Raw genomic sequence first — 57671 nt, forward strand, 5'->3', positions numbered from 1 at the left:
GGACGTTCACGGCTCAATTACCATGGGGTACGACAAATCAAATCAGGCGTTCATCCTCAACTTGGGGCTTACCGTTTTAATCTGACATTTCGTCGCTCACAGCTTATGAAGTGACTCGTTTCTGCAAGCCAAAAAATATCATTGAATATTGAATAATATCCGCATATAACTGTTGGCTTGTTTTTAACTTAACGGTAGGTTGCCAATGTACAGCTTTATTAATGATTATAATGAAATAGCGCACCCAGCAGTGATGGAAGAACTCAATAGCTTAGCGGGTAAGCGTTTTGAAGGATATGGTACCGATACGTTATGTGCCAGTGTGGCTGAGCAAGTGAAACAGCGCATTGGACGCCCAGATGCAGATATCCATTTCTTTAATGGTGGTACGATCACCAATTTAACGACCATCTCTCATATATTAAGACCTCATCAGGCTGCTATTGCGGTAGATTCAGGGCATATCGCGGTGCATGAGACGGGGGCAATTGAAGCCACAGGGCATAAAGTTTTCACTGTTCCTTCAGCATCGGGTAAATTAACGCCAGCGCTGATTGAGCAAGTTTTGGCGCATCATACCGATGAACACTGTGTGCAGCCAAAATTGGTGTATATCAGTAACTCGACAGAGATTGGTACGGTATACCGTAAAGATGAGCTGGTTGCGCTGCGTAAAGTGTGTGATGAGCATGGTTTATGGCTGTTTATGGATGGTGCACGTTTAGCCTCTGGCTTAATGTCCCATGCGAGCGACGTAACGATTGAAGATATCGCTCAGTTGACGGATGTTTTTTATATCGGTGGCACTAAGATTGGTGCATTGACCGGTGAAATCCTGGTAATTTTAAACCCAAGCTTGAAATCTGATTTCCGCTTTAGCATCAAGCAAAAAGGGGGATTGCAGGCGAAAGGTTGGTTATTAGCGGCACAATTTAACGCACTGTTTAAAGATGACCTTTATTTCAAATTGGGTAAGCATCTCAATGATATGGCGATGCATTTAGCGGCATTCTTTACGCGACAAGGTTTTGAGTTCTTAGCGCCAGTTGAATCAAACCAAGTGTTTGTGGTGCTACCGGATGATTTAGCGAAGAAATTGTTGGAACATTACGTTTTAAGCAGTATGCCAGCGCCTGAAGCGGGTAAAACTTGTGTGCGTCTGTGTACTTCATGGTCCACAAGCGAACAAGATGTTGAAAAATTTATAAGCGTATTTAAGTCACTGCGTTAATTGCGTCATGAGTAAGCCCACTATATGGGCTTACTGTTATCAGCGATTATTTAGCAGGGAGTTTTAGTCCATTCAGTAGCATATCAATGCTAGCAATACTCTGTTTTAGCCGAATTTCACTCTTATCTTGCGCTATCCAGTAGGCCGCTTCGGATAAGCCTCCATTCAGTAACGCGGCGAGGGCGCGAGGCTCTACGTTGGCAATAACATTATCTTCTACCAGCTTGGCGATGATTTTTTCAATAGCGTCCGCACATTGTAAGTTAGATTTTGCAATGGCTTCTCCTAATACCGCTTTAGCATCTCGCAAAATAATTTGCTGATATTCAGGCTCTAGCGCCATTTCTAAATAGGCATGACAGCGTTGTTGAAAGCTTGACCACAGGTCATCGCTGTTGTCCGTAATTGTCTGTAAACGTTGGTTCATTTCAGCATCTATTTGTTCGACAACAGCCAAGAATAATCCTTGTTTGTCCCCAAAATGGTGATATAGCGCGCCGCGAGTCAATTCAACACTGGCAGTTAAATCATCCATTGATGTGTCTGCATAGCCTAAACGGCAGAAGAAATCCCGTGCCGTCGCCAGTAATAGGGCGCGAGTTTGTTCCATTTGGGCTTGTGTTCGTCTTGCCATAAAACCTCTTACATACATTGCGTATGATTATTTACATTCATCTCGTATCAATATATCATTTTTATACATACACACCGTATATATATTGAATTTTTATCATGGAGATACTGCATGCTGAGTCGATACCAACAACTTTTTCACGCTTCAGGAAGCATCCAATTCGCCTTAGCAGGGCTTTTGGCTCGCTTAGCGTTACCCATGATGGGGATTGGGATTATTACCATGCTGTCAATGTTGCAAGGAAGTTATGCACTGGCAGGTGGCGTTTCAGCCACTTTTGTGCTGACTTATGCCTTATTATCGCCGCAGATTTCTCGCCAAGTGGATAGCCATGGTCAGTTTCGCGTATTGCCGTTAGTGACTTTTATTAGTGTTCTGGGCATGGGGCTAATCGTGGCGTCTACGTGGTTAGGGCTCTCTTATATTTGGTTATTTTTAGGAGCATTTCTGTCGGGCTTTATGCCGAGTATGTCGGCGATGATCCGCGCGAGATGGTCGCAGATCTACAAAGGGGATCCGCTACTGCAAACGGCGTACTCGTTGGAAACTGTATTCGATGATTTGACATTTATTGCGGGACCTCCCTTATCCGTCGGGCTGACAGTGGTTCTGTTCCCACAAGCGGGAATTATGATTGCGGGTATTTTATTGCTGGTGGGAGTCTTGCTCTTAGTTTCTCAACGTAAAACAGAACCTGCCTTAGTCGATAAGCACCAGATGATGAGCGCGAAGGCGTCTATTTTGCGCCTGCCAAGTTTACAACTGTTGATTATTCTCATGATTTCGCTGGGCGTGATTGTGGGGACAGTGGATATTTTGAGTGTGACGCTGGCACAGATACAAGGGCAGCCGGCGATGGCGAGTTTAGTGTTATCACTGTATGCCATTGGTTCTTGTGTGATGGGGGTGGTATTTGGAGGGATGCGTTTATCAATGCCTTTGCCGCGTATGTTGCTAATCAGCGGGGTTCTGACATTGCTGTCGATTATTCCGTTGCTGTGGGTCGGGGGAATTTGGTCGCTGTCGATGGTGATGTTTATATCTGGGCTATTTTTTGCACCAACGATGATTATCGGTATGTCGCTGGTGGAAAATATTGTTCCCGATCACCGTTTAACGGAAGGAATGACATGGCTACTTGCGGGACTCAATATTGGCGTGGCATTTGGGGCGATGCTCTCAGGTAAAATGGTGGATGAGCTTGGAATTTATGCAGGATATTGGGTTGCTATTGCTGGCGGTATTTTGGTGGTGGTGTGCTCACTCATGAGTTACGGGCTATTGATGCGACAAGAAACGGCAGTTTGTTCCTCTTAAAAGACCGCGTCATGCTATTATGCTCACCATTAATTTTTAAAAGATGAAATAGATAGGTTATATGTCAATGATGGTGATTTGGGTGGATGCGGATGCATGCCCTAAAGTGATTAAAGAAGTGTTATATCGCGCGGCTGATAGAGAAAAAGTGCAAATTACATTTGTGGCGAACCAGCGTTTATCGGTTCCGCCTTCGATGTTTTTAAAAACTCTGCAAGTTCCCGCTGGGTTTGATGTTGCAGATAATGAGATTGTTTTACGCGCACAAGCCGGCGATTTAGTGATTACTGCTGATATTCCGTTGGCAGCGGAAGTCATGGAAAAGGGCGCGGTGGCGTTGAACCCTCGAGGTGAACGTTACAGTGAAGCCACCATTCGTGAAAGACTGACAATTAGAGACTTTATGGACACGATGCGAGCTAGCGGCGTGCAAACTGGGGGGCCTGCTAGCTTAAACCAACGTGATCGCCAACAATTTGCAAATGAGTTAGATAAGTGGCTGCTGCAACGTCGAAAATCGTTGGGATAGTGTTTTTAGTTCATTCGCATACGGTGGATTTTCAATAACCTGACGTAGGTTGCACCTCGATGGGTTATCCCTGTCTATAATAAAAAAATCCTCCGCTAATGTGAGACACCATGATGGATCCACTACACAGCATTCTGATTACCTTGTTTTTGTTTGTTTTGACCTTTTTTAACCCTGGTGCCAACTTATTTACGGTGGTTCAGACAACGTTAAGTTCAGGAAAAAAAGCCGGATTAATTTGTGGTTATGGGGTTGTACTGGGGGATGCGATTTATTCAGGGTTAGGGCTATTTGGGCTGGTGGCATTAATGACACAGTTTGAGTCGTTATTTTCCCTGATTAAGATTTTGGGTGGATTATATTTATTTTATTACGCGATCAGTGTCTTTCGAAATAAAACGCAACTGTCTCTTGCCACCGAAAAAAATACAGAAAATTTTCCAACAGGCGTTTATTTTCGTCGAGGGTTAATTGCTGACTTATCTAACCCACAAACTGTTCTATTTTTCATGAGTATTTTCTCTACTACGATTTCACCCTCAACACCGCTGTGGACTAAGCTTGTGATTTGGCTAGGAATTGTGGTGGCTTCTCTAATTTGGCGTATTATATTATGCCAGACATTTTCATTATCTTCTGTAAGACGAACATATTCCCGTATCCATAAAGTGATAGGCAAAGTGGTCGGATTGATTTTAGGCGGGTTAGCTTCTAAATTAATTTACCAAGGTATTACTGAGATTGCCTTTAAAAAATAAGCCTCACTGAAAGGACCATAAATGGGAATAACTGCATTGTATTTGGCGGCTGTGCTGACATGGATTGTTGCACTATTGCATTTTGCGTGTCTGGTTTGGGGTGCAGCTGGATTTAAGTGGCTCGGAGCAGGGGAACGGATCGTTAAACAGGCTCAAGAAGGGCATTGGTATCCACCATTTACGGCGATTTTTGTCGGCACGGTATTAACCATTTGGGGATTGTACGCATTCAGTGCAGCTCAAGGTTCTTTTTCTTTACCCTTTACTCAATCCATTCTAATTGCCATTGCTGCTGTATTTTTAATTAGAGCGGCGATATTTCCACTGATCAAAAGCCGCTTTAAAGGCAATAGCGACCTATTTTGGTATGTCAGTTCCGGGTGCAGCTTGATATTGGGGGCACTATTTTTAGTGGGTGCACTGTTACGCTAAACAGGAGGTACGTTAAACAGGCTTGGAAATGGTCAATAAGGTGACAGCGTCACCTTATTTTAATATTGAAGGATACGTGTAACATTATTGAGCGGTGGATTTTACCCACTCAGTGACTTCCTCAAATGTTCCTTTGAAAACAATTCGATCCTGTTTCTTGCTTAACTGATAGCGGTACATCGGATCATAATATTCATGAAGAAGTGGTGTAAGCCATGAGAAATGAACGTCTGTTTTTTCCGTTTTACGTTGAGCAATCAGCGCATCATCAAGGAGTTTAGTTAGTTCAATCGCTCGCTGGGAACCTAAACGTTTACGAATAGCATGTAGACCATGATGTAGATATTCGCTGTAGGCATTCCAACCTTGTTCTTCACCAAATGCGGCAAGAAAATCGTGGGTCATTCGGTCAAAATATTCCTCTTTTAACCTTTCCATACGGCGCTCAATGGGGTCTTCAACCACCGCAATTGTTGCTGTTTCCATTGCTTGGCGTAGTGAATCTGGAAGGCTGTTCACGCCAATGGCTCGACCTTCATCTTCAAGCACCCACCGGTTGTGATTAGGAGCTTTTTTTAACATAGAAACCGCTAAATGGTTTTCAAACGTCGCCTGTGAAAATTGGGCTTCTAAAGTACGCCCAAAGGAAGAGCCTCGATGGTGGGCAATACCTTCTAGATCAATACTATCTTCAAGGCTTTGAACTAATAGTGTTTTGCCATTTCCAGTGCAACCGCCAATCAATATTACTGGGCGTTGAGCGAGTTCGTTAATTGCATCGATGGCAGTTTGGCGTAAATTTTTATAACCCCCATTAATAAGCGGATATTCAATGCCCGCTTCTTTTAACCATTGTTGAGCAATATGGGAGCGCATTCCGCCGCGAGCGCAGCAAAGATAGCCTTCTGGGTTTTGTTGACACGCAGTTTTCCACGCATTAATTCGATTTTCACGTAATTCACCCGAGACTAATTGATGCCCTAACTCGACCGCTTTGTCGGAGCCTTTTTGTTTATAACAGATCCCGACGGTGGTACGTTCATCGTCATTCATTAAGGGTAAATTGAGTGCCGATGGCATAGCGCCTTGTTGAAATTCAACGGGGGCACGAACATCAATGATTGGGGTGTCAGAAGCGAGGATCTGGCGAATTTCAGGTGTGGAGAGCGCTAATTCCATAATAAATAAAATGATTCATATCAATTCGGATTTCGATAAGGGCTACTATACTCCTAAATAGGGATGATGGCACCTTATCTGGGACGAAAAGAGAACGGAGTGCTATATTGGAAGTCGTCTTTCAACTTTCGAAGGAGTAATGACATGAAAACCCTAACACTGCAAGAGATGACTGAAACGCAAAGAATGCGGGTGAGGCAACGGCTGGCTCAAGAACGTAAAAGTTTAGGGCGCGAGTTGACCAATTCAGAAGAAAGCAAAGTCAAAAAATTGATCATTACCGAAATCTCGGCTGAAGTTGAAAAAGAAGCCAAAGCCTTAAGAACCCAAAAGAAAAAAGAGCGCGTAACAGGGAGCAATGCGACCTACAACTGGTCATCTAACAACCATACTCGCGGTTATCGCTAACAAAATTTTCTCATTAAATTCAAGATCAACACCAAAAAGCACCTATTAATAGGTGCTTTTTTTATGCCATGAAAAAACGCAGTGTTTTGACTATTACAAGCGTATACTGATTATTAGCATTCATATAATTGCAATTTAAATAATATCAGTGAGCTGTAATAGGAGTCTGATCATGACAGAAGAACATGAACCGTTTGGCACTTTACTTGGCTACGCCCCCGGTGGTGTTGCAATTTACTCTTCCAATTACAGTTCCATTCCCGATTTAGGTGAACGGGATGATATCTCTTTTCGCAGTTATATCAATAATGAATACATGGGATATAAATGGCAATGCGTTGAATTTGCTCGTCGTTTTCTTTATCTCAATTATGGCGTGGTGTTTACCGATGTCAGCATGGCGTATGAAATTTTCGCATTACGTTTTTTGCGCCATGTAGTGGATGACGGCATTTTGCCATTGCGCGCGTATCAAAATGGCAGCCAAATGAAACCCACCGCAGGAAGCTTACTGATTTGGGCGGAGGGGGGGGAATTTGAGCATACTGGGCATGTTGCGATTATTACCCAAGTTTTTGATAACAAAGTTCGAGTTGTTGAGCAAAATGTTCTACACCATAAACTCCCTGCGGGTCAGCAGTGGACTCGAGAGCTACCGCTAAACACTGATAATGGAAGTTATACGTTGTCTGATACATTCACCGATACCACGATCCTCGGTTGGATGATACAAACGGATAATAACCAGTATGCCTATAAAGAACCTGAAATTAATCCGCAATTGATGGAACTGCACGCGGCTCAGTTAGATAGCCAAGTTAACTTCAATCAACGCTGGTTAGATGAATCTAACCCGATTGAATTAGCCTATGTGAAGGCTAACCATGGGCATAAATTGAGTGCCAACCCCCACGAATATTTCACGATTTCCAGTACTGCCGAAAATCAGCTAATGCAGGCAACAAATGAAGTTCATTTGATGTATTTGCATGCGACTGAAAAAGTCCTCAAAGATGACAACTTACTGAAACTTTTCAATATCCCCGAAATTCTCTGGCCGCGTTTACGTTTATCATGGCAAAACCGCCGTCATGATATGGTGACGGGTCGCCTTGATTTTTGTATGGACCATCGTGGATTGAAAGTTTATGAATACAATGCGGATTCAGCTTCTTGCCATACTGAAACAGGGTTAATTATTGATAAATGGTCAAAAGTAGGCGGCATCAACGCGGGCTGGAATCCTGGTGAAAGACTGCAAGAGTTACTTACGGATACATGGAAACACACCACTGCAAAACCGTTTATTCACATTATGCAAGATAGAGATAGTGAGGAGGATTATCACGCTCTGTTTATGGCTCAATCCATTAAAGCGGCGGGATTTGAATGTAAAATTATCCATGGTTTGGATGAGTTAGTCTGGAATGAAACGGGTCAAGTGGTGGATGGTGAAGGGCAGGTGCTTCAATGTGTATGGAAAACATGGGCATGGGAAACTGCTCTGGAGCAGTTACGCCAAGAGAGTGAAAGTGACCTTTCTGGTTTACCTATCCGAACCGGTCATCCACATCATAATGATGTCCGGCTGATTGATGTGCTGTTGCGTCCAGAAATTCGTGTTTTTGAACCGTTATGGACAGTGATCCCTGGGAATAAATCAATTCTGCCGATTCTATGGTCACTGTTCCCGCATCATCCATATTTATTGGATACTGATTTTGAGATTAACGATGAGCTACGCCAAACGGGGTATGCAGTGAAGCCTATCGCGGGGCGCTGTGGTAATAATATTGGGCTAGTTGATCATCAAGACGATATTCTGGATGAAACTTGTGGACAATTTGCCCATCAAGAGAATGTTTATCAGCAATTATGGTGTTTACCGAAAGTGGCAGAACGTTATATTCAGGTCTGTACATTTACGGTAGGTGGGCATTATGGTGGTGCATGTTTACGTTCTGACCCTTCTTTAGTCATTAAGAAGGATAGCGATATAGAACCGCTTTGGGCGCTTGACGACGATGACTACCTGAAGCAAAATCAGTAAAAATAAGAGTAAAATCAAAGAAATGGCGCTATCTTTAATACTGAAAGATAGCGCCACTTTCGAGATCTAGATTAGAACTGGTACACTAAGCCCAGACCTAAGACATTATCCGTATTGATGTTGTGATCACGAGTAAACTCATTTTTATTCAATAAGTTAATTTTGTAATCAACGACAGCGGACATGTTGTTGTTGAACTCATAAGCTGCGCCAACAGCTACATATTTAACTAAATCTTTGCTGCCATATTCGCCGAGATCTTTCCCTTTAGATTGGTTGTAGCCAATTGAAGGGGTTAAGCCGAAATCTAAGGTATAAGTCGCAACAACTTCTAAGTTTTCTGTTTTATTGGCAACAGCTTCAGCATCATCTTCGCCATAGCGAGTTGCATTCAGTGCTTGGCCATACATCGCTGCGATGTAAAGGTCTTCCCACTCAAATTTACCCCCGACGTTCCACACTTGCGCGCGTTCACCTTTTGCTCCAATAGCGCCGTCACGCTGGCTTGGTGTACGACTTGAGTTTGCATAGCTGCCCCCTAAGGTGACGCCGTAACCTAATTCATAAGCGGTGGATAAACCATAACCATCACCGTTATTTTTTAGTGCATCTTCACCAGAGGATTTATTTTGATCGCCATTCTTGCCTTGGTATTGCAGGGCGAAGCTTAAGCCATCAACATAGCCGAACATATTATTATTGCGATAAGTTAATAAGTTACGGTTACGTCCCATCATGAAATTATCTTCTTGATCCATGGTGTCCGCGCCCCAAAGTGGGAGAACATCAGTCCATGCATTGATATCGTAGTTCACACCATAATTACGACCGTAATCCAAAGAACCAAAATCAGCGAATTTTAAACCGGCATAAGCTAAACGGTTTTGGTTTTCATGATCACTTTCAGATTTATTGGTTGGAGTTTCCCATTCAAAACGACCATAACCTGTGAGTTGATCGTTGATTTGCGTATCACCACGGAATCCTAAACGAACGCGTGAATCATCACCATCTTCACCACTTTTTGAATCGGCAATATAGTGGCGAACATCAATTTGTCCATAGACATCAAATTTGTTGCCATCTTTGTTATAAACTTCTGCCGCGTTAGCTGCGCCTGCGAATGCCAGAGTTGTGATAAGTATTGCTAATTTATTGTATTTCATATAAAAATCCTTTAAATCACGTGTAAAACAGTTGATTTTGTTCATGGATGGGAAATAAACCGCGTATATTATCAACGTAAGGTATCAATTCAGGCAATATATAATTAAATGAGAATCATTCAATGAGTGGATTGCACTGAACTAAATATAATTACTCGCAAATTATTTCGTAAAATCGCTATTTGGGAAGTGCGAATGGAAGGCGGAGGTTTCAGGATAATCGTATAGTGAACTGGAACGGCAACATTTAGAATGTGATGCATACCAAATGATCATAGAAGGATAATAATTGATGCCATGGACGTTTTCTCATCCTGCGGTTGTGTTTCCTATTAAGCATTCTTTCTTGGGAAAATGGCTAAGTTTGTCTGCGATGATCCTTGGGAGTTTGAGCCCAGACTTATTATATTCGTTTGGATTGTATCGATTAGCATCAGAAGCCCATCGTATTGTGGGATGGCTATCTATTGGATTACCTCTTTGCTTTATTATTTATGTCATTATTCTGAAGCTGGCTTCGCCATTATCAACCGTTATACCTTTTGCGATTAAAAAAACGCAGGGTTGGTCTATCCGAAATATTTGTATTCTCGCTATATCTTTCTTTATTGGCGCATTAACGCACATTGTTTGGGATTCTTTTACGCATGATACAGGCACGATGGTGCGGTCATGGTCATTTTTACAGTTCAACCTCACCATGACGGATAAACAAGAAATTGCTATTTATAAAATTTTGCAGCATTCCGGATCATTATTAGGTTTGCTCTATTTAAGTTATCAATATTGGCGATATCATCGAAAACAGCCAAAAATACAGCAGCACATTGATAACCAAAAACTCAAAAAAATAATGGGGATAGGTGTTGTTTCCGCGCTATTCGCGCTACCTATTGCCTATTATCTCACACCGAAATTACCCAATTTTCACTTTAACCGCTTCGTTTATTTAGAACTTACCATGATGGTGCCATTTTTCTTTGGTGGTTTAGTTACTTATGGGATTTGGACATTTTACCGTCAATGCCGCTTACGTTAAAATATTCAAGATTTTTGCAATTTCAACATTTCAGCACATTGCCGCCTCTTGTAACTTTTGTGCAATTGGACAGCATAACTGGAGATGTTGGGGGTTAAAACCACGCTGAAATAACCAGACCCATTCGCCATGACTATCGAGAATTAAACCTGCATCTCGATAACCGACTTGGTAAAAAAAGGGCAGATATTTGGCTAGCATGGCATTGATAGGGACCTGAATATAAATACGCCGCTCATAGGGTAGATGCGCGAGTTCATTGATGACCCCACCTGTTATTTGATGCAGTGTTACGTTTATGCGCTCCCCGCTATCACACACCTCAATGGGAAAAATGTGAAGGTTTGGCATAGCAAATGGCGGTTTATTACCGAATGGCGCGCTCAGTAATGCCAGTGTATTTGGCTGAGTTCTCATCGAACTGAGTGTTGGTACGGGTTTTGGCTGCAAAGTTTGTACGCCCACAACAACACTTTCAAATGACCCTGATTCAAAGGGGGAGCCGACATAATCCCGCAATAATGCGGTGGTATGAAACCCTAAATTTTTTGCCAATAGCTGTGAACCTAAATGGCTGCATACCATTTTAATGGTCAGTGTTGTTAATTGCTGCCGGCGAGCCTCTTCATAAAGGTACATACCAAGCTGGAATGCCACGCCACGATGCCGGGCAGCAGGATGGGTAACAATCATCGCCAATTCTGCATTAGTGGTAACGCTAGCGTCTCGTTTTAAGGCTGCATGACCGATGATTTTGTTATTTTTTATAGCCACAGCACTGCACCAAATGCGTTGTTTATTGCGCCGAGTGATCATCGCGGGGATATAAAGCTCGGGATAAACGTAGCGGTCTGCGTATACATCACGAAAAAGCGCGCTGATATCATTAGCATCTGTTGCGTAAAAATTTCGGATATTCATTATTTATTTTTCTTCTAAACGTATGTTCGGTTATCGATAATTCGCTGTAATTTACCTGTTCGAATATTGCAAATAAGCTCATCCTGTTGACACCATTCAATAACCCAATGTAGTTGGTCACTTTCGAGTTGCTTCACGGCATGGCTATATTTTTTTTGGATTGTATGACCAAGAGTTTTGGCGTGATTATCATCGCCCAAAAAAGCAATACGTAGTGTTAATTGGTCATAATAACCATGATGTTCTACTAGCATTTGCCACTGTTGCTCGCCAAGTAGTTCGCTAATTAAAGCGTCAATCTCATCAGGGTAAATCGTGGAGTGGCCAACACGAATACGATGCCCAAAGCTACTTCGTCCATGTAAAAAGAACCGACGAGCTGGCTGTCCCTTTGGTTCAGACCAAGCAGCAGTATCGCCAGTTGGATAGCGGATCAACGGCATAAGCTGACGGGTTAAGTTTGTGATAACTAGCATGCCGGTGCGGCCTTCATCCTCAATTTGTTCGCCAGTGACCTCATCAATAATTTCAACGATAGTTTCAGGTTCAAAAACTCGATGCTCTCCAATTTGACATTGAGCGTCACTCTGACCTATTAGTCCCGAATCAACCCCCGCACAGCCGATAGAGGCAATACGGGCACAAGGAAATGCGCGTTGAAGTAACAATGATTGTTCGGCAAATAGGCTTTCTCCTCCAAATAGAAGCAGGGAAATCTCCAATAAGGGTTGGTGTTGTTGGGTAGCTTTTGCTGCTAGTTGTAATAACGTTGCAGGAACTCCCGCGAGAACATTGATTTTATGTTGGCGAATTTGAGTAAATAAGCCTTGAGGATCGATTGTGCCGCTAAATGGATATTCACATAGGGGAATATCTGCATGGAATAGGGCTTGATGGATAAATAAGAAACTTGAATAAAGATCCCCAGCGAAAAATAGATTTCCAACCCGATCGCCAGATTGTAATTGGTTTGACAGGCTACGGCTAAAGCGGGTCACAAAGGCATACCATTCGTTATGGGTATAAAGCGATAATTTACAGGCTCCAGTGGTGCCGCCTGTTTTAAATACCAAACCATGAGTAAATGGAGCCGTTAAGACAGGCCAACTGGCTAGGTCATGGTTCCCAGCCCAATATCCAGCAGAATTGATGAGGGGTAAATCACAAAGCTGCCAGCCATGTTTGGGGATCTTCCGGTAATGCTTCGCATAGTAAGGTGAGTGCTGACGAGCAAATTCAATTAGCTGTTCAAGCGATAAGATAGTGGCGTCATTGATGTATGTTTTCATTTGTCGACCCCCAATCCTGTATTTATGAAAACTATATTCATGAGTGCTATGTTTCTGAACGCTTAACATTTATCGTTTATCAATGACTAATAGCGTTTTACCACTTTGAGGATTGCACTCAAATGTGTTTGATGGGCAACGGATGACTTCAAATTCAAGTAACGCTGCATCAAGTATCATGAGTAACACCGGGTCACTCTTAAGCCGATTTTGTACTTCTATTGTGTCACCATCAGCGAAAACACGCATCCGGTCTAATTGGCTAAGGGGGCTATGATTTAAGATGAACTGTATTGGAACGTCTGCCAGTCGAGCTAGCTGCTGTATTGGGATAAATGCACTGCCTATGCGGATCAGGTTGTCATGACGGTCTAGAAGTTCAAAGCGAGGCGTGAGTGCGCCACAAGGGCAGGCGCCTTTCACCCAACGCCCAAGATCACCAATGTCGTAGCGAGTGACCCGATGTCCATCTCGGTTGCGAGAAGTAAAAAGTAAACGACCGACTTCTCCTGATTTAACGGGAATATCACTGGTCATTTCGACTATCTCTAACCACTGAATATCAGCCATTAAATGAAATACACCGTCTTTGCTTGCCTTACAGGCATGGCCTAATGTACCAGCATCGGTGGAACCATAGAGCGCAGAGCGAATAGTTTGGATACCGAAGCTATGCCAAAAATCACGTTGGGCAGGGCTTATTGGCTCACCACCGGTCAATATTTTTCGAATGCCGCCATAGCGGCGTAATGGTACTGCTTGTTGCGTAAATAGCTGAGAAAGCGTGCTTGGCATGCCGATAAGTGTATTAACTTGCTGACTCACGATCATTTCGGCAATTTCGCCATAGTCATCATTTTGGGGACCTCCCATTGGAAGATGGGTCACGTTAGCTTTATCGAGGATGGTGAAAAAACTGAGTAAACCACCGTATAAATTTCCTGAGTAGAGTAAATTCAGTACGTTATCATTGGCGGGGTCAAGACCTGCGGCGAAGATACCATCTGCGGCAGCTTGCATTTGAAGGTGATAGTCACGATAAGTAAAGCCGGATAACTTAGGAGTGCCAGTGCTGCCACCACTGCGGAAAAATAATTTAGCGCTAGGCTGTATCGTGTTTTCAGTGAATGATAATTTGTCCATAATGGGTTGTTCTGTACGTAAATTAGGTTCATCGAGTGGGAGGTCAAGGGTGGCTAAACCGGATAAACTATTATCATCGAGGGTTACACTAACTCGCCGAGTGAGTCGATTTAATGCAAACACTCCATCATGGGGCTCCCCGTTATAACCTGAATGAATGCACCCAGGTGTGGTGATGCGATTAACCCCAGCAGCCAGCAATTGCTGACTCAGATTCGCTGTATCATTTGTCGTTGAAATCAGAGCACAGGTTTGCAAGTAAGTACGCCATGGGCGTAAGGTTTCAATCAGTTTATGGCGAGGCAAGGGGCGTAATAAGAGCGTTCTATATAGTGGTGATGGCTCAAATTCAATGGTATTTTTTAACCAAATACGCCAATTATCCCCACTCCAGCAGAGGTTTTGTGCATCTGCAAATACGTTGTCTAATTCGTTAAAGGCGTTTGCAGTGGTAATATCCGCCGCGGATGTGATGTCTGGTTGTTGAAATGGCCAGTAATGACAACGTCGATGCATTGCCTGTGCTAGATTATTTCCCACGTCGATGAGTGTTGGTAAGGATTCAGTATCGACGAAGATACTCTGTGGGCTCGAACATGATAGCTGATTAAATCGACAAACTTCATCCGCAAGTTGATCCAAATTTTTGTCAGTAATGCCATTTGGGATTAACCAAGAAAAACTGATTTTATGACCCCAAGGGAGCCAACGGCAATTCGGCGAAAGTTGTTCTTTTATACTTGTTAGTGTTTTATCCGCCCCCCATGCAGAAACGCCATCAACCTGCTTTATTAATTGGGGAAGGTTTTCTATTGCCACAGGTAAGATGGCGACATAGTTCTTCAATACATGGGTTTCGTCACACGCCAGAAATGCGTGTAATAATTCGAAAGTTATCCCTTGTTGACGGGAGCTTGTACGCAACCAGTTAATATTACCCACTAACAAACTTTCGATTATGGCTAAAAAAGGAAGAGATGTGGCATTTGCGGGTGTGATATGCAATACGACTCCCAACGGTCGCCAACTTTCAAAATGAGGTTGAGATAAATGGGGACGGCGTAAAGAGAATGGTGAACGCCCTAATTCATGTTCGAGTTTAAAACGTAATGCGGTGGGATGACAAAATTGTTTGATTTCGTTTCTTAGTACCTCATCAATTTTAGGTAAAAAATTAGGGTCTTTTAATCGGGTGATAAAACGTTCCGCACAGGTCAATAGGGCTTCGAGAGGTAAAGGTTGCCCCAATGTGCTTGGCAGCATTTCAGTGAGTAAACTCAAGGACTGATTGGGATTGAAATCGGGGTAATGTTTTCCATAAATGAGGAACATATTATTTTCCTTGGTGTAGTTCTGAGGCGGCTAATGCGCAACTCCGTGTTTTATGTTGAGTTGCACGACCAAGCAGTTGAAACCAGTCAGTTCCTAGACCACATCCACATTCAGCACCTCGATGTAGGATCGCTAAATCGCTCATCAAAATGCTATGGGCTGGGCAGGAGGTTATATAGGGGGAAACCAATTGTAAGAAACCGCTTTTGCCATACCCTTTTATTTCAAAAGAGTAGGTATCTCGCACCCACGCTTTAGCATAGACAGGAAGGTGAAAATGGTGATGAATACATTCGATATAGGGAACACCATGCTCAATGGCACCATAACCATCTCGGCAACGTTCGTTGATGATCCCTAATTGTTTGGTCAGTCTTTGGTAGAGCGTAGTTTTAGGAATTTTTTGTTCTGCATATGTTTTCCAACCGCCGCCAAAAAGTGTTAATGAGTCGGGAGGTAATGTTAGCGGAGGCAATTGCATATCTTGCATCATTTCAAGTACAAACCAGATAAAAGCAGGGAAACCAAGTATACGTACAGGGGCATCATCAAGGGAAAAACGCTGTAATGCTTGGATCACGCCTAGCGGGTCAAATTGATGACCTTTTCCCGTATGTCGTAAGGCATAAACAACCTGTTTAATTGGCGCATATTTGCATAAATATTGATCAGTATACGTTGTGCCTAGGGTAATTGAATCGACGGGCTCATAACTGAGTAATAGGTAGTTACACGGTGTTTTCGGTGTAACCCAGTCATAATATTGGAATATATGATCAACCATGTTCAGCAAGGCGTTAATACTACGTTCATCAAAACGCATCCGGCTTTTTTGCCCCATAGTACCCGACGATGTTAGCTCTAACGCATCATTGCCTGTGTGGCTAACCAAAAGATTATGTTTGAAATAGTTGGCAAAGATTGGCGGTAAGTCTCCCCATGAATTGATTTGCGGGTTTTCCGGGGAAATATGATGTTTAATCAGCCATTGGGCATATTTGGGGGTGTTTTTTATATGGAAAAAAACGAGTTCCTGCATAGCGTGATGGAATAATAATTCGCTTGCCGCCGTACAATTATAAGGTTGATTTAGTTTGCATAATTCATCGACAGTAGGGACAGATATCATAAGATATTCCTTTAGCCCAAGGAGTAATTAAATAAGAAAAAGGTGTTAAAAAAGTCTAGATTGCAACAGCAATCTAATATTACGAGTGATAATAAACAGATGGAAAAAAAACAAAATTATTAAGATTGTTACACCGTAATAGTAAAATAGAAGTCTTGTGCGGGAGGTTAGAGTACAGCTTCAAGGTTAACGTTTTTGATGGGTACTAAAGGAAATGGCAGTAATAAAACGCCGTATACTGCCAGTAATTCATGTGGTTAGTTGGCGGTTTGGTTATTGAGGCTATCTCGCAGTAATATCATCGCGATAATAATGCCAATTCCTACCGCTAATCCCATAATATTAACTGAATTCCAACCCATAAAGTAAAAAGCGAAGCCTGCACTTAAGCTTCCTAAGGCACCAAAACTGAAAATGAGAAAATCTGTAGCGCCTTGAATTTTGGCTCTTTCATGTTCATGGTAAGTTCTTGGAAGTAGCTGTGTGGTGCTAATTAAAATAAAGTTCCACGCTAATCCGACTAATGTCATGGTGATTAAAAAGTGTGTGTAGCTCGAGCCAGTGAAACCAATAATGTTGGCTATAGCTAAACATATTGCCCCCATCCAAACGAATATTTTCACCCCAAAACGGCTAATCAGATGCCCAGTAAAGAATGAAGGGGCGAACATGCCTAATATGTGACATTGAAAGACAAAAGTGATGGCTGCAAAATCAAATCCTTGAGCTTTCATCGCTAATGGGAATGTCCCCACCATATAAACGACAAGGGCATAACCGATAGCACTGACAATGGCAATTAGCATTAATAATGGCTGAGAATAGAGCCGTAAATAAGAGCGACTTACCCATGAATTAGCGGTTTTGGCTTGAATTTGATGCGGTTTTAATGGCAAAAAGAGTAACAGAATAAATGCAAGAATATAGATAATCGTCAGAGCACCAAAGGTTCCAATAAATGGATAGTTTTCAATTAAGGTTCGAGTTGAAACAGCAAGTGTTGGACCAATCAATACGGCAATAATACCGCCACTCATGGTTAATCCAATGGCTTTTGAACGTAATGCAACCGGCGTTTCTTCTAATACAGCAAATCGGTACTGTTGTGCCGTACCAATAGCAATACCCGTAAAGAAAGTGCCAATAGAGAAAAGTAATAAATTCTGGCTATAAATACCGATTATGGCAAATAGTGCGCCAGCTAATCCGCCAACGTTTCCAAGAATGAACCCAGCACGACGGCCAAACTGCATCATAAAATGCGCCATCGGAACAGAAGTCAGAATTAATCCAATATATTGAGCAAGAAGAGGGATTGTCGAATAGGCAGGATCGGCAGAAAGCTGAGATCCGACTAAAACGGCAACCGACAATACAAGTGCATTACCGGTTGTAAATAGGGCTAATGCGGCGGCAAGCCAAAAAACTGAACGAGGCATAATCATTCCTTATTGCTCATAAAAATCAACAATAGTAGAGGGAGAAAACGAATATGCCGGATGATAAAACTTCAAGTTGACTTTAAGTCAAGCGATGTTTTTGGTCAGTTTTGCGATATTTTGTTTTAAGCTTACAGATAAAATTTTCTGAAATTTAGGGCATTGCAAGTGATTTTCCGACGGACATTGTTCAATATGTTGTAACCCTTGCTTAAGTTTCTGCAACTCTTGGATTTTTTGGTCAATCTCATCTATTTTTTCCCGCAAAATAGGGCGTTCAATTCCTTTTTCTGGCATACGATTTAGCATGTTTGCTATTTCATCCAGTGAAAACTGAGCTTGTTTAGCAAGAATAATGAGTGAGAACTTCAGGGGCATATAGCCGAGTTAAACCTTTTCGGCCAATAGGTTGAATCAACCCTTTGATTTCATAGAAACGAATAGTTGCAGAGGTAAGACCCGTAAGTTCGGATACTTGGCTGATAGAGAGTGTTTTCATAATAATTTTGCGCTCTATATAAATAACGTTTATCCGCTAACTTATCACCTAACTATTCTGAATTGAATTATGGTTGATGACTTATTTACATTAAGAATGGTTAACTCAGTTCATTTGAAGAAAAATGGTGTTTTTTAGTCATAGGAAATAGTAAAGATGAAGGAAATATATGATTAATGCTGGACTAAAGATTATTATTACTGGTGGCCCCGGTGCAGGTAAAAGTGCAATTATTGAAAATTTAATAGCAAAAAAATACTCTTGTTTACCGGAATCGGGTAGAGCCATTATTCAAGATCAAGTCTGTATTGGTGGTAACGCATTGCCATGGCTTGATAGACAAGCATTTGCTGAAATGATGCTTTGCTGGGAATTGCGATCATGGCATTTGGCTGATTATCATAATGAAATCTGTTTTTTTGACCGGGGGCTGCCTGATATTGAGGGCTATTTGAATTTATGTTCAATTCCAATTCCCAAGCATATAGAACGAGCAATAAATACGTTTCAGTATAATAAAAACGTATTTATCACACCGCCATGGCAAGAAATATATGTGCAAGATACGGAAAGAAAACAAACATTTGATGAAGCAGTGATGACCTACCATGCGATGGTGACGACATATAAAAAATATAACTATGAATTAATCGAGATCCCTTGTTTACCCGTTAAAGACCGAGTTAATTTTATTCTTTCTTATGTGAATCAATGAGATGAATAAAAAAATTCTTGTTAGCGCTTGTTTAATGGGACATAACATTCGTTACAATGGAACAGAATAGGTACATTTAGTGGAAAAACCATTCAAGGAATGGGGGTTGCAACTACGTTATTATCTCAATCAGGGGTTTCTGTATTTTCTCACTCCAAGATTGATGAGTTAGTGCAGTTGTTAGATAGCTCAGAAAGATGACAATACTAGAAATAGCTGCTAAATTATCTATTCATGCATCTATTCATTTATCTATTCATTAAGTGGTTAATACCATGACTAATCGATCTGAGATGATACATCAATTGCTCCGTAATGGGCCAAAAACAGCAAGGCAACTAGCTGATATTATTAATGTTAGCCAGCCAACTTTGTCTCGAGCGCTAAAAGCTTTAGGTGACGATATTATCCGGATTGGCGCTGCATCCTCTATTCAATATGCATTGCGTGATACGTTTCGAGGGTTTAATTCTGCTCCTATTTATCGCATCACAGAAGAGGGTACATTACGATCTCTAGGTCAGCTAATTCCGGTTTATCCAGATGGATTCGTTATGGAGCAAGTTGACGGAGTATGCCTTCATAGTGATGGTTTACCATGGTGGCTATTTGATATGCGCCCACAAGGATACCTTGGTCGAGCTTATGCATCCGCCTATTCAACGCAACTTGGAATATCACCAAATCCAGATCGCTGGTCAGACTCCGATATTATAAGAGCCTTGCTCGCTCACGGGCATGATGCAGTAGGAAACTTATTAATTGGGGAGCAGGCAAGAAACCAATTTCTGAACATGCAGGCACCGACTCCTGTTGATCGAGCTACTGTGTATCCAACATTAGCGCGAGCGGTTAGCTCGGGAGAGGCTCCAGGATCATCCGCAGGCGGTGAGCAACCTAAGTTTTGTACCTACACTGAACGAGGTCATGTCATTGTAAAATTTACGGCGCAAGATGATAACCCAATCAGTGAACGTTGGCGTGATTTGTTACAAGCGGAGCACCTTGCTTTAAAGGCACTAGGAGTAGAAACAGAGGTATTTGATTTTGAAGGACAACGCTTCCTTGAAATTCCTCGATTCGATCGTGTTGGTTTACTCGGTCGTCGAGGGCTTTTTTCTTTACAAGCTCTGGATGCAGAATTTGTAGGGCGGGCAAGGGAGCCTTGGCCTGTATTGGTCAATGAATTAGTGAAGCAAAAACATGTACATCCCGATGCTATTACCAGTACAGCACGGCTTTGGGCATTTGGTATGCTCATCGGCAATACCGATATGCATCATGGTAATTTATCGTTTATTAGTAGTCATGGCCGCCCATACCATCTTGCACCAGCTTACGATATCTTACCGATGGGATTTGCGCCTAAGTCGGGTGGTGAAATCGTTAATACTCTTAGGCCAGTTACATTACTTGAAGGGATCCGTGGAGAAACTTGGCGGGAAGCGTTGGAATTAGCTGAGACGTTTTTTACTTTAGCCAATGATTGCCAATGTTTTTCTGAAAACTTTGCTTTATGCTTACAAACGTTACGCGGTCACATCGATGAGGCCACTTCCCGGATATCGCGCCTTGCTGATGAGTTTTGATGCTAAAACTTAGTCTAAGCATGGGGCATAAACATTTTCGGAGCGATTATGCGTTTTGATATGGTTGATTTACGTTTATTTGTAAATACCCACAAGGCCGGGAGTATTACAGCAGGGGCCAATTTATCTAATTTAAGTTTGCAATCAGCCAGTGAACGTATTCGGGGCATGGAAAGTGAACTTGGTGTTTTATTATTGACGCGCTCTTCGTCGGGAATAAAGCTGACAAATGCAGGATTGGCATTATTGAATCACGCGAATCAAGTGCTCTTGCAAATCGACCATATGCGTAGTGAATTGCGTCAATACAGCCAAGGTTTACGGGGGTATATTGACCTGTTATGCAACTCTTCGGCACAAGCTGGTTTTCTTCCCCAAAAATTAGCGGACTATCTACAGAAATATCCTAAGATTAGCGTTGGGATCCGTGAAATGCCGAGTGAGAAAATCATCAATAGCCTTAATAATCAAATGGCAAATTTAGGCATTGTTGCAAATCCATCGTCATTATATGACTTAGAATTTAAATTTTTATGTGATGACCATTTAGTTATTTTCGCACCACCATCCAATGGTTTTAATGATCACGGCATTTCTTCATTAAACCAAATTGGAAACCGTGATTTTATTGGGGTTTCTCAAGGTAATGCATTACAGGATTATATTGATCATCATGCACTAAGCGAAGGAGTTTCATTTAATTACCGAATGCGTTTAGCAACAATGGACGCAGTGATGCAATTGGTGAGTGAAGGGCTTGGCTATGCCATTTTACCGAGACAAGTCATATCACGCTTTATCGGAATATATCCAGGAAATATCACTCCTTTATCTGATGAATGGGCAAAGCGCAAATTATACATTTGCGCCCGAAGGTTTGATGAATTACCGAGTTATATGGATGAGTTTGTTAAGTTCTTACTTGAATAACATGTAAATGCCTAAAGCGATCAATCCTAAGAAGAAACAACGCCTGAATATTTTTTCACTGATCAAATTTCTACAATATTGCCCCACATACATGCCAATAATCGCCGGAATAAGTACAATTGACGATGTGTAATAATCTATAGTTTCACTATTATTCTCTCTGATTAATAATATGGCCAACGCAATTGTTGACGCGGTAAACGCGAGTCCTAAAGTTTGTATTAATTCATTTTTATTAAGATTTAGCGATTGTAAGTAAGGAACGGCAGGGATCACAAAAACCCCCGTGGCTGCGGTAATAACGCCAGTAATATAGCCAATCAGTGGGGATAACCATCGTTCATTTTTACCCGATGTTGACGATTTAGGGAGGAACATGGCCACTAAGCCATAGATGATTAATATCAGACCTAATGCAGGAAATACCCACTCTGATGCTGAGCTCAATTTTGGTAATGGGCTATAAACAGTGCCAATAAAAATAGCGATAATAAATAAGTAAAATCGTCGAATTAAGTTTAAAAACTTACCACCGATCATAAGCTGCCATATATTAGTGACGAAAGATGGAATAATTAGAATGCTTGCTGCAACAGCAGGTTCCATGACCGCTGTTAACAAACCCATAGATAATGTTGGCAAGCCTAGCCCAATGACTCCTTTAACAAATCCTGCTAAAAAGAAGATCAATAGAATTAACGCCATATTGAATTTACCTTTGAATTGATAAGTATTGCTTAAAGGGTAATCAATTAAATAAAAACAACCTATATGGATTATCTTCAGGAGGGCTTCGGAAAATACAGAGCAGGGTTTTCAGCAAGTTACAGCGATTATAGCCATCAATACACCATTTAAATCAAGCTATAAGTTTTTCTATAGGCTACTAAAAATTATCATCATTTGTGAACCATAGAGAAGAAAATATAATCATGATTAAAAATAAGACCCTACATAAATTAAATTTCAACTTATGCTGAAATAAACTCATTATATAAATATTGACCATCAAAGGTTTACTATGACTTTACGATTTAAAACATTTGCCGCATTCATTTTAAGCATGCCTCTTGTATCCTCTGCATTTGCTTTGACTTTACAGGATCAAGTTAAGCAATACGAAAAAGAGGGTTGGAAGGTTGGTTTGTCAATTATATTCCCAGATGATAAAACGATTTCTATAAATGGAAATCAACGTTTTCCTTTAGATAGTACAGTTAAATCAATTGCTTGTGCCAATGTTCTGGCAAAGGTTGATGCAAAGAAACTTTCATTAAATCATTCGATGATAGTGACTGAAAAAAATATTGTGACATATTCACCAGTTGCTAAAGATTATATGAATAAGCCATTTACGCTTGAACAAGCTTGCAAAGCGGCCAATGAATACAGTGATAATACTGCCGCTAATTTTGCTATTTTTTCGGGTGGGGGACCAGAAGCTCTGACGGCATTTATGAGAGCAATAGGAGATACGGTTACTCGTTCTGACCGATATGAGCCAGAATTGACAGTCAATCCTGAGGGTGATTTGCGAGACACAACGACTCCTGATGCAATGAGCAAGAGTATTAAGAAAATTTTGACTGGCGAAGTTCTTAGTCATTCATCAAAAGAACAATTGAAAGAATGGATGGTCAATAATAAAGTCGCTGATAATATGCTTAGAGCTTCACTTCCTAAAGGATGGAAAATCGCAGATAGATCAGGTGCAAGTGACTATGGTGTCAGAGGGATAACGTCGATGGTCTGGTCAAATAATCATGATCCTGTTTTCATCAGCATCTATGTAAGAAAAGCGGATACTTCTTTGGATGAACGCTCAGAAGTGATTCGTATTTTAGGTTCTCATATATTTGACGAATACCTTAGTCACTAAAAAGTAGTAAAAGGTTGGGGTTCTATGGAAGAACCCCGATCTGTCTATATATTCTATTTAACATAATATGCATTATGCGAACTTAGGTATAAAATAAAGAAATCCAGCATTCTGGCTGGTTAATCGTGTTGGTTTGTTTATCGCTGAAACTGTCTTTTATCTACGACCAATTAAGCTCTTCAGTAGTTGCTTCATGTCTTCCCGCTAAAGTTCTGTGAGATTTAATTTAACTTTGACGATTGTTTGGTTCTTGAATTCTGATTCCCCCAAAAGTTATCGACCTACGTTTGACGCCAAACAAAAATATAAGGGCATATTACTTCTATAATGACTGGCTTATTTACTTATATAGATGTGGTCACATGGCTAACAAACTGAATCTTAACTGGCCTGAATTTCTAGAAAAATACTGGCAGAAAAAACCCGTTGTATTGAAAAATGCATTTCCTGGTTTTGTCGACCCTATCACTCCAGATGAACTGGCCGGTTTGGCGATGGAACCGGAAGTTGACAGTCGCCTAGTCAGCTTCATTGATGACAAATGGGAAGCGAGCCACGGTCCGTTTGAAGACTATAGCGAATTAGGCGAAAAAGGATGGTCACTGCTAGTACAAGCCGTCAACCATTGGCATATGCCTGCCGCTGAACTGGTAAAACCGTTCCGCGTGCTGCCTGAATGGCGTCTTGATGACTTGATGATCTCCTATTCAGTGCCTGGTGGTGGTGTTGGGCCACATATTGATAACTATGATGTTTTTATCATCCAAGGAATGGGACGCCGCCGCTGGCGAGTGGGTGACGCCCTTCCCATGCGTCAGTTTTGCGCACATCCGGCATTATTACATGTTGACCCATTTGAGCCGATTATTGATGTAGAAATGGCAGCGGGCGATATTCTGTATATTCCGCCGGGATTCCCTCACGATGGCTTCACCTTCGAAGATACCATGAACTATTCTGTCGGCTTCCGTGGTCCTACTGGGCGCGATTTGCTGAGCAGTTTTGCTGACTATGCACTGGAACAGGATTTGGGTGGAATAAACTATGGCGATCCTGACCTGAAAGTCAGTAAAAATGCGGGAACCATGGAGCCTCATGAGGTTGAACGCTTACGCGCTATGATGATTGAAATGATCAATAAGCCCGGTGATTTTGAACAGTGGTTAGGTCGTTTTGCAACCACTCCACGCCATGAGTTGGATATTGCCCCTGCTGAACCGCCATATCAGCCGGAAGAAGTACTGAGTGCTTTGAATGCAGGTGAAAAATTGATACGACTAAGCGGGCTACGAGTCATGCGCATCGGCGATCATTTCTTTGTTAATTCAGATGGTTGGAATACCACAGAAATAAAAGGTGCGGACGCATTGTGCCAGCTTACGGAAATTGGAATAAATGAACTCGATGAAGCACTGGATAACCCAATTTTTGTCGCTGAGTTGACCGAATTTATCAATCAGGGATATTGGTATTTCGAAGAATAAGTTACTTTAGCCTAATAAGATAAAACACCTGGTGATGGGTGTTTTATCTCATTTTCCATTACTCGTCATAAACTCAATAAACTTTTTTGTTTTCAACGGAATATAACGGGCATATGGATAAATTAAGATAAACGGACGAGTTGTTCCCGCATACTCTTGCAGAACTTCTACTAGCTCACCGCGTTGTAATTCTTGCTCGACAGTAAATCGATATACCTGCATAAGACCAGCCCCATTTTTCACTAATGTCAGTGTGGCCAAAAAATCCTGCTGGCATAACAAACGCCCTGTCGTCTCTACTTTTACAACATTCCCTTGTGAACGAAATGTCCACGGTATTTTTCTACCACTACTGGGTAAGGAATATTGAATACATTCATGATGCATAAGGTCAGAAAGAGCATGAGGTGTGGAATGCTGCTGCAAATATGAAGGTGCAGCCACAATGATGAGTTCAGCATCCTCAAGGCGACGGGCAATTAATCCTGAATCATGTAACTCACTTCCTCTGATAGCAACATCATAGTTATCCTCTGAAAAATCAATATTTTCATTGCTGACTTCCAGATTTATTTTCAATTGCGGATACCGAGAACAGAACTGATTTAATCGAGGGAGTAATCGGTAATGCGCATAGAGTGTTGGAACACTAATACGGAGTATCCCAACTGGTATCTGATGTTCCCCAGAGATTTTGCTTTCGGCCTCAATGAGTTGATTTAACGCATTTCTACAATCCAAGTAATATTGCTGCCCCGTGTCGGTTGTTCGCATACTGCGTGTCGTTCTAACAAATAATCGGGCTTGCAATCTTTTTTCAAGTCGACCAACAGAACGACTGACTGCAGCTGGAGTAACGCCAGCTGCATTAGCCGCCGCTGTAAAACTACCGGTTTCTACGGTAAGGCAGAATAATTCGATACTGCCCATTTGCATATCATCAAAATAGCGTTGCATAGCCACCTGAAAGATTAGTTACATAATGTATAAACTATAATAACACTGCGATTATTTTTCAATTTTAAGTAATGAATTATTGTTATAGGCAACATCAATACAACAACGCCAACTTCTGTAATCAGTCGATGGCACGACAGAGAACAATAAAATGCCCTATATCAATATCAAAGTGACAGATGAAGGTGTCACCGACGATCAAAAAAAACGCTTAATTGAAGGTGCGACCACCCTGCTCAATCAGGTACTTGGAAAACCGAGGTCGTCTGTTTTTGTCGTAATTGATGAAGTCAAAACCGACAACTGGGGAGTTGGCGGGGAGATCGTAACCGATCTTAGAGAAAACGAAAATTCACGATAAGTTGGAGATAAAAGCATGAAAGCTGCAGTCATTCATCAATTTGGTGGCCCTGAAGAAATAAAATATGAAGATCTGAATATGCCTCTAGCGGGTCTAGGTGAAGTCCTCGTTAAAACACTGGCAATTGGCACTAACCGACTTGACCACTATGTTCGTTTAGGTGAAATTTCACCCGATATCACCTTTCCCCATGTTTTAGGTTCCGATGCGGTAGGTCAGGTTATAAATTGGGGCGAAGACGTCACTGGATTTAATGTCGGTGACCGCGTGATCTCAATGCCAGGTTATCCATTGGATCCGTCAGAAGCACATATTCGCCCAGTGACAGTTGCCAGTAGTTACGCTATTCCCGGGGTTCACACTCAGGGAACCTATGCTGAATATATTGTCGTACCTGCGCAGTGGCTATTGATTGATAATACGGACTTACCCGTTGAGCAAATCGCTGCACTTCCGGTGCCACTACTTATTGCTATTCGTTCTGTGGAAATTGTTGGTGAAGTTAAAGCCGGAGATACCGTTCTGGTGCAGGCGGGTGCGTCAAGTACAGGGTTGATGAGCATTCAGGTGGCGAAAGCGCTTGGGGCGCGCGTGGTCACAACGGTACAGAATTCAAACTCGGTTGAAACAGTCAAAGAATTTGGCGCCGATTTTATTATTAACACCTCTGAACAGGATTTTGTTTCTGCCATCCAAAAATGGACTGAAGGAAAAGGTGTTGACGTTGCAATTGATAACTTAGGTGGCGACATTCTTCAAAAAACAATCAACGTAGTGCGCCCAGAAGGCATTATTGTCTCAATGGGTTTTATGGCAGGTACGCAAGCGACAATCGATGTTCGTAATTTTTTCTTCACTCAAAAACAGCTACGAGGAACATTGGTTGGCGATATAGAAGATTTTTCAAGATGGCTTCCTGCTATTAAAAAAGGGCTAATCAGACCATTGATTGACAGTACGTTGCCGTTATCTCAGGCAGCTTATGCTCATGAGCGAATTGCAAACAACCAGGCACGTGGCGCAATTATACTTATTCCTTAATATTATTCGCTCTCAGCCACCGACCGCTATAAAAAAGTCGGTGGTTCAATTCTTATCTATCCTCAGAAATCAAAACCTCTTTTTTTAAAAGATAATCAAAACATCAGCCAACCATTCTGATTGCTCTTTATAAATAGAATCTTACTTTAAGCTTATTCTGTTATCTCAACGGATTAAATTCCAATATGATTAAAAACTATCAACAAAACTAATTTATCCAGCTAATGGAGTATCAATATGTTTGTCACTCGCAAATTCACCAAAGGAATTTTATTTGTATCGGCGTTAGCGTCATGGCAAGCATTTGCTGAATCAGCGCCGCTTTTGCACCCTCTTAAACTCAATCAAGCCACGATTTTTTTACGCGGTGCCGAGTTAACGAATAGCGCCACTGTTAATTTACCGCAAGGCGAAAGTAAACTGGTTTTTACCAATGTTGCTAACCACCTTGATCAAAAAAGCCTTTCTATTAGCTTAGATAATGAAGATGTTTTGATTCGCTCAATTGATGTGCAAACCATTGCAGTGGAACCTGTCTACACAGGTGAAGTGGCAAATTTAAAAACGCAAATAGACGCGATAACTAAGCAAATTTCAGAACTTAATATCAAAATAAAAGTGGGTGATGACCAACTTGCTTTACTGAAAGACCAGCGCTTTTTTGGTGAAACGACGACATTATCCCTTGAGCAGTCCGCATCCAAATTGGAATTTATTCGCAAGCAAATGTCTGCGATATTGAGTGAAAACTTAGCGTATCAGCAGCAGATTGATGAATTGACAGAGAAACAAGCATTATTGCAGACAAAATTTGAAGGCATTCTTCCCGATAATATTGGTGAACAGACGCAAATTGTGTTGACGGTTGATGCTCCCAAAAATTTGAGTACTAACATGCAAATCTCGTATGTCACTCCCGATGCCGGTTGGTCTCCAAGTTATGATATTCGCGCTAAAGATATTGATAAACCAGTCAGTATTACCTACAAAGCTGATGTTATTCAAAATACTGGCATGGACTGGGACAAAGTTAAACTTACCCTTTCCTCTGCCAATCCAACGCGTAATATCACCCCGCCATTTTTAACGCCATGGTTATTGTCTGTTTATGACCAATATAATCAAGGCTATATGAGCGGAAAAATGTCCGCAACCATGGATATGGAGGTAGCAGCACCTGCGCCAGTAGCGGAACTCTCAGCAGTAAAAAAACGCAGCCCTGGAATGGCAAACTATGTGTCGACCAACACCAATGGCGTGAATCTCAGTTATAACATCGACTTGCCTTTTAGCTTAGCCTCTACCCCTAAAGCAAAATCCATTACCATTAAGCAAGCGGATGTTGATGCTAAATATCGTTATACATCAACGCCAAAAATGGCTGAAGAAGTCTATTTGCAAGCACAAATTGATGACTGGGATACACTGAACTTACTGAATGGTCCTGCAAATATTTACTTTATGAACAGCTATGTGGGTGATTTTTATGTGAATTCAGGGCAATTAACTGAGACTCTCGATATTCCATTCGGGGTGGATGATAACATTCAAATTTCTCGTGTGAATAATGCAGGTATGCGTAAAAAACCGACCTTTATGGGCTCCTCGGTTGAGCAAAAAGAAAGCTTCTTAATTAAAGTACGTAATACGCGGAAAAATGACATTAAACTGTCTGTTTATGACCAACTCCCGACGAGCCGAGATGCCGATATTAAAGTGCTCAACCCTGAATTTAAAGGCGGAAAATTAGATGAAACAGAGAATAAAATTGAATGGGATTTAACGCTTAAACCTCAAGAGACCGTCGAGTTACCGCTAAGTTATACGCTGAAATACCCTAAAAATAAGCAGATTAATGGATTATAACTCACTAAATAAGTTAATTATTTTACTGGTGTAAAAGAACTAAATAAGGGGCTTGGAAGCCCCTTAATAATAAGGTTAGAATGATTCAAAACAAACAACGATAACAACCTGAGGTACCTAATGATTATTCTAGTAACCGGCGCAACATCAGGATTTGGTGAAGCTATTGCTCGCAAATTTATTCAGCATAACTTCACTGTGATTGGAACAGGACGTAGAACTGAAAGATTAAATGCATTACACCAAGAATTGGGTGACAAATTTTATCCATTAACTCTGGATGTACAAGACCGAAAAGCGATTCAACACGCTGTAGCTAATTTGCCCTCCCACTTAAAAAATATCGACCTTTTAGTGAATAATGCGGGGCTTGCTTTAGGTTTAGAGCCTGCATTTAATGCTAATCCGGATGACTGGGAAACTATGATCAACACAAATACCAAAGGCTTAGTCAATATGACTTATGAAGTGCTGCAAGGTATGGTGGAAAAAAATCACGGACACATTATCAATATTGGCTCTACCGCGGCATCTTGGCCATATAAAGGTGGCAACGTTTACGGTGCAACCAAGGCATTTGTAAAACAATTTTCCTTAGGATTACGTGCAGATTTAGTGGGCAAAAAAATCCGTGTGACCGATATTGAGCCAGGGTTAGTCGGTGGAACTGAGTTTTCAAATGTCCGCTTTAAAGGTGATGATGAAAAAGTCACGAACACCTATAAAGGCGCGGATGCCCTCACTGCTGAAGATATTGCGGAAACTGTTTACTGGGTGGCAACACTTCCGGCTCATATGAACGTTAATACACTGGAATTAATGCCGGTGTGCCAAACATTTGCTGGCTTAACCGTACATAAACAATAATAAATTTTCGTACTATTCTATAAAGACGGCATTATTGTTTATTAGCTATACTCTGGTTATAGAGCGAGTATTGAAACGAAAGGAAATTACATGAGCACGTCACAAAAATTTATCAAAAATGGTCTGGCTGCAATCTGCTTCTGCCTCCCTTTGATGTGGGTTAATGCGGCGCAAGCAGCTAATACATCATGCGCTGCGGGTAGCACTTGTGTTTCTGTCGGCAATGGTAGTAATGATCCGTTGAATAAGGAACAGGCGCGACAAGATAAAGAACAGTGGGATGAGACTAAAATGCTGCGTTCTAAAGTTAACCGTCGCACTGAAAAAGAGTTTGATAAAATTGACGCCGCATTTGATGCTAAAGATAAATGTGAGAAAAGTTTGAATCTTAATGCGTATTGGGAGCCAAATACTCAACGTTGTCTTGATGTTAACTCAGGTCGTCCAATTATCAATCCATAGTTGAAAATAGACTATATCGATAAAACAAAGGGCGCTATTTGCGCCCTTTTGCTTAGATAATAAATTAAAATCTCTATAAAGATTAAAATGCAGGAACCGAAACAAATTCTTGCAGTTTTTCACCATCTAAATAATGTCCCAACTCTTTTTCTTCAGGACGCAATAAATAAGGAATTTCACCCAATAATGGCGCATTAATATGTTGTTGCATTCGCTGGATAATTTGAGCGTAATGTGCCAAGCCTGGGTTGATTCTATTGGCTAACCAACCGACTAACGGTAAACCATCCGCTCGAATAGCTTCAGCTGTCAATAATGCATGATTGACACACCCATGCTGAATTCCGACGACTAAGATCACGCCAACAGATTGTTTTTTCAACCAATCAGCATAAAAAGTATTATCATCGAGAAGATAACGCCATCCACCATTACCTTCGATAACAACTATGTCACTTTGCTCGTGAAGGTGATCTAATCCTTTATTGATTTTATTAAAATCAATACTGTTTTCATGGCTGTAATTATCACCAAGTCGGACAGGGTTAACTTCATCATACGAGACTAGATCTTGCGAAACACGATGAATAAGAAGTGCATCCTTATTGCGCTTCCCTTCAGGTGTATCGATACATTGATCTGCAATAGGTTTGTACCCTACTGCTTTAATACCTTGATTATTAAGTGCTTGTAATATTGCTAGTGTCGATACCGTCTTCCCGACATCTGTATCTGTCCCGGTAATAAATAGATTGTTCATGGTTGTTCTATCCTGAAGTGACAGACTAAAGTCAGCAAAATGCTATAAAAATGATATGAATTCAGTTTATGGGAATGGGGAAATGATAAGTTTGCGTTAGCTCAATTTTGTGTAAGATAATGAGAAGTTTATCAAATTGTATTAGCCTTGCAGTAATTGCAACAACAGTGAGCCATCATAAAGTGCATTTTGAATTAATGCCGTTTCACTTTCGTTAATTGAAATTGTTGATTTCTCAAACATTAATTTATTACTGTAAAGTGGATTCCCATATAATGAGATAAAATATTGTAGGCGAGTAAACCAATAATTTTGCTCATCAGTTAAAGGCGAATTAATTAAAATTAATTCGGTTCCAAATAAATTAATCATCATAGCTAATGGATAAGCGAGTCGTTTGGCTGTTATATCGAGTAATAAAATACATAATGGATCATTTTCTATTGCACCTCGACTAATTGTATCAATATCGACGCTCTCTTTATGCAAAATAGATTCAGGATAATCTGCAAGTAATTCGCTTGCTTGCTGAATAATTGAAGGAATGGATACCTTAGTTTCTAAGCAGCTCTTTCCTCCACAATAGCAAGATTGTGGTCTTTCTGAATCAGTTGGAGTATGTGCAAATAATATAGGCTGACGTGTTATTGAATCCAGCGAATAGCCGTGATTCAGCACTGCGATATTAACCACTTCTTGAATCTGTAAATAAATAATATTTTTTTGTGCTCGAGATTCTGAATGTTTGAGGTGGTCGCCGATAGCTAGAGCATTAACAGGCGGGTGAAGATAGACGGGTAGCCCTGTTTTTTCTGTGAGCATTTCGCCGATAGCCAGTTGGTGGACATGGTAGTCAGGCAACCTATAAATAACTCCAGAATAAGAGTCTAAGAGACCATCTAATAAGATACTGATCGCCGTAACTCTTTCTAAGTAAGACGCGGTTTCTTCGAAAAATAGACTAATCAGTTCCGATAACCGATCACTAAATTGTTGATTACCTTTTACATCAAAAGGATAGCATTGCTCCGTGAGGGTTTTAGCATTAATTTCTTTTAACGAAATAATAGCGTGTTGCTGTTCAATTCGAATGGCTAAAAATTGCCAACCTTCACTTTCAATGACTAACCCAACGGCTGGGCGCCCTCTTAACCCTAATACTGGAAATTCACGTTCTTGTATCAAGTGAGCATCCATCAATTCACGGGTAATTTTGGTGATACTCGCCGGAGCCAATTGAGACTGTTTTGATAACGCAATACGGGAAATAGGACCATGCTGTGCAATAATTCGGTACACAAGCCCTGTATTTAATTGCTTTATTTGGTCGGTATTCCCCGTTTGGTTTATCATCTTAACACTCAGAAATCGTTATAAATTATGATAGATTATGCCTGATATAAATGAAAACTCGGCTACATTTACATATAAAACGTGATGCAAATCTCGTTAATCATTTCAAATCTTACGCTTTATATGCTCACAATACTTATATACCCACAATATTGTGCAGCAGTAATTCAGTCAGTTTTTTAGCCGCAGCAGGTGGCGTTCGTCGAGTATTGTAGACCAACCAGACTTCTGAAGTAGCTTGAATATTCGCGAGTTTTAGATACCTCACACCGTCAATCTTCATTCGTGTAAAGGATTCAGTGATGATGGATATTCCCATTCCAGCAGATACCAAACCTAGAATGGTCATAGCTTCTCCTGCTTCTTGGGAAATTGTAGGAACCACTCCTTCGGAAGCTAATAATTGGTTAATCTCATCATACAGTGCCGTCCCTACTTCCCGCTCAAAGAAAACTAACGGATAAGCGGCTAGTTGCTTAATGTCGACACCACTTTCTTCAAAAGCCAGTAAAGGATGCCCTTCATAAACCGCAACCATAAAAGGCTCTCTAAACAATAATTGATAGTCCAATTGTTCAGGCAATATTGTATTGCGCATGATGCCAATGTCTATGCGCCCGGTCACTAAAGGCGGGATTTGCTGCTTCGTATTCATTTGATGCATATGAATAGAAACATCAGGATATGCTTCTCGGTATTGGCGTAGGCTCATGGTGACTTTGTGCATGAATGGCGTTGTTGACGTAAAACCAATAGATAATTCGCCCAGTTCCCCTTTTTCCATCCGAGCCGCTTTGGTCGCAGCGGCATCGACCTGCCCTAAAATTTGGTAGGCTTCCTTGAGAAACATGGCGCCAGCTGGGGTTAAGGCGACATTGCGGTTATTTCGCTCTAATAATTTGGCATTCACCATTTCTTCAAGCGCCTGTATTTGCTGGCTTAGTGGCGGTTGAGACATGTGCAAGCGCTCAGCTGCACGTCCAAAATGTAGCTCTTCGGCAACCGCAATAAAATAACGTAGGTGGCGTAATTCTATGTTCATTAGATTGATATTTTAAATGTATCATTGTGTATTATTAATATATTAGACAAAAAAATAGAAAGTTTCTATTCTTTGATCGAAATCAAGTCCGTTTAGTCGTCAAGGAATTTACATGGAACAGCAGTCAAATAGCCTCTCAACGAGCCAATCTCTCCAAGGAAAACAAACCAAAACCTTGACCAATACAGAGCCGAAAAAACATTATATTCAACGGGACGATGCTCTGTACCTGCGTGTCACTCTGTCATTTTTTACTGTAGGTTTTGCAACATTTGCGTTGCTGTACTTTGTACAACCTATTTTGCCAATGCTGTCAGCGGATTTTAATATTTCCCCAGCGACGGCCAGTTTATCACTCTCTTTAAGTACAGGATTAATGGCATTGGGATTGCTGATCACTGGTCCTATTTCCGATGCAATTGGTCGTAAAAATGTGATGGTCATTTCCCTGACTTGTGCGGCACTTTTTACATTAATGAGCTCGATAATGGAGAGTTGGCAAGGGATTTTGATCGCTCGTGCATTAGTGGGATTATCACTTAGCGGTGTCGCCGCTGTCGCCATGACCTATTTGAGCGAAGAAATTCACCCAAGCTATGTTGCACTTTCGATGGGCTTATATATCAGTGGTAACTCTATCGGGGGAATGAGTGGGCGTTTAATGACCGGTGTCATTGCCGACTATTATTCATGGCGCGTTGCGGTGGTTATTTTAGGCTCATTGGCGTTGTTGGCCGCGATTGGATTCTGGCGCTTATTACCACCATCCCAACACTTTCGCGCGAGTTCTCTGAAACCTAGAAACCTTTGGGTTAACTTACACTTACATCTACGCGATACGGGATTACCTTGGTTATTTATTGAGGGCTTTATCTTGATGGGTGGTTTCGTCACCATGTATAACTACATTGGATACCGCTTACTTGAATCGCCTTATAATTTTAGTCAGTCTGTCGTAGGATTCTTATCTATTATTTATTTAACAGGAACTTATAGCGCGACTAAAACAGGAAGTTTGACCCAGAAACATGGTTTTGGGCGAATTTTAATTGCTGCCATTGCGATGATGTTAATTGGCGTAATTTTGACGTTACACAGTAATATCTGGGTCATTTTATTAGGCATGACAGTATTGACCACTGGATTCTTTGCCGGGCATTCCGTTGCAAGTAGCTGGGTTGGACGTCGCGCTAAACGGGCAAGAGGACAAGCATCTTCCCTCTATTTGTTTAGCTATTATGCGGGTTCCAGTATTGCCGGTACATTGGGTGGCTTTTTCTGGTCGGCATATGGTTGGAATGGCGTGGCATTATTTATTGCGGCTCTTCTACTGGCCGGTGTAGGTATCGCTTATAAGTTAAAAACAAAATGTTAGTGGCTTATAAATTACCGAATAATCCAATAAGTTAACTGCTACCAAAGGTTAGAATTCACATCCTCATCATAGTTAATAGAAAATATATAAATTAATCAATGATGAGGATCTTCAATGAAAAAATTATTATTATTTCCTTTATTACTCTGCTATAGCTACTTTGCCCTGCCTCATGGCTATATCGAGTATCCTGCAAGCCGAGCTTACCTGTGTAAATTACAAACCAATAAAAACTGTGGCGCTATTCAGTACGAACCTCAATCTGTTGAAGGATTGAAAGGATTCCCTCAAAAAGGACCGGTTGATGGTAAAATTGCCAGTGCGGGTGTTGCGGCTTTTTCATCTATCGATGTTCAGAATCCTTTTCGCTGGACGCGCATGTTAATAGAAACACCTGATTTTGATTTTTTCTGGCGATTAACGGCGATCCACAAAACGACGAAATGGGAATATTTTATTACACGAAAAGATTGGAACCCAAGTGAACCATTAACCCGATCCCAGTTTGAATTAACGCCATTCTGTAAATACGAAAAAGTAGAGACGCCGCCGAGTTTAGTGCAGCACAATTGCAAGCTCCCTCAAAATTACCAAGGCTACCATATTGTTTTGGGGGTTTGGACCATTAATGATACGGGCAATGCATTTTATCAAGTGATTGATATAGAGATAGATTATAAGCAATAACAGCAAGAAAAAACCATGATGGGATAGTACAATACCCTACTGCGCTATCCCTTAATTTCCTGATTAAGCCTGTTGATAAACTGAGATGTTAATGTTAGTTTTGTTTTATAATCACAAAGAATGTTGTAACTAAATATAAGGTTGAATACATCAAATGTCCAAACAACAGTTAATTAGCTCATTCAACCTATTAGAGTCGAATATTAATCTGCTATGCCAATTGCTTCAGGCGCAAAAAGGTGTCAATGCGGCTGTATTTAGTTTACCGGAAACCCTTAAAGGGGACGAAAACAATGAAATCAATTCTATCTTTGTGGATAAACATACGGGAAACGATGCAATAGCCCAAACAATAGAGCTATTTAAGCTTTTGTTTATTCATAAAAAATCAGAATTAGTTAGCAACAAAACAGCGATACGTTTACCAGGAGCGATTTGTTTAGCACCCTCTTACGCTGAATATAAACAATTTCAGCAGTTAATTTCCGATATCAACCAGTTAAAAATAGACATTAAGCAAATAGTGACCAATGTCGATGAGGCTCATCGGTTTGAATTTATAAGAGAAAGTTTGCATGGGCTACTTACACTGAATACCTATCGAACATTCACCGCTGTTGTCGATCCTGATACTATTCGTTTTGGGTGGGCAAATAAGAAAGTGATCAACAAAGTGACTCAAGAAGAGATGCTCAACCGTTTACAAGCCAGTCTAGAAAGCGGAAGAACACCGGCTCATTTACAGCGCGAACATTGGCAGCTGCAGTTAGAAACTGAGATCCAGTTAATTCGCTCCCTTCCCCATGATTGCATTCTAAAAACACAGCGTCCGGTTAAAGTTCAACCTATCGCCCGAGTTTGGGACAAAGAAACTCAAAAGCAAACACAATATCCTTGTGCGACGCCGATATTGGTTTTTGCTGTCGATAAAACATTGAGTGACATAAAGTTGGGTGAGCTGGCGGATTATCATCAAGACAGTATCGCATTGCGTAATCGCCCAAAAGCAAAGCCTGTTGAATTACTGATACCACGCTTAAATCTGTATATAGAGCGATAAAAAAAGCCCCTGCTCTATTTCTAGTACAGGGGCTGAAAACCTTATCTTAGATAAAGATAAAGATAATTACGACTTCATGCTACCAACCATATCTTCTGGACGAACCCACTCATCAAATTGCGCTTCAGTTAAGTAGTTCAATTTCAGAGCTGATTCTTTCAAAGTCAGACCTTCTTTGTGCGCTTTTTTCGCAATTTCAGCTGCTTTGTCGTAGCCGATATGGGTATTTAGCGCAGTCACTAGCATCAGAGATTCGTGCAGTAATTTCTCGATACGCTCACGGTTTGGTTCGATACCTTCCGCACAGTGTTCGTTGAAGCTACGCATACCATCAGCTAATAAGCGGATAGATTGTAAGAAATTATCGATAACCATTGGACGGAACACGTTCAATTCAAAGTTACCAGAAGCTCCACCAATGTTCACTGCAACATCGTTACCCATCACTTGAGCGCATAACATAGTTAATGCTTCGCACTGAGTTGGGTTCACTTTGCCTGGCATGATTGAGCTGCCTGGTTCGTTTTCAGGAATCGAAATTTCGCCGATACCACAACGAGGACCCGATGCTAACCATCTAACATCGTTAGCAATCTTCATTAAAGAAGCAGCTAAGCCTTTTAATGCACCGTGTGCGTGAACTAATGCATCACATGTTGCTAATGCTTCAAATTTGTTCGGTGAAGTCACAAACGGTTGACCCGTTAATTCTGCAATTTTCTTCGCAACACGAACCGCATATTCAGGGTGAGTATTTAAGCCTGTACCGACCGCAGTACCACCTAACGCAAGCTCGCAAACATGTGGCACTGCGTTTTCAATATGTTTTTCATTATGGGCTAACATAGCGGCCCAACCTGAAATTTCCTGACCCAATGTTAATGGTGTTGCATCTTGTAAATGCGTACGACCGATCTTAACAATGTCTTTGAATTCTTTTGCTTTCGCATCGAGGGTTTTATGCAGAACTTTCAGTTCTGGCAGCAAATGTTCACGCATCGCGACAACGGCCGCCACGTGCATTGCTGTTGGGAAGACGTCGTTAGAGCTTTGGCTCTTGTTAACATCGTCATTTGGGTGGATCAGACGGTCGTTACCGCGCTGTCCCCCGAGGATTTCGCTACCGCGGTTAGCAAGTACCTCATTCATGTTCATGTTACTTTGAGTACCAGAACCAGTTTGCCAGATAGCGAGGGGAAATTCTGTTGGATGCTTGCCAGCAAGGACTTCGTCTGCCGCAGCGATAATCGCATCACCGCGATCTTTTGGCAGTAAACCTAAATCCATGTTCACGCTTGCAGCCGCTTTTTTAGTGACAGCTAATGCGTGGATCAGAGCAACAGGCATTTTCTCTACAGAGATACGGAAATGTTCTAAAGAACGCTGCGTTTGCGCGCCCCACAAGTGGTCAGCAGGTACTTCAATTGGTCCCATTGAGTCTTTTTCAATGCGAGTGGCTGCCATTACTAGCTCCTTAGGTACATATTCAGAATAATTAATTTTAGAATCATCTGCTTGCAGGTAAGCAAATAACCGAGCAGTATAATGCCACAAATTGAATTTCAATTATGAGACTTGGTCGAGCTTATTGTGCTGTAGTAAAAAGGAAATTAGTTGATTTTTGCAAAAAGAGAGTTTTGATATGCTAAAAATGATAAACCAAATCCAACACTATGATTGGGGAAGTAAAACTGCCCTCAATGAGCTGTATGGCTATCCTAATCCGGATAATTTACCTATGGCTGAACTTTGGATGGGCGCTCACCCCAAAGCCAGTTCTGAGGTCATATCCCCTTTAACACATCAGAAAATCTCGTTAAATAGCTTCATTAAAGAAAATCCAGAGAAAATACTGAGCAAACATATCGCCGAGCGCTTTGGCCGATTGCCTTATTTATTTAAAGTATTGTGTGCTGCTCGGCCTCTCTCTGTTCAAGTTCATCCAAATAAGCATGATGCAGAAATAGGATTTGCTAAAGAAAATGTGCAAGGGATCCCTTTAGATTCTCCTATACGTAATTATAAAGATGATAATCATAAACCAGAGCTGATTTATGCATTAACGCCTTTTAAAGCAATGAATGCATTTCGTCCTATAGATGAAATTGTCGAATTATTTAGCTTTATTGCAGCCGCTCACCCTGAAATTCAACTTTTCGTTCAAGCACCAAGTGAAGAACGACTTAAAAAATTATTTGCACAGATTCTTAATCTGACAGGCGAACAAAAAGATCTTGCTATAGGGGTATTAAAAGCTGCATTAAATAGCAAACAAGGTGAGCCTTGGAATTCAATTAAACAAATGGTGAACTTATATCCAGAAGATAATGGTTTATTTACACCTTTAATGCTAAATATCGTTGAATTACAACCAGGTGACGCCATGTTCTTAGCCGCTAGAACCCCTCACGCCTATTTAGAAGGTGTCGGGTTAGAAGTGATGGCTAATTCAGATAACGTTTTACGGGCTGGATTGACCAGTAAACATATCGATGTTAAAGAACTGGTTGATAATATTGATTTTAAATCAATTAAAGCTGAAGATTTGTTCAACATTCCCGAAAAATCTGGAAATGTCTGGAAATATAAGATCCCAGTAGAAGATTTTTCATTTAATATATATTCTATTGACTGCTCTGGGTTATCCATAACTAACCATGTTGCTTCAATTTTGTTTTGTATTGAAGGTAAGTTAGTATTGCGATCAGGTAATCAAGAAATAAACATGAATTCTGGTGAATCTGTTTTCTTACCTGCTTATGAGGATAACATTTCTATTAAAGGAAATGGTCAATTAGCCCGAGTATTTAATTTTTAGGTCGTATTCTGTATTTAGCCGTTGGTACACACAGCCAAACGGGTAATAAAACTTATATTATTTTTACATAAGTACGTTTTGTACGTACTGAAAGGATGGATGTTGATAATGAAAAAGTCATTAGTTGCGGTAGGTGTTATCGTTGCTCTGGGCGCAGTATGGACTGGCGCATCATGGTACACAGGTTCAAAAGTTGAAGCTGAACTGAATAAAGTGATTACGAATTCCAATGCGTTTATCACCGCTAACAATCCAAGTGCTGATGTTGTCTTCAAATTAGAGAACTACAAACGTGGTGTTTTCTCTTCTCAAGCTGACATCGTCATTACTTCAACCACTTCTGCTGACGAAAACATCGTCTTTAAAGCGGATATCTCGCACGGTCCACTGCCATTATCTCAAGTGGCTAAATTCAACCTGATGCCAAAATTGGGCGCAGTGAATGTTGAATTAGCGAACACTAAAGCGACTAAAGAGCTGTTTGAAGCGACTAAAGGCAAGCCATTCATGCATGGTTCTGCGGTTATCGGCTACAGCAAAAATGTGGATTCTAGCATTGAGCTGATCCCACTTGAGTACACTAAAGATGATGGTAAGTTCTCTTTCAGTGGCGCTAAATTTGATATCGCAACCGGTTCTGACTTAAGCACCGTTGATGCATCTTTAGTGACTGATAGCTTAGTCATTAGCAGCACCAAGGAAGAAGGCTCTATCACCATGAAAGGCCTGAAGCTGGTTTCTAACGTCACGAAATCTCAGCACGGCTTCTATACTGGTACTCAATCTTTCGTGATCGCAGATACCGATGTTAGCATCCCTGAAACTAAGTTCTCGTTCAAAAACTTAGACGTTTCAAGTGATACATCTATCAACGGTGATGATGTTAAAGGTAATATTTCTTACAAAATCAGCGATGTAAAAGCGTTAGAGCAAAACTTAGGCTCTGGTGAGCTGACGGTTGCTATCGAGAAATTAGATGCGAAAGCATTAGGCAAGTTTGTGGAGCAATACAACCAAGCATTGGCTGATGGCTTAGCAACAGGCAACCCTGGTGAAGTTAGCGAAAAAATCGCAATGCAGATGATGACCACGACTCTGCCAGAGCTGATGAAAAGCAAGCCTGTATTCACAATGAGCCCGTTCTACTGGAAAAACGACGCTGGTCAAAGTTCTATCGACCTGAGCATCACATTCAACAAGTGGAATCAAGACGAAATCACTGCGTTAGCAATGCAAAACAAAGTGGATGAAGCGTTCAAACAACTGATCACTTCTTTCGACTTCAGCATGAAACTGAACAAGCCAATGATCATTGAGTCAATGACTCAAGCGATGATCTTAGATGGTGGCGTAGCAGTATCAGCAGAAGACAAGAAAGCGGTTCAAGAACAAGTTTCTGAAGAGTTCGCAGGCGTTCAACAAATGCTGACTGCGGATATGTTCTCTAACCCGTTCGAAGAAATGTTCATGACGGATGAACAACGTGCAGAAAAAGCGAAAGAGAAAAAACACCCTTGGATGATCGACAGCGAAAACGATTTAACCATGACTGTTAAATTCTCTGGTAACGATCTGACCTTCAACGACGACAAATATACCTTAGCTGAATTCTTAACTAAGATGAAAATGATGCCGGGCGCAGAAGATGAAATGGGTTACGAAGAAGAAGCTCAACCAGCTGATGGTGCAGAAGTTGCAGAACCTGCAATTGAAGCAGAACAACCAGCAGAAGCGCCAGCTGCACAGTAATTGATTCTTAAGATAATTTTCCCTTAAGATAAATCAAGTAAACGCCAGTCACACAGACTGGCGTTTTTCTTTTTATCACCCTCTTTTTCATTGATTTTTACTCAATTACAGACAAAATGGAGGCAGTATATCTATAAGGATCATTTATTGTGATAAACAAACAACTCCCACTCACGGATTTACATCGCCACCTTGATGGCAACATTCGCCCAGAAACCATTCTTTCCCTTGCACAACAACATCACATTCAGCTTCCAGCCGATGAAATTGAAGCATTACGCCCTCACGTTCAAATTATGGGACAAGAAGCCGATTTAGTGGGTTTTCTGACTAAACTGGATTGGGGTGTTGCTGTCCTCGCAGATTTAGATGCTTGTAAGCGCGTCGCATTTGAAAACGTGGAAGATGCGTTCAACGCTGGTATCGACTATGCTGAGTTGCGTTTCTCCCCTTACTATATGGCCATGAAGCACCAGCTTCCTGTTGAGGGTGTTGTTGGCGCAGTTATTGATGGTATTGCCGCTGGTTGTCGCCAATATGATATTCAAGTGAACCTGATTGGTATTTTAAGCCGTACATTTGGGCAACAAGCTTGTGCCATAGAATTAGACGGTCTTCTTGCTCATCGAGATAAACTATGTGCTCTCGATTTAGCTGGCGATGAGCTAGGATTCCCTGGCGTCCTATTTGAAGAACATTTTACCAAGGCGCGTAATACTGGACTCAATATCACTGTTCATGCGGGTGAGGCCGCAGGCGCAGCTAGTATTTGGCATGCGATCAAGCATTTAGGTGCTCAGCGTATTGGCCATGGCGTAAAAGCCATTGAAGATCCTGAACTTATTGAATTTTTAGCAAAAAATAACATTGGTATTGAAAGCTGTTTAACTTCAAATATTCAAACCAGCACCGTCCCTTCACTGGCTCATCACCCATTGAAAACGTTTTTATCCCACGGTGTATTAGCATCCATTAATACCGATGACCCTGCTGTTCAAGGTATCGAGCTACCTTACGAATATAATGTTGCTGCATCGCAAGCCGGCCTAACACAAGCTGAAATTGAGCAAGCACAACGTAATGGCTTAACGATGGCTTTCCTTTCCGACAGCGAAAAAGCCGCGTTAATGCGTAAAGCGGCCAGCCGATAATCCCGTTATAACCCCCCTCCGTTATAACTACCAATAGGGCAGATCCCGTTTCTGCCCTATTTGACCTTTCGATATTTCAAGTTATCTCTGCTGCTAATCTGTTTTATAGTATTAAACCCTTTAGTATGTTGTAACTAAACTGGCATGTAGATAAAGGCAGCAATGGCTGCCTTATCGTGTTAATTACTGTTTTTCTAATCGTTTGGCATATTTCTGGGCTATCACTGCACACACCATTAATTGAATTTGATGGAAAATCATTAATGGCAGCAAAATAATCCCCACTGTTGCCGCTGGAAATAAAACGTTCGCCATCGGCACGCCGTTCGCTAAACTCTTTTTCGAACCACAGAACAGGATGGTAATTTCATCTTCCTTGCTAAATCCAAGAAGGCGCGCTGACATCACGTTAATCACCATCACCACCACTAACACGACGCAAGAAACTAATGTAATGATAAACAATGAATAAGCATCGATAGTTTGCCAGATGCCCTCCACTACCGCTTCACTGAACGCCACGTAAACTACCAGGAGAATCGATGAGCGGTCAGTGGTATTAACCAATCTTTTATGGCGATTAATCCAGTTAGCAATTAACGGGCGGCACAAATGCCCAACAATAAACGGCACCATTAATTGCAACATAATTGAGCCAATCGCGTTCAGAGTGTCCATGGCTTGGCTGCCGTCGGTATCCATTAGTACCCCCACCAAAACAGGTGAGAGGAAAACCCCTAAAATACTGGATGCCGAAGCGCTACAAATCGCGGCAGCAACGTTGCCCCCTGCTACTGAGGTAAATGCAATCGCTGACTGCACGGTTGCTGGCAATGCACATAAATAGAGAAAACCCATATACACCGTCGGTGACATCCAATGAGGCACCATGAAACGTAACGCAATACCAATAATGGGAAAGAGAATAAAAGTGCTAGCAAATACCAGTAAATGAAGCCGCCAGTGCCCCATCCCTGCAACAATAGATTCTCTGGATAACTTAGCTCCATGCATAAAGAACAGTAGCGCAATTGCCGCTGTAGTTAAGTGCTGAAAAACGGTTTTGACTTCCCCTTCACAAGGAAAAATACTGGCGATAACCACTACGCCAATCATAATCAACAGAAAAGAGTCTATTTTAAGTTTTGCTAATAAATTCATTCGATTTTCCACAAATAAAAAGCCAGGTTTCACACTGGCAATATGTTGCTGACAAAGAGGGATAAAAGCGTGGTTTTTCCCTCTTTGTGTTATCAGGCGAAAATCAATGAATTGATTTTCCTCGTTAATTATTGCAACCAAAAATAGCCATTTTCAAACCAATTAGGTCTGAAAATCGTCTAAAGCCAGGTTTCACACTGGCTTTATCTTCAACGTTGAACCTTAGAAAATATTTTCGATGGTACGTTTTTCTTTTGCTGATTGGATACCGGCTTCAATCAGTTTCATAATATCGATGGCTTCACTTGGTGTTACTGGATTTGGCTTACCGAGACGGATAGCGTCATGAATAGCTTCATAATAGCCGCCATAGTTGCCTTTTTCATTGTTCCACGGCTTCGTCACCATTTCATCACCTTGTGACAGGGTCACAACTCCATGATTCGGATCTTCCCCCCAATGCTCTCCTTGCGGAATCGCGCCGCTTTTTAACGCATCTTCTTGAGTATCCAGACCATATTTCACGTAACTGCCCTTCATTCCGTGAATGGTATAGATTGGCATTGGCGCAGCGGCAAGCGTCGTTGAATGAAGAATCACTTTTTTATCTGCGTAATCCAGCATTGCATGGAAATAATCCACCGCTTCCGCGCCTGGTCGAATAATACCAAGATCCACCGTAATCGCTTTTGGTTTGCCAAAATATTGCAGGACTTGGTCAATAACATGCGGTCCTAAATCGTACCAAATACCTGCTCCCGGAATATTGGCTTCACGCCAGCGTTGTCTAACCACAGGACGAAAACGGTCAAAATGAGATTCATAATATTTAATCTCACCTAAACAACCATCTTGTAGGATTTTTTTCACGGTGCGATAACCTGAATCCCAGCGACGATTATGATAAACCGACAACAATTTACCTGCTTTTTCAGCGCGTTGTTGTAAATCTTCGGCTTCTTTAACGTCGAGCGTAAAGGGTTTATCGACCACCACATGCTTACCCGCCGCTAGCGCTTTACAGGCTAATGGATAGTGAGTGTCATTCGGGGTTGGAATCACCACCAGTTCAATTTCATCATCCGCGAACAGTTCTTCCGGTGTCCCCACCACCTTAACATTAGGATGGTCGGCATGAACTTTGCTCGCATCGCTACTGGAGATTGTGGTTAATTCAAACTCCTCTAACATGGCTAAAAATGGGGCATGGAAAGTTTTGCTGGCATAACCGTACCCGACAATCCCAACTTTAATTGGCTTGGACATGTTGACCTCACATTAGTGGCATATTTTGCTATTTTAAAAAAGTACCATCAGAATGAATCAATTAGCAAATAAATCTATGATAGGATTATTATTTATCTGTATTATTTAATGATAAGGGATCCCTTATTTATGACTTCTGTTTATAACGCAGACCGCATTACTGGCTGGCTATTAGTCCCTGCAAGCTATTTACTGCTGACATTATTTGCTGCTTGCAGCATGACCGTGATGTACTGCATTAAGTTTTATGAGATAGTGACCACCGTTGAAAGCTGGAGTAGTTTCATTACTCCTCAGTGGTATTTATCATTTGCTATTAGCCTCGCTATGTCACTGTTTAGCGTGCATATGGCGCAATTGATGTTTAAACGTTCTCGCCACTTTCCCCGTCGTTTTACTATCTGGTTATTAGCATTAATGTTAATCGGGCTAAAAACCTTCGCTTTTTCCCCGATTGATGACCAGGCAGCCTTACAAATCCTCGCGTGGCCACTCTTAGGAGCTGCTTTTTTCGTCCCGTATATGAAAGTTTCTAAACGCGTGAAAATGACTTTCACACAAGATCGATAAGCATCACAAAAATAGCTTTGATATCATAGCCTCCGTTAAACTGACTGCGGTCAGTTTTTGGGCTTTTTTCTCTCTTCAGGCTATGACATGACCGACTATCTTCTACTTTTTATTGGGACAGTGTTAGTCAACAACTTTGTCCTCGTTAAATTCTTGGGATTATGCCCATTTATGGGTGTATCAAAAAAACTAGAAACTGCCATTGGGATGGGGTTTGCGACAACGTTTGTTATGACTCTCGCCTCTATTTCTTCGTGGCTAATCGATACGTTAATCTTAATCCCACTGGATCTAGTCTATCTGCGCACACTGAGCTTTATCCTTGTGATTGCTGTCGTGGTGCAATTTACCGAAATGGTTGTGAGAAAAACCAGCCCAACGTTATACCGCTTATTGGGGATCTTTTTACCGCTGATCACCACTAACTGCGCGGTTCTTGGGGTGGCCTTATTAAATATCAACCAATCCCATAATTTCTTGCAATCTGCGGTCTATGGCTTTAGCGCCGCCGTCGGATTCTCTTTTGTGATGGTACTTTTCGCGGCTATTCGCGAGCGTTTGGCTGTCGCAAATGTCCCAGCACCTTTTAAAGGTTCGTCAATTGGCCTGATCACGGCAGGGTTAATGTCCCTCGCATTTATGGGCTTTAGTGGTTTGGTGAAATTCTAATGATGTCTTTGTGGATTGCGATTGGCATATTAGCCGTTTTCGGGCTGATCTTTGGTCTGATCTTAGGTTATGCCTCATTACGTTTTAAAGTTGAAGAAGACCCTATTGTTGAAAAACTGGATGCGATTTTACCGCAAAGCCAGTGTGGTCAATGCAGTTATCCGGGGTGCCGCCCCTATGCAGAAGCCGTCGCCAATAACGGTGAGATGATTAACAAATGCGCCCCTGGTGGCGAGCAAGTGATGCTCAAAATAGCCGAGTTAATGAACGTAGATCCTCAGCCGATTGATGGCGATGAAGAGGCACAAAATCCCGTTCGTAAAGTGGCGGTCATCGATGAAGAAAACTGTATTGGTTGCACCAAATGTATTCAAGCTTGCCCTGTGGATGCCATTGTGGGCGCCACTCGCGCTATGCATACCGTGATTGAAGATTTGTGTACAGGCTGTGACCTGTGTGTAGCCCCTTGCCCTACGGATTGTATTGAAATGGTACCGGTTAAAACCACAACCGCTAACTGGAAATGGGATTTAAACACCATTCCTGTTAAAAACATTACGGATGTACCTCTTTCTTCAGTTAAAGAGGGTTCCCATGCTTAATTTATTTAAGTGGTTGAAAAAAGATAATGTTTGGGACTTCGATGGTGGCATTCACCCGCCAGAGATGAAACTGCAATCCAGCCAAACGCCTATGCGAGTGGCTTCCGTCCCTGACGAATTGATTATTCCGCTACAACAGCATTTAGGACCTGAGGGTGAACTGATTGTTAAGGTTGGTGACACCGTCCTTAAAGGGCAGCCGCTTACCAAAGGCTCCGGTCGTACCGTACCTGTCCACGCCTCAACATCAGGAACCATTGTTGCCATTGAGCCAATGGTGACTGCGCACCCTTCAGGGTTAAAAGAGCTGTGTGTCAAAATTAAATCGGATGGTTTAGATACTTGGGCACCTTTGCAGCCCGAGCCTAATTTCCAACAACTTTCACGTGCCGATTTACTCAATAAGATTGAACAAGCGGGTATCGCCGGTCTTGGTGGTGCAGGCTTCCCGACAGCATCCAAGCTAGCGGGCGGTAAAGATGCCATTAAAACATTGATTATCAATGCTGCTGAGTGCGAGCCATACATCACCGCAGATGACCGCTTAATGCAAGAACATGCCCAAGAAGTCATTGAAGGTTGCCGCGTTTTACAACATTTACTCAATCCAGACCAAGTACTTATTGGTATTGAAGATAATAAACCCGAAGCTATCAAGGCATTAAAACGTGCGCTGACGCCTATAGATTCACAGATTTTTGTACGCGTGATCCCAACCAAATACCCATCAGGTGGCGCGAAACAGCTCACAAAAATCTTAACCGGAAAGGAAGTCCCTTCTGGCGCACGTTCTTCCCAAATTGGCGTGTTAATGCAGAACGTCGGTACCGCTGTTGCCATTAAACGCGCGGTGATTGATGGTCAACCACTGATTGAACGTGTCGTAACAGTGACAGGCGAAGCGATTAAACAGCCTGGTAACTTCTGGGCGCGTTTAGGCACTCCCGTTAAGCATCTGCTTCAACAATCTGGTTTTGAACCTGAAAGTGAACAAATGGTGATTATGGGAGGCCCATTAATGGGCTTTACGCTGCCGGATCTGAATGTGCCAGTGGTGAAAATCTGTAACTGTTTATTGGTTCCTACCCAAGAAGAAATGGGTGAAAAGCCAGTCGAAGAAGCCTGCATTCGTTGCGGTTTATGTGTTGATGCCTGCCCTGCGGGATTACTGCCCCAGCAATTATATTGGTTCAGTAAAGGCAACGAACACGAAAAAGCGCAAAAGCATAATCTGTTTGACTGCATTGAGTGTGGCGCTTGCGCTTATGTTTGCCCAAGTAATATTCCGTTGGTGCAATATTATCGCCAAGAAAAAGCTGAAATTCGCGAGATAGACCAAGAGGAACGTCGTTCCGCAGAAGCAAAACTGCGCTTTGAAGCCAAACAACAGCGAATGGAACGCGAAAAACTTGCCCGTGAAGAGCGCCATAAAAAAGCGGCTGTTCAAGTGGATACTGCGGATAAAGATGCAGTTAATGCGGCGCTGGCTCGTGTTAAAGCGAAGAAAGCCTCAACCTCTGAACCAATAAAAATTATTTCGGGCGAATTGCCGGATAATAGTGCCGTTATTGCAGCAAGAGAAGCGCGTAAAGCCCAAGCTCGAGCTAAGCAAGCGCAAAAAGTCGCGGAACAAACTCAATCTGATAACTTAGTTATTGCAGACGGCGCTGAGGGTGATGACCCACGCAAAGCTGCCGTCGCTGCCGCAATTGCTCGTGCAAAAGCGAAAAAAGCGGCTGCGCAACAGACTTCAGAGCCCGTTGTTGAAGCTTCAGCTGAAGCCGCTGAGGAAGTCGACCCACGCAAAGCTGCCGTCGCTGCCGCAATTGCTCGTGCAAAAGCGAAAAAAGCGGCTGCGCAACAGACTTCAGAGCCCGTTGTTGAAGCTTCAGCTGAAGCCGCTGAGGAAGTCGATCCGCGTAAAGCTGCCGTCGCTGCTGCCATCGCTCGTGCAAAAGCCAAAAAAGCGGCTGCGCAACAGACTTCAGAGCCTGTTGTTGAAGCGCCAGTTGAAGCCGTAGAGGAAGTCGATCCGCGCAAAGCTGCCGTTGCTGCCGCGATTGCTCGTGCAAAAGCCAAAAAAGCGGCTGCACAACAGACTTCAGAGCCTATTGTTGAAGCTTCAGCTGAAGCAGCTGAGGAAGTCGATCCGCGCAAAGCTGCCGTTGCTGCTGCCATTGCTCGAGCGAAAGCGAAAAAAGCGGCTGTACAACAGACTTCAGAGCCTGTTGTTGAAGCACCGGTTGAAGCCACTGAGGAAGTCGACCCGCGCAAAGCTGCCGTTGTCGCTGCGATTGCCCGAGTTAAGGCAAAGAAAGCCGCTGCTCAGCGATCTACAGAACCTCAATCAAACGAACAAACCACCACAGAGTAAGTGATAAACAGATGAAATTTAGACCGCTTGATAGCAAAGCACGCCGTTTAAAAATTGCTAGCGCCCCATTTACTCATGATAACCAAAGCACCAGCCAGGTCATGTTTTGGGTTCTGCTTGCCGCTATCCCCGGCATTGCAGTGCAAACCTATTTTTTTGGTGTTGGAACCTTATACCAAATCGCCATTGCGATGGTCACCGCCGCAGTAACGGAAGCCATATCCATCCGCTTACGCCAGCAGCCAGTGTTACCTGTTTTGAAAGATAATTCCGCGATTGTTACCGCGTTATTACTCGGTGTGAGCTTACCGCCATTATCACCTTGGTGGCTGATTGTATTGGGCACTGTATTTGCCATTATTATTGCTAAGCAATGCTACGGCGGCTTGGGGCAAAATCCATTTAACCCTGCGATGGTCGGTTATGTGGTATTGCTGATTTCATTCCCAGTGCAAATGACCAACTGGTTGCCGCCTCAAGAATTGCAACAGCTGCATATTTCAGGCTTTGATAGCTTGATGGTGATCTTTAGTGGGCATACCTCGACGGGAATAACGTTGGATCAATTACGTACCGGCATTGATGGTATGAGCCAAGCGACTCCGTTAGATAGCTTTAAAACGGGCTTACTCACCCATTCTATTTCCGATGTACTACAGCAACCAATCCTGCAAGGCTCTTTAGCCGGTATCGGTTGGCAGTGGGTGAACCTTGCCTATCTGGCAGGCGGATTAATTATGCTAAGCCGTCGCATTATTAGCTGGCATATTCCCGTGGCATTTATTGGAACACTCACCCTGCTCGCTGTGGTTAGTTGGTTAATTGATGATAGCCGCTACTCCCCGCCATTAATTCAATTATTGTCAGGGGCAACTATGTTGGGTGCATTCTTTATTGCGACTGACCCAGTTACTGCTTCAACTACACCAAAAGGACGGATTATTTTTGGTGTATTAATTGGCTTTTTAGTATGGGTGATCCGCGTTTACGGTGGGTATCCTGATGCCATCGCCTTTGCTGTCTTACTTGCCAATATCACCGTACCGTTAATCGACCACTATACGCAGCCTCGCGCGTATGGACATAAGTAAGGAGCCAGCATGTTAAATACAATGCGCCGTCATGGCACAATCTTGGCTCTGTTCGCGGCGGGTACAACTGCACTGAGCGCCGCTGTATATACGCTAACGAAAGATATCATTGCGGAACAAGCCGCTATCGTGCAGAAGAAATTACTCGACCAAGTAGTGCCTGAATCCTTATATGACAATGAGCTCGCCAAAGAGTGCTATCTAGTCACCAATGAAGCTATACTGGGAAATAAACTCCCTCGACATCTGTATATTGCCCGTAAGGATGGTCAGCCTGTTGCTGCGGCTTTAGAAAGCACGGCTCCCGATGGATATTCCGGTGCGATCCACTTGTTAGTTGGTGCAGATTTTAAAGGCAATGTTTTGGGTGTACGCGTCACAGAACACCATGAAACACCAGGGCTTGGGGATAAAATTGAAACCCGCATTTCTGATTGGATCACCCATTTTACGGGCAAAAAGTTAGAGTCTGCGCAAGACCCTCATTGGGCAGTGAAAAAAGATGGTGGTGATTTTGATCAATTTACAGGCGCCACAATCACGCCTCGTGCAGTTGTCAATGCCACAAAACGTACCGCGGCATTTATCCAAACGGTACCTGAAGAATTAGCGAATTACCCAATTTGTGGGGATGAATAATGAGTAGCGAAACTAAAGAATTATTTGCACAAGGGTTATGGAAGAATAACTCTGCATTAGTACAACTACTGGGTTTATGCCCATTATTAGCTGTATCATCAACAGCGACTAACGCATTAGGTTTGGGGCTAGCAACAACCCTCGTTCTCGTCTGCACTAACGTAGCAGTATCCGCATTTCGTCGCTGGGTTCCTGCTGAAATCCGTATTCCTATTTATGTGATGATTATCGCCTCCGTGGTGAGCGCCGTACAAATGCTGATCAACGCGTATGCGTTTGGTTTGTATGAATCGCTGGGGATCTTTATTCCGCTGATTGTCACAAACTGTATCGTCATTGGACGCGCTGAAGCTTATGCTTCTCGCAACACAGTGCCTTTATCTGCCGTCGATGGTCTGGCGATGGGATTAGGAGCAACAGCCGCACTGTTTGTACTGGGTGCTATACGTGAAATTCTTGGTAACGGCACCTTGTTCGATGGCGCTGATCTACTGCTAGGTTCATGGGCAAAATCGTTACGGATAGAAGTCTTACACCTTGACTCACCCTTTTTACTCGCTATGCTGCCACCGGGCGCGTTTATTGGCTTAGCCTTAATGCTAGCTGGTAAATACCTTATTGATGAAAAAATGAAAAAGCGCGCGGCGCTAAAATCAGGTCAACAACCTGCTCGTGAATACCAAAAAGAACAAGGTTGTGGCACTCATATTTCTTAAATTTGAAGCTTTGTGAGCAATGAATAAAACTAAACGAATCGAAATTCTCACTCGCCTGCGCGATAACAATCCTCATCCGACAACGGAGCTAGAATTTAGCTCCCCTTTTGAATTACTGATTTCAGTGCTGCTGTCTGCGCAAGCCACCGATGTCAGCGTCAACAAAGCGACGGCAAAACTTTATCCTGTCGCCAATACGCCAGAGCAAATGGTCGCTCTCGGCGTTGATGGCATCAAAGAGTATATTAAAACCATTGGGTTATTTAATACCAAAGCCGAAAGCGTCTATAAAACCTGCCAGATCCTGATTGAAAAACATCATAGCCAAGTCCCTGAAAACCGCGAGGCATTAGAAGCTTTGCCAGGTGTTGGACGTAAAACGGCAAACGTTGTCCTCAATACCGCCTTTGGCTGGCCAACCATTGCCGTTGATACCCATATCTTCCGCGTGTGTAATCGCACCAAGTTTGCTCCCGGCAAAGATGTTGTGGAAGTCGAGGAAAAACTATTAAAAGTGGTTCCTGCTGAATTTAAAGTCGACTGCCACCACTGGTTTATTCTCCATGGTCGTTATACCTGTATCGCCCGCAAACCTCGCTGCGGATCTTGCATCATTGAAGATCTTTGCGAGTTTAAAGATAAAATTTACCCTGAAAATTAATCAACTTAGCCCAAGATGCGAATTTCCATACAGTTATAAAGTCATTCGCATTTTTTTCTTGCTCTAAGACTTTGTCTTACGCAACAATAGAGCCAAACTCAACATCAAATAAACGGTAAGTATGTTTCAAGACAACCCATTATTAGCGCAACTCAAACAAACGTTGCATGCCAAAACACCTCGCGTCGAAGGTCTGGTAAAAAGCACTGAAAAAGGCTTTGGCTTTTTAGAAGTCGATGGACAAAAAAGCTATTTCATTCCACCGCCGCAAATGAAAAAAGTGATGCACGGAGATAGAATTTCTGCCGCTGTTCATACGGATAAAGACCGTGAATTTGCCGAGCCTGAAGAGCTTATCGAGCCATTCCTTAACCGTTTTGTTGGTAAAATTCAGAAGAAAGATAACGACAATCGCCTGTTCGTTATTCCTGATCACCCACTGCTAAAAGATGCTATCTCCTGTCGCCCAATCAATGGTATCACTCATGAATTTAAGCAAGGTGACTGGGTTGTCGCAGAAATGCGTCGCCATCCATTAAAAGGCGACAAAGGTTTCTACGCGGAAATTACAGAATATATTACCTTCGGTGATGACCATTTCGCACCGTGGTGGGTAACGTTACGCCGTCACCAATTAGATCGCGCTGAGCCTGCAATGGTGGAAAGTGAGCGTGATGATGAAGGCTTAGAACGTGTTGATTTAACTGACCTTCACTTTGTCACCATCGACAGTGCAAGCACTGAAGATATGGATGATGCGCTGTATATCGAAAAAACCGCTGAAGGCAACCTGAAACTGTATATCGCGATTGCCGACCCAACCAGTTATATCAAAGAAGGTAGTGAGTTGGATAAACTGGCATTAGCCCGTTCATTCACTAACTACCTACCAGGCTTCAACATTCCAATGTTGCCTCGCCAACTGTCTGATGATTTATGTTCACTGCGTCCTAATGCTCGTCGCCCTGCTCTGGTTTGCGTTACGCAGATCCTGCAAGACGGTGCCATTGATAGCAATATTGAGTTTTTCAGTGCGTGGGTTGAATCGAAAACTAAGTTAGTTTATGACGAAGTTTCTGATTGGTTAGAAGAAGCTGGTTCTTGGAAACCACAGTCTGACGCTGATACTCAGCAAATCCTGCTATTAAAAGAGATGGCTGATAAGCGCTTACAGTGGCGCCATAATAATGCCTTAGTCTTCAAAGATAGACCGGATTACCGTTTTGTTTTAGACGAAAATGGCAACGTGGTGGATATCGTCTCAGAAAGCCGTCGTACTGCAAATCGCATTGTTGAAGAAGCGATGATCACCGCTAACTTATGTGCGGCTAACGTGCTGAAAAACAAATTAGGTTTCGGTGTATTTAACGTCCATATGGGCTTTGAACCTCTGCAAATCGAACAAGTGGTTCAGACCTTGAAAGATAATGGCATCGAAGCAAAAGGCGAAGAGCTATTAACCCTTGAAGGTTTCCGTCAATTACGTCGCCTCTTGGATTCACAGCCGACTCAATTCTTAGATAGTCGTATTCGTCGCTTCCAAACTTTTGCGGAAGTGAAAGCGGATCCGGGTCCTCACTTTGGTCTAGGCTTTGACGCGTATGCCACATGGACATCGCCAATTCGTAAATACACCGATATCGTCAACCACCGTTTGCTGAAATCGATTATTGCGGGCGCTCCAACACCCGAAAAACCAAGCGAAGAGTTATCCCTTAAGCTGGCAGAACGCCGCCGTGCTAACCGTATGGCTGAGCGCGATGTGGGTGATTGGTTATATTCCCGCTATCTGAAACCGTTTGAGGGCACTGATACTAAGTTCCCTGCGGAAATTATCGATATTACTCGCGGTGGTGTGCGTGTACGTTTAGTGGATAACGGCGCCGTTGCCTTTATTCCTGCACCATTCCTGCACAGTGTTCGTGATGAAATTCAGTGCAGCCAAGAGACTGGCAGTGTGTTGATCAAAGGCGAAAAAGCCTATCAATTAAACGATATTATTGATGTCAATATCGCCGAAGTGCGTATGGAAACCCGTAATATCGTGGCTCGCCCAGCCGCGTAGTCATTCTCCATTTCGTATCAAAAAGGCCATCACCTTAAGTGATGGCCTTTTTTCGTTTGGTCAAAATACATTCAATATGAATAGGTTAGCATTTAATGTTAAACATCCGACACTTCTTGACATTTCTTTCTGATTATTCCGATCCGCCTATCCTTTTTTCATGATATTTTATTTTGGCTATATGCTGATACGTAATTATCATTATAAAAAATAAGTTGGAGTAAACATCATGAAACGCATCCTCTCTTTTGTCATTATCGCAACGGTGGCACTGGGTCTCAGTGCTTGTTCAAATATGTCAAAACAGAATAAAAACACAGCGATTGGAGCGACTGTCGGTGCTGTTGGAGGCGCAATATTAACGGATGGAAGCGCACTGGGCACAGTAGGCGGCGCGGCTATCGGCGGGATTATTGGACATCAAGTGAAGAAGTAAATTTAACACACACTTTAATGACAAATGGGGGAATAATTTCCCCCATTTTTATTAGGATGGTTATTTTTTAAATATTGCTAATCAACCACCGGCCAATTTAACTTGGTAGCCTTTAGCTTCAAGTAATTGTTTCAGCAAGTCACGCTTATCACCTTGGATTTCGATATCACCATCTTTTACTGCACCGCCGCAACCGCATTTTTTCTTCAATTCAGCGGCCAGCTTTGTCAATTCCGCATCATCCAGATCTAAGCCCGTCACAACGCAAACCCCCTTGCCTTTACGACCGGATGTTTCACGGCGAATACGCACGATACCATCGCCTTTTGGACGCTCGGCTTTCGGTTTTTCTTCCTCAATGCGTCCTATATCTGTGCTATAGACGAGACGGCTGTTAGCGTCACTCATGCGATATCCTTAATGGATTGGTTAATTTGTTGTAGGGTCAGCGCTGGGTCTTCACTACGGGTGATCGGACGCCCAATTACCATATAATCGACACCTACTTCAATCGCTTGTTGTGGGGTCATAATACGACGCTGGTCACCCACTTCGCTGCCTACAGGACGAATACCTGGCGTGACTAACTTGAATTCTTGCCCGCATACTGCTTTTAGCGCTTTTGCTTCGTGTGCTGAGCACACGACACCATCAAGACCACACTGCTTAGTTAACAGCGCTAAACGCTCAGCATGCTCTGCCGGCGTTAAATTAATACCAACACCCGCTAAATCCGATGCATCCATACTGGTTAATACGGTCACAGCCGTTAATAAAGGAGCATCTTTACCGTAACTTTCAAGAGCTTGGCGTGCCGCCTCCATCATTCGTGCGCCGCCGCTAGCGTGAACATTCACCATCCAAACGCCCATTTCTGCCGCTGCGGAAACTGCACGAGCAACCGTATTCGGAATATCATGGAATTTAAGATCCAGAAAAACATCAAAACCACGGTCATGGAGTGACTTAACAAATTGAGGACCATTAAATGTGAACATTTCTTTGCCCACTTTCAAGCGACAGTCGCGCGGGTCAATCCTATCAACAAATGCGAGTGCGGCATCTGCAGTTTCATAGTCTAGAGCCACAATGATAGGCGAGTCAGTGTTTACGCGAACGAGGTTCTCAGTTGAGGAGATCATTTCATAGCCTTTATTGAGTATTGTCAGAAATTAAAAGTGACGCTGTCACTGACCATCCAGCCCGCGAATTGGCTTGATGGTGTCCCAAGAGCGACAAGATGGACAGTGCCAATAGAGCGAACGGGAGGTAAAACCACATTTGTGGCAACGGTAATCCGGTTTAGTACGAATTTGCTCACCCACCATTTTACGCAGCAAAATCAAGCTCTCTTTGGCTCGACCTTCTTCCGCTTCCGCCAGATGGTAATCCATCAAACGGTAGAATAAGCGCATGGTTGGATGACGTTGAATTTGGTCATTGATATAGCTAGCAGCCGCTTCATGATTCTGCTTTTCAACAATAATATCGGCGAGATAAAGCTCGGCAATTGCCCCTGTATTTCCATCAACACATTGACGCAAATAGGTTTCCCAGCCTTCCGCCAGCCCAGTGTGTCGATAGCATTCGTACAGCATTGGCAGCGTTTCAGAAACCAGTTCTCTATCTTGATGATAAACCTGCACTAAGGAAGAAATCGCTTTATCATAATTGCCTTGCTCGATAAAAATACGCCCTTTCATAATCGAAACGCGTGCGCAGTTTTTGTCAGCTTGCTCGCCTTTATTTAATAGGCTTAAGGCTTCGTCGATATCATCACTCGCCAATTCTTGAGTCGCCAACTCACAGTAGAAATGGGCGATTTGTTCCCGTAACTCTTCAGAGCCTAATTTCACCAGCTTGGTTGCCGTTTCAATCGCTTTACCCCAGTCACTGGTTAACTGATAAATCGATAACAAAGATTGCAGCGCACTCTGTTTAAAATCCACTTCATCGGTTAATTGCTGGAACATGTTTTCGGCACGGTCATACACACCCGCGGCCATATAATCACGACCAAGCTGTTGAGTGGCTAATAAACGTTGTTCAAAAGAAAGCGCGGCACTTTCCACCAGCGACTGGTGAATACGAATCGCGCGTTCAACTTCGCCACGAGAACGGAATAAGTTACCGAGAGTTAAGTGAGCTTCAAAGGCGGAGCTATCTTCCGTTTTGAGCATTTCGAGGAATAAATCAACGGCTTTATCTTGTTGATTAGATAATAGGAAGTTCACGCCTGTCACGTAGTCACGGGACAAGCGATTTGCATGCTGCTGCTTATCTTGCTGAGCACTTCTGCGCCCCATGTACCAGCCATATGCAGCGGCAACAGGTAGCAACAGAAAAAGCAACTCGAACATTGAGGATTATTCCTTGTTCTGAGCTGTCACTAATTCGGTTGAGTCAGAAATAGTTTTCTCTCCAGCACCTAATTGTGATTCTAAACGTCTAATTTTACGACGTGCATTCTTAAGGCTAACAATGGTACGCAAATAGAACACCGCACACACCAGCCACCCCAGCATAAAACCGACACCAAACAAGGTTGCAAGTAAGGAAGATAAAGAAAAATCCCCTTTTGCAATCAGGTAGTTAAATGTAATAACCTGATCATTGCTTGAACCTAGCGTAATCGACACAATAAAAACGGCGACCGCTAGTAATAAAATCAGAAAATATTTCACATTTTTTCCCGTTATCAGTTCTTATCGTTCCAAAACATATCTCTGATAAGGTAGCATTTTCAGCGCATTCAGACAAAGTAAATTATTCGCCTGCCA

57 protein-coding genes (1 of these 57 running past the window's edge) are annotated in these 57671 nt (G+C 42.3%); 35 read left to right on the plus strand and 22 right to left on the minus strand.

What is annotated here, in order from left to right; translation table 11 throughout:
- Together alkB and GKR61_RS04265 are read left to right on the plus strand one after the other, a co-directional pair.
- Window positions 1–114: the final stretch of a DNA oxidative demethylase AlkB gene (alkB, locus tag GKR61_RS04260; protein WP_154639572.1), read on the plus strand. 528 nt of this gene lie to the left of the window's left edge; only the last 114 of its 642 coding nucleotides appear in the window; the start codon falls outside the window, past its left edge; the stop codon is at window positions 112–114.
- Window positions 115–205: 91 nt separating this feature from the next.
- A complete protein-coding gene (locus tag GKR61_RS04265) occupies window positions 206–1231 on the plus strand; it encodes a threonine aldolase family protein (RefSeq protein ID WP_036947990.1) in 1026 nt (341 codons plus the stop codon).
- Window positions 1232–1277: 46 nt separating this feature from the next.
- Here the strand turns inward: GKR61_RS04265 and GKR61_RS04270 are convergent, their stop codons facing one another.
- Window positions 1278–1865 carry a TetR/AcrR family transcriptional regulator gene (locus GKR61_RS04270; RefSeq protein WP_036947987.1) on the minus strand — a complete coding sequence of 196 codons (588 nt, stop codon included), beginning with the start codon at window positions 1863–1865 and terminating at the stop codon, window positions 1278–1280.
- A gap of 111 nt (window positions 1866–1976) precedes the next feature.
- On the opposite strand from GKR61_RS04270, the gene GKR61_RS04275 reads away from it, so the two are divergent.
- The 4 genes from GKR61_RS04275 (at window position 1977) to GKR61_RS04290 (ending at window position 4901) form a co-directional block, all read left to right on the plus strand.
- Window positions 1977–3182 (plus strand): MFS transporter, encoded by a 1206-nt coding sequence (locus tag GKR61_RS04275; RefSeq protein ID WP_154599255.1) that lies wholly within the window; start codon window positions 1977–1979, stop codon window positions 3180–3182.
- 70 nt (window positions 3183–3252) lie between these two features.
- A complete protein-coding gene (locus GKR61_RS04280) occupies window positions 3253–3711 on the plus strand; it encodes a YaiI/YqxD family protein (RefSeq protein ID WP_036948314.1) in 459 nt (152 codons plus the stop codon).
- 110 nt (window positions 3712–3821) lie between these two features.
- On the plus strand, window positions 3822–4469 hold the full coding sequence (locus tag GKR61_RS04285; protein WP_108478125.1) for a homoserine/threonine efflux transporter: 648 nt from the start codon (window positions 3822–3824) through the stop codon (window positions 4467–4469).
- Between the two features lie 21 nt (window positions 4470–4490).
- Entirely contained in the window at window positions 4491–4901 is a 411-nt protein-coding gene (locus GKR61_RS04290; protein WP_036947981.1) for a hypothetical protein, read from the plus strand.
- A gap of 84 nt (window positions 4902–4985) precedes the next feature.
- On the opposite strand, the gene mnmH is transcribed toward GKR61_RS04290, so the two are convergent.
- On the minus strand, window positions 4986–6080 hold the full coding sequence (gene mnmH, locus GKR61_RS04295; RefSeq protein ID WP_154599254.1) for a tRNA 2-selenouridine(34) synthase MnmH: 1095 nt from the start codon (window positions 6078–6080) through the stop codon (window positions 4986–4988).
- Between the two features lie 144 nt (window positions 6081–6224).
- Between mnmH and GKR61_RS04300 the strand changes: the two genes are divergently transcribed.
- Both GKR61_RS04300 and gss read left to right on the plus strand, forming a co-directional pair.
- Window positions 6225–6488, plus strand: coding sequence for a DUF3811 domain-containing protein (locus GKR61_RS04300; protein ID WP_132495964.1), 264 nt, complete (start codon window positions 6225–6227; stop codon window positions 6486–6488).
- 172 nt (window positions 6489–6660) lie between these two features.
- Window positions 6661–8538 carry a bifunctional glutathionylspermidine amidase/synthase gene (gene gss / locus GKR61_RS04305; RefSeq protein WP_154639573.1) on the plus strand — a complete coding sequence of 626 codons (1878 nt, stop codon included), beginning with the start codon at window positions 6661–6663 and terminating at the stop codon, window positions 8536–8538.
- Between the two features lie 71 nt (window positions 8539–8609).
- Here the strand turns inward: gss and GKR61_RS04310 are convergent, their stop codons facing one another.
- Window positions 8610–9704: a porin gene (locus tag GKR61_RS04310; protein WP_036947969.1), complete on the minus strand. Its 1095-nt coding sequence runs from the start codon at window positions 9702–9704 to the stop codon at window positions 8610–8612.
- Window positions 9705–9996: 292 nt separating this feature from the next.
- Between GKR61_RS04310 and GKR61_RS04315 the strand changes: the two genes are divergently transcribed.
- Entirely contained in the window at window positions 9997–10743 is a 747-nt protein-coding gene (locus GKR61_RS04315) for a DUF4184 family protein (protein ID WP_154599251.1), read from the plus strand.
- A gap of 30 nt (window positions 10744–10773) precedes the next feature.
- Here the strand turns inward: GKR61_RS04315 and GKR61_RS04320 are convergent, their stop codons facing one another.
- The 7 genes from GKR61_RS04320 to GKR61_RS17665 form a co-directional block, all read right to left on the minus strand.
- Window positions 10774–11664: a GNAT family N-acetyltransferase gene (locus GKR61_RS04320; RefSeq protein WP_080675592.1), complete on the minus strand. Its 891-nt coding sequence runs from the start codon at window positions 11662–11664 to the stop codon at window positions 10774–10776.
- A 14-nt stretch (window positions 11665–11678) separates the two neighbouring features.
- A complete protein-coding gene (locus GKR61_RS04325; RefSeq protein ID WP_036947961.1) occupies window positions 11679–12953 on the minus strand; it encodes a phenylacetate--CoA ligase family protein in 1275 nt (424 codons plus the stop codon).
- Window positions 12954–13022: 69 nt separating this feature from the next.
- Window positions 13023–15428, minus strand: a complete 2406-nt coding sequence (locus GKR61_RS04330) for an acyl-CoA reductase (RefSeq protein WP_154639574.1) — start codon at window positions 15426–15428, stop codon at window positions 13023–13025.
- 1 nt (window position 15429) lies between these two features.
- Entirely contained in the window at window positions 15430–16557 is a 1128-nt protein-coding gene (locus tag GKR61_RS04335) for a LuxE/PaaK family acyltransferase (protein ID WP_154599247.1), read from the minus strand.
- A gap of 257 nt (window positions 16558–16814) precedes the next feature.
- Window positions 16815–17996 carry an MFS transporter gene (locus GKR61_RS04340; RefSeq protein WP_154599246.1) on the minus strand — a complete coding sequence of 394 codons (1182 nt, stop codon included), beginning with the start codon at window positions 17994–17996 and terminating at the stop codon, window positions 16815–16817.
- Window positions 17997–18083: 87 nt separating this feature from the next.
- Window positions 18084–18374: a MerR family DNA-binding protein gene (locus tag GKR61_RS04345; protein WP_230083119.1), complete on the minus strand. Its 291-nt coding sequence runs from the start codon at window positions 18372–18374 to the stop codon at window positions 18084–18086.
- On the minus strand, window positions 18340–18495 hold the full coding sequence (locus GKR61_RS17665) for a MerR family DNA-binding transcriptional regulator (protein ID WP_230083120.1): 156 nt from the start codon (window positions 18493–18495) through the stop codon (window positions 18340–18342). The genes GKR61_RS04345 and GKR61_RS17665 overlap by 35 nt, the downstream gene beginning before the upstream one ends.
- Before the next feature lie 169 nt (window positions 18496–18664).
- Here GKR61_RS17665 and GKR61_RS04350 point away from each other — a divergent pair, with 169 nt between their 5' ends.
- From GKR61_RS04350 to GKR61_RS04360, 3 genes are all read left to right on the plus strand, one after another.
- Window positions 18665–19210: an AAA family ATPase gene (locus tag GKR61_RS04350; protein WP_154599245.1), complete on the plus strand. Its 546-nt coding sequence runs from the start codon at window positions 18665–18667 to the stop codon at window positions 19208–19210.
- Window positions 19211–19485: 275 nt separating this feature from the next.
- On the plus strand, window positions 19486–20799 hold the full coding sequence (yjjJ, locus tag GKR61_RS04355) for a type II toxin-antitoxin system HipA family toxin YjjJ (RefSeq protein ID WP_154599244.1): 1314 nt from the start codon (window positions 19486–19488) through the stop codon (window positions 20797–20799).
- Between the two features lie 48 nt (window positions 20800–20847).
- The gene (locus tag GKR61_RS04360; protein ID WP_154639575.1) at window positions 20848–21729 is read left to right on the plus strand and encodes a LysR substrate-binding domain-containing protein; all 882 of its coding nucleotides are present in this window, start codon (window positions 20848–20850) and stop codon (window positions 21727–21729) included.
- On the opposite strand, the gene GKR61_RS04365 is transcribed toward GKR61_RS04360, so the two are convergent.
- On the minus strand, window positions 21718–22434 hold the full coding sequence (locus GKR61_RS04365) for a sulfite exporter TauE/SafE family protein (protein WP_154599243.1): 717 nt from the start codon (window positions 22432–22434) through the stop codon (window positions 21718–21720). The two genes, GKR61_RS04360 and GKR61_RS04365, sit on opposite strands and share 12 nt — an antisense overlap.
- 316 nt (window positions 22435–22750) lie before the next feature.
- On the opposite strand from GKR61_RS04365, the gene bla reads away from it, so the two are divergent.
- Together bla and GKR61_RS04375 are read left to right on the plus strand one after the other, a co-directional pair.
- Window positions 22751–23608, plus strand: coding sequence for a class A beta-lactamase (gene bla, locus GKR61_RS04370; protein WP_036947942.1), 858 nt, complete (start codon window positions 22751–22753; stop codon window positions 23606–23608).
- 362 nt (window positions 23609–23970) lie between these two features.
- The gene (locus GKR61_RS04375) at window positions 23971–25092 is read left to right on the plus strand and encodes a ribosomal protein uL16 3-hydroxylase (protein ID WP_036947940.1); all 1122 of its coding nucleotides are present in this window, start codon (window positions 23971–23973) and stop codon (window positions 25090–25092) included.
- A gap of 48 nt (window positions 25093–25140) precedes the next feature.
- On the opposite strand, the gene GKR61_RS04380 is transcribed toward GKR61_RS04375, so the two are convergent.
- Window positions 25141–26049, minus strand: coding sequence for a LysR family transcriptional regulator (locus GKR61_RS04380; RefSeq protein WP_154599242.1), 909 nt, complete (start codon window positions 26047–26049; stop codon window positions 25141–25143).
- A 151-nt stretch (window positions 26050–26200) separates the two neighbouring features.
- Between GKR61_RS04380 and GKR61_RS04385 the strand changes: the two genes are divergently transcribed.
- The 5 genes from GKR61_RS04385 to GKR61_RS04405 all read left to right on the plus strand — a co-directional run bounded on the left by GKR61_RS04385 (window position 26201) and on the right by GKR61_RS04405 (window position 30646).
- Complete coding sequence (locus GKR61_RS04385) at window positions 26201–26410, plus strand: tautomerase family protein (protein ID WP_154599241.1); 210 nt, start codon at window positions 26201–26203, stop codon at window positions 26408–26410.
- Window positions 26411–26425: 15 nt separating this feature from the next.
- Window positions 26426–27451, plus strand: coding sequence for a quinone oxidoreductase family protein (locus GKR61_RS04390; protein WP_108478109.1), 1026 nt, complete (start codon window positions 26426–26428; stop codon window positions 27449–27451).
- 237 nt (window positions 27452–27688) lie between these two features.
- Window positions 27689–29317, plus strand: a complete 1629-nt coding sequence (locus tag GKR61_RS04395) for a DUF4139 domain-containing protein (RefSeq protein ID WP_154610118.1) — start codon at window positions 27689–27691, stop codon at window positions 29315–29317.
- 120 nt (window positions 29318–29437) lie between these two features.
- Entirely contained in the window at window positions 29438–30184 is a 747-nt protein-coding gene (gene ydfG / locus GKR61_RS04400; protein WP_108478107.1) for a bifunctional NADP-dependent 3-hydroxy acid dehydrogenase/3-hydroxypropionate dehydrogenase YdfG, read from the plus strand.
- A gap of 90 nt (window positions 30185–30274) precedes the next feature.
- Entirely contained in the window at window positions 30275–30646 is a 372-nt protein-coding gene (locus tag GKR61_RS04405; protein ID WP_006659792.1) for a DUF1283 family protein, read from the plus strand.
- Between the two features lie 82 nt (window positions 30647–30728).
- On the opposite strand, the gene bioD is transcribed toward GKR61_RS04405, so the two are convergent.
- From bioD to GKR61_RS04420, 3 genes are all read right to left on the minus strand, one after another.
- Window positions 30729–31406 carry a dethiobiotin synthase gene (bioD, locus tag GKR61_RS04410; RefSeq protein ID WP_036947919.1) on the minus strand — a complete coding sequence of 226 codons (678 nt, stop codon included), beginning with the start codon at window positions 31404–31406 and terminating at the stop codon, window positions 30729–30731.
- Window positions 31407–31547: 141 nt separating this feature from the next.
- On the minus strand, window positions 31548–32759 hold the full coding sequence (locus tag GKR61_RS04415; RefSeq protein WP_036947916.1) for an ROK family protein: 1212 nt from the start codon (window positions 32757–32759) through the stop codon (window positions 31548–31550).
- A 136-nt stretch (window positions 32760–32895) separates the two neighbouring features.
- Window positions 32896–33801, minus strand: coding sequence for a LysR family transcriptional regulator (locus GKR61_RS04420; protein WP_036947913.1), 906 nt, complete (start codon window positions 33799–33801; stop codon window positions 32896–32898).
- Between the two features lie 112 nt (window positions 33802–33913).
- Here GKR61_RS04420 and GKR61_RS04425 point away from each other — a divergent pair, with 112 nt between their 5' ends.
- The 3 genes from GKR61_RS04425 to tus all read left to right on the plus strand — a co-directional run bounded on the left by GKR61_RS04425 (window position 33914) and on the right by tus (window position 36923).
- A complete protein-coding gene (locus GKR61_RS04425; protein WP_108478104.1) occupies window positions 33914–35176 on the plus strand; it encodes an MFS transporter in 1263 nt (420 codons plus the stop codon).
- 114 nt (window positions 35177–35290) lie between these two features.
- Window positions 35291–35863: a lytic polysaccharide monooxygenase gene (locus GKR61_RS04430; protein WP_036947909.1), complete on the plus strand. Its 573-nt coding sequence runs from the start codon at window positions 35291–35293 to the stop codon at window positions 35861–35863.
- Window positions 35864–36017: 154 nt separating this feature from the next.
- Entirely contained in the window at window positions 36018–36923 is a 906-nt protein-coding gene (gene tus / locus GKR61_RS04435) for a DNA replication terminus site-binding protein (RefSeq protein WP_108478103.1), read from the plus strand.
- A 66-nt stretch (window positions 36924–36989) separates the two neighbouring features.
- Here the strand turns inward: tus and fumC are convergent, their stop codons facing one another.
- Window positions 36990–38387: a class II fumarate hydratase gene (gene fumC, locus GKR61_RS04440; RefSeq protein ID WP_036947899.1), complete on the minus strand. Its 1398-nt coding sequence runs from the start codon at window positions 38385–38387 to the stop codon at window positions 36990–36992.
- 178 nt (window positions 38388–38565) lie between these two features.
- On the opposite strand from fumC, the gene manA reads away from it, so the two are divergent.
- The 3 genes from manA to add all read left to right on the plus strand — a co-directional run bounded on the left by manA (window position 38566) and on the right by add (window position 42641).
- Entirely contained in the window at window positions 38566–39741 is a 1176-nt protein-coding gene (gene manA / locus GKR61_RS04445; protein WP_036947897.1) for a mannose-6-phosphate isomerase, read from the plus strand.
- 108 nt (window positions 39742–39849) lie between these two features.
- Window positions 39850–41490, plus strand: coding sequence for a YdgA family protein (locus GKR61_RS04450; RefSeq protein WP_036947894.1), 1641 nt, complete (start codon window positions 39850–39852; stop codon window positions 41488–41490).
- A 149-nt stretch (window positions 41491–41639) separates the two neighbouring features.
- Entirely contained in the window at window positions 41640–42641 is a 1002-nt protein-coding gene (gene add / locus GKR61_RS04455; protein ID WP_036947891.1) for an adenosine deaminase, read from the plus strand.
- 183 nt (window positions 42642–42824) lie between these two features.
- Here the strand turns inward: add and GKR61_RS04460 are convergent, their stop codons facing one another.
- Window positions 42825–43802 carry a bile acid:sodium symporter family protein gene (locus tag GKR61_RS04460; protein WP_154599237.1) on the minus strand — a complete coding sequence of 326 codons (978 nt, stop codon included), beginning with the start codon at window positions 43800–43802 and terminating at the stop codon, window positions 42825–42827.
- A 222-nt stretch (window positions 43803–44024) separates the two neighbouring features.
- Window positions 44025–45068: an oxidoreductase gene (locus GKR61_RS04465; protein ID WP_154599236.1), complete on the minus strand. Its 1044-nt coding sequence runs from the start codon at window positions 45066–45068 to the stop codon at window positions 44025–44027.
- Window positions 45069–45197: 129 nt separating this feature from the next.
- Here GKR61_RS04465 and GKR61_RS04470 point away from each other — a divergent pair, with 129 nt between their 5' ends.
- From GKR61_RS04470 to osmB, 10 genes are all read left to right on the plus strand, one after another.
- Window positions 45198–45638, plus strand: coding sequence for a DUF2569 domain-containing protein (locus tag GKR61_RS04470; RefSeq protein ID WP_036952319.1), 441 nt, complete (start codon window positions 45198–45200; stop codon window positions 45636–45638).
- Window positions 45639–45725: 87 nt separating this feature from the next.
- Window positions 45726–46307, plus strand: a complete 582-nt coding sequence (gene rsxA / locus GKR61_RS04475; protein ID WP_036952315.1) for an electron transport complex subunit RsxA — start codon at window positions 45726–45728, stop codon at window positions 46305–46307.
- A complete protein-coding gene (gene rsxB / locus GKR61_RS04480) occupies window positions 46307–46909 on the plus strand; it encodes an electron transport complex subunit RsxB (RefSeq protein ID WP_036952312.1) in 603 nt (200 codons plus the stop codon). Before rsxA ends, rsxB begins: the two co-directional genes overlap by 1 nt.
- Window positions 46902–49283 carry an electron transport complex subunit RsxC gene (gene rsxC / locus GKR61_RS04485; RefSeq protein ID WP_154599235.1) on the plus strand — a complete coding sequence of 794 codons (2382 nt, stop codon included), beginning with the start codon at window positions 46902–46904 and terminating at the stop codon, window positions 49281–49283. The genes rsxB and rsxC overlap by 8 nt, the downstream gene beginning before the upstream one ends.
- 11 nt (window positions 49284–49294) lie before the next feature.
- Entirely contained in the window at window positions 49295–50374 is a 1080-nt protein-coding gene (rsxD, locus tag GKR61_RS04490; protein WP_154599234.1) for an electron transport complex subunit RsxD, read from the plus strand.
- Between the two features lie 9 nt (window positions 50375–50383).
- On the plus strand, window positions 50384–51013 hold the full coding sequence (gene rsxG, locus GKR61_RS04495) for an electron transport complex subunit RsxG (RefSeq protein ID WP_036956566.1): 630 nt from the start codon (window positions 50384–50386) through the stop codon (window positions 51011–51013).
- Window positions 51013–51729 (plus strand): electron transport complex subunit E, encoded by a 717-nt coding sequence (locus GKR61_RS04500; RefSeq protein WP_154599233.1) that lies wholly within the window; start codon window positions 51013–51015, stop codon window positions 51727–51729. The genes rsxG and GKR61_RS04500 overlap by 1 nt, the downstream gene beginning before the upstream one ends.
- Before the next feature lie 19 nt (window positions 51730–51748).
- The gene (nth, locus tag GKR61_RS04505) at window positions 51749–52390 is read left to right on the plus strand and encodes an endonuclease III (RefSeq protein ID WP_036956562.1); all 642 of its coding nucleotides are present in this window, start codon (window positions 51749–51751) and stop codon (window positions 52388–52390) included.
- Window positions 52391–52511: 121 nt separating this feature from the next.
- Window positions 52512–54455 (plus strand): exoribonuclease II, encoded by a 1944-nt coding sequence (locus tag GKR61_RS04510; RefSeq protein ID WP_154599232.1) that lies wholly within the window; start codon window positions 52512–52514, stop codon window positions 54453–54455.
- A gap of 229 nt (window positions 54456–54684) precedes the next feature.
- A complete protein-coding gene (gene osmB / locus GKR61_RS04515) occupies window positions 54685–54891 on the plus strand; it encodes an osmotically-inducible lipoprotein OsmB (RefSeq protein ID WP_006659769.1) in 207 nt (68 codons plus the stop codon).
- Between the two features lie 81 nt (window positions 54892–54972).
- On the opposite strand, the gene yciH is transcribed toward osmB, so the two are convergent.
- The 4 genes from yciH to GKR61_RS04535 are packed head-to-tail and all read right to left on the minus strand — an operon-like array spanning window position 54973 to window position 57575.
- Window positions 54973–55299, minus strand: a complete 327-nt coding sequence (gene yciH, locus GKR61_RS04520) for a stress response translation initiation inhibitor YciH (RefSeq protein WP_036956560.1) — start codon at window positions 55297–55299, stop codon at window positions 54973–54975.
- Window positions 55296–56033 (minus strand): orotidine-5'-phosphate decarboxylase, encoded by a 738-nt coding sequence (gene pyrF, locus GKR61_RS04525; protein ID WP_036956559.1) that lies wholly within the window; start codon window positions 56031–56033, stop codon window positions 55296–55298. Before pyrF ends, yciH begins: the two co-directional genes overlap by 4 nt.
- A 45-nt stretch (window positions 56034–56078) precedes the next feature.
- Complete coding sequence (lapB, locus tag GKR61_RS04530; RefSeq protein ID WP_036956558.1) at window positions 56079–57251, minus strand: lipopolysaccharide assembly protein LapB; 1173 nt, start codon at window positions 57249–57251, stop codon at window positions 56079–56081.
- A gap of 6 nt (window positions 57252–57257) precedes the next feature.
- Window positions 57258–57575 (minus strand): LapA family protein, encoded by a 318-nt coding sequence (locus GKR61_RS04535; protein WP_336426603.1) that lies wholly within the window; start codon window positions 57573–57575, stop codon window positions 57258–57260.
- Window positions 57576–57671: the final 96 nt, after the last annotated feature.

It is taken from the genome of Providencia sp. wls1916 (assembly GCF_009706585.1).
In the GTDB taxonomy this organism is placed as follows: domain Bacteria; phylum Pseudomonadota; class Gammaproteobacteria; order Enterobacterales; family Enterobacteriaceae; genus Providencia; species Providencia lanzhouensis.

Bases quoted from the DNA above. Each gene is read 5' to 3' on its own strand.
- gss (WP_154639573.1), top strand. From the start codon at position 6,661: ATGACAGAAGAACATGAACCGTTTGGCACTTTACTTGGCTACGCCCCC.
- GKR61_RS04265 (WP_036947990.1), top strand. From the start codon at position 206: ATGTACAGCTTTATTAATGATTATAATGAAATAGCGCACCCAGCAGTG.
- rsxA (WP_036952315.1), top strand. From the start codon at position 45,726: ATGACCGACTATCTTCTACTTTTTATTGGGACAGTGTTAGTCAACAAC.
- GKR61_RS04335 (WP_154599247.1), bottom strand. From the start codon at position 16,557: ATGATATCTGTCCCTACTGTCGATGAATTATGCAAACTAAATCAACCT.
- yjjJ (WP_154599244.1), top strand. From the start codon at position 19,486: ATGACTAATCGATCTGAGATGATACATCAATTGCTCCGTAATGGGCCA.
- GKR61_RS04415 (WP_036947916.1), bottom strand. From the start codon at position 32,759: ATGATAAACCAAACGGGGAATACCGACCAAATAAAGCAATTAAATACA.
- nth (WP_036956562.1), top strand. From the start codon at position 51,749: ATGAATAAAACTAAACGAATCGAAATTCTCACTCGCCTGCGCGATAAC.
- GKR61_RS04325 (WP_036947961.1), bottom strand. From the start codon at position 12,953: ATGAAAACATACATCAATGACGCCACTATCTTATCGCTTGAACAGCTA.
- yciH (WP_036956560.1), bottom strand. From the start codon at position 55,299: ATGAGTGACGCTAACAGCCGTCTCGTCTATAGCACAGATATAGGACGC.
- GKR61_RS04275 (WP_154599255.1), top strand. From the start codon at position 1,977: ATGCTGAGTCGATACCAACAACTTTTTCACGCTTCAGGAAGCATCCAA.
- GKR61_RS04510 (WP_154599232.1), top strand. From the start codon at position 52,512: ATGTTTCAAGACAACCCATTATTAGCGCAACTCAAACAAACGTTGCAT.
- GKR61_RS04280 (WP_036948314.1), top strand. From the start codon at position 3,253: ATGGTGATTTGGGTGGATGCGGATGCATGCCCTAAAGTGATTAAAGAA.
- GKR61_RS04380 (WP_154599242.1), bottom strand. From the start codon at position 26,049: ATGCAACGCTATTTTGATGATATGCAAATGGGCAGTATCGAATTATTC.
- tus (WP_108478103.1), top strand. From the start codon at position 36,018: ATGTCCAAACAACAGTTAATTAGCTCATTCAACCTATTAGAGTCGAAT.
- GKR61_RS04315 (WP_154599251.1), top strand. From the start codon at position 9,997: ATGCCATGGACGTTTTCTCATCCTGCGGTTGTGTTTCCTATTAAGCAT.
- bla (WP_036947942.1), top strand. From the start codon at position 22,751: ATGACTTTACGATTTAAAACATTTGCCGCATTCATTTTAAGCATGCCT.
- GKR61_RS04390 (WP_108478109.1), top strand. From the start codon at position 26,426: ATGAAAGCTGCAGTCATTCATCAATTTGGTGGCCCTGAAGAAATAAAA.
- bioD (WP_036947919.1), bottom strand. From the start codon at position 31,406: ATGAACAATCTATTTATTACCGGGACAGATACAGATGTCGGGAAGACG.
- lapB (WP_036956558.1), bottom strand. From the start codon at position 57,251: ATGTTCGAGTTGCTTTTTCTGTTGCTACCTGTTGCCGCTGCATATGGC.
- pyrF (WP_036956559.1), bottom strand. From the start codon at position 56,033: ATGATCTCCTCAACTGAGAACCTCGTTCGCGTAAACACTGACTCGCCT.
- GKR61_RS04365 (WP_154599243.1), bottom strand. From the start codon at position 22,434: ATGGCGTTAATTCTATTGATCTTCTTTTTAGCAGGATTTGTTAAAGGA.
- GKR61_RS04425 (WP_108478104.1), top strand. From the start codon at position 33,914: ATGGAACAGCAGTCAAATAGCCTCTCAACGAGCCAATCTCTCCAAGGA.
- mnmH (WP_154599254.1), bottom strand. From the start codon at position 6,080: ATGGAATTAGCGCTCTCCACACCTGAAATTCGCCAGATCCTCGCTTCT.
- fumC (WP_036947899.1), bottom strand. From the start codon at position 38,387: ATGGCAGCCACTCGCATTGAAAAAGACTCAATGGGACCAATTGAAGTA.
- ydfG (WP_108478107.1), top strand. From the start codon at position 29,438: ATGATTATTCTAGTAACCGGCGCAACATCAGGATTTGGTGAAGCTATT.
- GKR61_RS04395 (WP_154610118.1), top strand. From the start codon at position 27,689: ATGTTTGTCACTCGCAAATTCACCAAAGGAATTTTATTTGTATCGGCG.
- rsxB (WP_036952312.1), top strand. From the start codon at position 46,307: ATGATGTCTTTGTGGATTGCGATTGGCATATTAGCCGTTTTCGGGCTG.
- GKR61_RS04460 (WP_154599237.1), bottom strand. From the start codon at position 43,802: ATGAATTTATTAGCAAAACTTAAAATAGACTCTTTTCTGTTGATTATG.
- GKR61_RS04290 (WP_036947981.1), top strand. From the start codon at position 4,491: ATGGGAATAACTGCATTGTATTTGGCGGCTGTGCTGACATGGATTGTT.
- GKR61_RS04470 (WP_036952319.1), top strand. From the start codon at position 45,198: ATGACTTCTGTTTATAACGCAGACCGCATTACTGGCTGGCTATTAGTC.
- rsxD (WP_154599234.1), top strand. From the start codon at position 49,295: ATGAAATTTAGACCGCTTGATAGCAAAGCACGCCGTTTAAAAATTGCT.
- GKR61_RS04405 (WP_006659792.1), top strand. From the start codon at position 30,275: ATGAGCACGTCACAAAAATTTATCAAAAATGGTCTGGCTGCAATCTGC.
- GKR61_RS04385 (WP_154599241.1), top strand. From the start codon at position 26,201: ATGCCCTATATCAATATCAAAGTGACAGATGAAGGTGTCACCGACGAT.
- GKR61_RS04420 (WP_036947913.1), bottom strand. From the start codon at position 33,801: ATGAACATAGAATTACGCCACCTACGTTATTTTATTGCGGTTGCCGAA.
- GKR61_RS04360 (WP_154639575.1), top strand. From the start codon at position 20,848: ATGCGTTTTGATATGGTTGATTTACGTTTATTTGTAAATACCCACAAG.
- GKR61_RS17665 (WP_230083120.1), bottom strand. From the start codon at position 18,495: ATGAAAACACTCTCTATCAGCCAAGTATCCGAACTTACGGGTCTTACC.
- GKR61_RS04350 (WP_154599245.1), top strand. From the start codon at position 18,665: ATGATTAATGCTGGACTAAAGATTATTATTACTGGTGGCCCCGGTGCA.
- GKR61_RS04345 (WP_230083119.1), bottom strand. From the start codon at position 18,374: ATGCCCCTGAAGTTCTCACTCATTATTCTTGCTAAACAAGCTCAGTTT.
- GKR61_RS04375 (WP_036947940.1), top strand. From the start codon at position 23,971: ATGGCTAACAAACTGAATCTTAACTGGCCTGAATTTCTAGAAAAATAC.
- GKR61_RS04270 (WP_036947987.1), bottom strand. From the start codon at position 1,865: ATGGCAAGACGAACACAAGCCCAAATGGAACAAACTCGCGCCCTATTA.
- GKR61_RS04320 (WP_080675592.1), bottom strand. From the start codon at position 11,664: ATGAATATCCGAAATTTTTACGCAACAGATGCTAATGATATCAGCGCG.
- GKR61_RS04310 (WP_036947969.1), bottom strand. From the start codon at position 9,704: ATGAAATACAATAAATTAGCAATACTTATCACAACTCTGGCATTCGCA.
- rsxC (WP_154599235.1), top strand. From the start codon at position 46,902: ATGCTTAATTTATTTAAGTGGTTGAAAAAAGATAATGTTTGGGACTTC.
- GKR61_RS04285 (WP_108478125.1), top strand. From the start codon at position 3,822: ATGATGGATCCACTACACAGCATTCTGATTACCTTGTTTTTGTTTGTT.
- rsxG (WP_036956566.1), top strand. From the start codon at position 50,384: ATGTTAAATACAATGCGCCGTCATGGCACAATCTTGGCTCTGTTCGCG.
- osmB (WP_006659769.1), top strand. From the start codon at position 54,685: ATGAAACGCATCCTCTCTTTTGTCATTATCGCAACGGTGGCACTGGGT.
- GKR61_RS04500 (WP_154599233.1), top strand. From the start codon at position 51,013: ATGAGTAGCGAAACTAAAGAATTATTTGCACAAGGGTTATGGAAGAAT.
- GKR61_RS04330 (WP_154639574.1), bottom strand. From the start codon at position 15,428: ATGTTCCTCATTTATGGAAAACATTACCCCGATTTCAATCCCAATCAG.
- manA (WP_036947897.1), top strand. From the start codon at position 38,566: ATGCTAAAAATGATAAACCAAATCCAACACTATGATTGGGGAAGTAAA.
- GKR61_RS04340 (WP_154599246.1), bottom strand. From the start codon at position 17,996: ATGCCTCGTTCAGTTTTTTGGCTTGCCGCCGCATTAGCCCTATTTACA.
- GKR61_RS04300 (WP_132495964.1), top strand. From the start codon at position 6,225: ATGAAAACCCTAACACTGCAAGAGATGACTGAAACGCAAAGAATGCGG.
- GKR61_RS04465 (WP_154599236.1), bottom strand. From the start codon at position 45,068: ATGTCCAAGCCAATTAAAGTTGGGATTGTCGGGTACGGTTATGCCAGC.
- GKR61_RS04450 (WP_036947894.1), top strand. From the start codon at position 39,850: ATGAAAAAGTCATTAGTTGCGGTAGGTGTTATCGTTGCTCTGGGCGCA.
- GKR61_RS04430 (WP_036947909.1), top strand. From the start codon at position 35,291: ATGAAAAAATTATTATTATTTCCTTTATTACTCTGCTATAGCTACTTT.